At 37.1% G+C, this 57,671-nt stretch carries 49 protein-coding genes (1 of these 49 running past the window's edge); 36 read left to right on the top strand and 13 right to left on the bottom strand.

Annotation, left to right across the window (positions count from 1 at the left end):
* The 3 genes from G7Y57_RS11265 to folD all read left to right on the top strand — a co-directional run.
* Positions 1-4,345, top strand: the 3' portion of a protein-coding gene (locus G7Y57_RS11265; RefSeq protein ID WP_165023986.1) for a translocation/assembly module TamB domain-containing protein. The gene continues 239 nt to the left of window position 1, outside the view; the window shows 4,345 of its 4,584 coding nt (coding positions 240-4,584); its start codon lies beyond the left edge, outside the window; the stop codon is at positions 4,343-4,345.
* A gap of 73 nt (positions 4,346-4,418) precedes the next feature.
* Positions 4,419-5,738, top strand: a complete 1,320-nt coding sequence (gene ffh, locus G7Y57_RS11260; protein ID WP_165023983.1) for a signal recognition particle protein — start codon at positions 4,419-4,421, stop codon at positions 5,736-5,738.
* Between the two features lie 315 nt (positions 5,739-6,053).
* A complete protein-coding gene (gene folD / locus G7Y57_RS11255; protein WP_165023981.1) occupies positions 6,054-6,935 on the top strand; it encodes a bifunctional methylenetetrahydrofolate dehydrogenase/methenyltetrahydrofolate cyclohydrolase FolD in 882 nt (293 codons plus the stop codon).
* Positions 6,936-6,937: 2 nt separating this feature from the next.
* Here the strand turns inward: folD and G7Y57_RS11250 are convergent, their stop codons facing one another.
* The 5 genes from G7Y57_RS11250 to G7Y57_RS11230 are packed head-to-tail and all read right to left on the bottom strand — an operon-like array spanning position 6,938 to position 11,031.
* Complete coding sequence (locus G7Y57_RS11250; RefSeq protein ID WP_165023978.1) at positions 6,938-7,543, bottom strand: HAD-IB family hydrolase; 606 nt, start codon at positions 7,541-7,543, stop codon at positions 6,938-6,940.
* 11 nt (positions 7,544-7,554) lie between these two features.
* Entirely contained in the window at positions 7,555-8,439 is an 885-nt protein-coding gene (locus tag G7Y57_RS11245; protein ID WP_165023976.1) for a decaprenyl-phosphate phosphoribosyltransferase, read from the bottom strand.
* Between the two features lie 7 nt (positions 8,440-8,446).
* Positions 8,447-9,733: a DUF6080 domain-containing protein gene (locus G7Y57_RS17895; protein WP_221412126.1), complete on the bottom strand. Its 1,287-nt coding sequence runs from the start codon at positions 9,731-9,733 to the stop codon at positions 8,447-8,449.
* A 21-nt stretch (positions 9,734-9,754) separates the two neighbouring features.
* Entirely contained in the window at positions 9,755-10,207 is a 453-nt protein-coding gene (locus G7Y57_RS11235; protein ID WP_165023970.1) for a hypothetical protein, read from the bottom strand.
* Positions 10,208-10,266: 59 nt separating this feature from the next.
* Positions 10,267-11,031, bottom strand: coding sequence for a ThiF family adenylyltransferase (locus G7Y57_RS11230; protein WP_165023968.1), 765 nt, complete (start codon positions 11,029-11,031; stop codon positions 10,267-10,269).
* A gap of 113 nt (positions 11,032-11,144) precedes the next feature.
* Here G7Y57_RS11230 and purD point away from each other — a divergent pair, with 113 nt between their 5' ends.
* The 12 genes from purD (at position 11,145) to bla (G7Y57_RS11170) (ending at position 22,748) form a co-directional block, all read left to right on the top strand.
* Entirely contained in the window at positions 11,145-12,416 is a 1,272-nt protein-coding gene (gene purD / locus G7Y57_RS11225) for a phosphoribosylamine--glycine ligase (protein WP_165023965.1), read from the top strand.
* A 10-nt stretch (positions 12,417-12,426) separates the two neighbouring features.
* On the top strand, positions 12,427-13,440 hold the full coding sequence (locus G7Y57_RS11220; protein WP_165023963.1) for a hypothetical protein: 1,014 nt from the start codon (positions 12,427-12,429) through the stop codon (positions 13,438-13,440).
* 48 nt (positions 13,441-13,488) lie between these two features.
* The gene (locus G7Y57_RS11215; RefSeq protein ID WP_255491425.1) at positions 13,489-13,974 is read left to right on the top strand and encodes a DUF4251 domain-containing protein; all 486 of its coding nucleotides are present in this window, start codon (positions 13,489-13,491) and stop codon (positions 13,972-13,974) included.
* Positions 13,975-14,095: 121 nt separating this feature from the next.
* A complete protein-coding gene (gene lpxD, locus G7Y57_RS11210) occupies positions 14,096-15,136 on the top strand; it encodes a UDP-3-O-(3-hydroxymyristoyl)glucosamine N-acyltransferase (RefSeq protein WP_185153936.1) in 1,041 nt (346 codons plus the stop codon).
* A 14-nt stretch (positions 15,137-15,150) separates the two neighbouring features.
* The gene (locus tag G7Y57_RS11205) at positions 15,151-16,539 is read left to right on the top strand and encodes a bifunctional UDP-3-O-[3-hydroxymyristoyl] N-acetylglucosamine deacetylase/3-hydroxyacyl-ACP dehydratase (protein WP_165023958.1); all 1,389 of its coding nucleotides are present in this window, start codon (positions 15,151-15,153) and stop codon (positions 16,537-16,539) included.
* A gap of 10 nt (positions 16,540-16,549) precedes the next feature.
* The gene (gene lpxA, locus G7Y57_RS11200; protein WP_165023955.1) at positions 16,550-17,335 is read left to right on the top strand and encodes an acyl-ACP--UDP-N-acetylglucosamine O-acyltransferase; all 786 of its coding nucleotides are present in this window, start codon (positions 16,550-16,552) and stop codon (positions 17,333-17,335) included.
* Positions 17,336-17,429: 94 nt separating this feature from the next.
* On the top strand, positions 17,430-19,229 hold the full coding sequence (gene typA / locus G7Y57_RS11195) for a translational GTPase TypA (RefSeq protein ID WP_165023953.1): 1,800 nt from the start codon (positions 17,430-17,432) through the stop codon (positions 19,227-19,229).
* 180 nt (positions 19,230-19,409) lie between these two features.
* Positions 19,410-19,985: a DUF5063 domain-containing protein gene (locus tag G7Y57_RS11190; RefSeq protein ID WP_165023950.1), complete on the top strand. Its 576-nt coding sequence runs from the start codon at positions 19,410-19,412 to the stop codon at positions 19,983-19,985.
* Positions 19,979-20,563 carry a 3'-5' exonuclease gene (locus G7Y57_RS11185; RefSeq protein ID WP_165023948.1) on the top strand — a complete coding sequence of 195 codons (585 nt, stop codon included), beginning with the start codon at positions 19,979-19,981 and terminating at the stop codon, positions 20,561-20,563. The genes G7Y57_RS11190 and G7Y57_RS11185 overlap by 7 nt, the downstream gene beginning before the upstream one ends.
* An 87-nt stretch (positions 20,564-20,650) precedes the next feature.
* Entirely contained in the window at positions 20,651-21,559 is a 909-nt protein-coding gene (locus tag G7Y57_RS11180; protein WP_165023945.1) for a DnaJ C-terminal domain-containing protein, read from the top strand.
* 17 nt (positions 21,560-21,576) lie between these two features.
* Positions 21,577-21,864 (top strand): chaperone modulator CbpM, encoded by a 288-nt coding sequence (locus G7Y57_RS11175; RefSeq protein WP_165023942.1) that lies wholly within the window; start codon positions 21,577-21,579, stop codon positions 21,862-21,864.
* A complete protein-coding gene (bla, locus tag G7Y57_RS11170; RefSeq protein WP_255491424.1) occupies positions 21,864-22,748 on the top strand; it encodes a class A beta-lactamase, subclass A2 in 885 nt (294 codons plus the stop codon). Before G7Y57_RS11175 ends, bla (G7Y57_RS11170) begins: the two co-directional genes overlap by 1 nt.
* 161 nt (positions 22,749-22,909) lie before the next feature.
* On the opposite strand, the gene G7Y57_RS11165 is transcribed toward bla (G7Y57_RS11170), so the two are convergent.
* Positions 22,910-23,230 carry a DUF3795 domain-containing protein gene (locus tag G7Y57_RS11165; RefSeq protein WP_165023940.1) on the bottom strand — a complete coding sequence of 107 codons (321 nt, stop codon included), beginning with the start codon at positions 23,228-23,230 and terminating at the stop codon, positions 22,910-22,912.
* A 76-nt stretch (positions 23,231-23,306) separates the two neighbouring features.
* Between G7Y57_RS11165 and G7Y57_RS11160 the strand changes: the two genes are divergently transcribed.
* The gene (locus G7Y57_RS11160) at positions 23,307-23,786 is read left to right on the top strand and encodes a low molecular weight protein-tyrosine-phosphatase (protein WP_165023937.1); all 480 of its coding nucleotides are present in this window, start codon (positions 23,307-23,309) and stop codon (positions 23,784-23,786) included.
* 18 nt (positions 23,787-23,804) lie between these two features.
* Here the strand turns inward: G7Y57_RS11160 and G7Y57_RS11155 are convergent, their stop codons facing one another.
* The gene (locus tag G7Y57_RS11155; protein WP_165023935.1) at positions 23,805-24,755 is read right to left on the bottom strand and encodes an NAD(P)-dependent oxidoreductase; all 951 of its coding nucleotides are present in this window, start codon (positions 24,753-24,755) and stop codon (positions 23,805-23,807) included.
* Positions 24,756-24,763: 8 nt separating this feature from the next.
* Complete coding sequence (locus G7Y57_RS11150; protein WP_165023933.1) at positions 24,764-25,186, bottom strand: hypothetical protein; 423 nt, start codon at positions 25,184-25,186, stop codon at positions 24,764-24,766.
* Positions 25,187-25,420: 234 nt separating this feature from the next.
* Here G7Y57_RS11150 and G7Y57_RS11145 point away from each other — a divergent pair, with 234 nt between their 5' ends.
* The 3 genes from G7Y57_RS11145 (at position 25,421) to G7Y57_RS11135 (ending at position 28,169) form a co-directional block, all read left to right on the top strand.
* Positions 25,421-26,356: an EamA family transporter gene (locus G7Y57_RS11145; protein ID WP_165023930.1), complete on the top strand. Its 936-nt coding sequence runs from the start codon at positions 25,421-25,423 to the stop codon at positions 26,354-26,356.
* Positions 26,357-26,419: 63 nt separating this feature from the next.
* A complete protein-coding gene (locus G7Y57_RS11140) occupies positions 26,420-27,607 on the top strand; it encodes a DUF418 domain-containing protein (RefSeq protein ID WP_165023928.1) in 1,188 nt (395 codons plus the stop codon).
* A 16-nt stretch (positions 27,608-27,623) separates the two neighbouring features.
* Positions 27,624-28,169, top strand: a complete 546-nt coding sequence (locus G7Y57_RS11135) for a GNAT family N-acetyltransferase (protein ID WP_165023925.1) — start codon at positions 27,624-27,626, stop codon at positions 28,167-28,169.
* Here G7Y57_RS11135 and G7Y57_RS11130 read toward each other — a convergent pair.
* The 3 genes from G7Y57_RS11130 to bla (G7Y57_RS11120) are packed head-to-tail and all read right to left on the bottom strand — an operon-like array spanning position 28,150 to position 29,781.
* Complete coding sequence (locus tag G7Y57_RS11130; RefSeq protein WP_165023923.1) at positions 28,150-28,575, bottom strand: GNAT family N-acetyltransferase; 426 nt, start codon at positions 28,573-28,575, stop codon at positions 28,150-28,152. The genes G7Y57_RS11135 and G7Y57_RS11130 overlap by 20 nt on opposite strands.
* 6 nt (positions 28,576-28,581) lie before the next feature.
* Positions 28,582-29,034 (bottom strand): GNAT family N-acetyltransferase, encoded by a 453-nt coding sequence (locus G7Y57_RS11125; protein ID WP_165023920.1) that lies wholly within the window; start codon positions 29,032-29,034, stop codon positions 28,582-28,584.
* Between the two features lie 6 nt (positions 29,035-29,040).
* Complete coding sequence (bla, locus tag G7Y57_RS11120) at positions 29,041-29,781, bottom strand: subclass B1 metallo-beta-lactamase (protein WP_165023917.1); 741 nt, start codon at positions 29,779-29,781, stop codon at positions 29,041-29,043.
* 244 nt (positions 29,782-30,025) lie between these two features.
* Here bla (G7Y57_RS11120) and G7Y57_RS11115 point away from each other — a divergent pair, with 244 nt between their 5' ends.
* From G7Y57_RS11115 to G7Y57_RS11090, 6 genes are all read left to right on the top strand, one after another.
* A complete protein-coding gene (locus G7Y57_RS11115) occupies positions 30,026-32,893 on the top strand; it encodes a TonB-dependent receptor (protein WP_165023914.1) in 2,868 nt (955 codons plus the stop codon).
* Between the two features lie 19 nt (positions 32,894-32,912).
* The gene (locus tag G7Y57_RS11110) at positions 32,913-34,391 is read left to right on the top strand and encodes a hypothetical protein (RefSeq protein ID WP_165023912.1); all 1,479 of its coding nucleotides are present in this window, start codon (positions 32,913-32,915) and stop codon (positions 34,389-34,391) included.
* 226 nt (positions 34,392-34,617) lie between these two features.
* Entirely contained in the window at positions 34,618-35,733 is a 1,116-nt protein-coding gene (locus G7Y57_RS11105; protein ID WP_165023909.1) for an acyltransferase family protein, read from the top strand.
* Positions 35,734-35,801: 68 nt separating this feature from the next.
* Positions 35,802-36,827, top strand: a complete 1,026-nt coding sequence (locus G7Y57_RS11100) for a sensor histidine kinase (protein WP_165023907.1) — start codon at positions 35,802-35,804, stop codon at positions 36,825-36,827.
* 1 nt (position 36,828) lies between these two features.
* Positions 36,829-37,518, top strand: a complete 690-nt coding sequence (locus G7Y57_RS11095) for a LytR/AlgR family response regulator transcription factor (protein WP_165023904.1) — start codon at positions 36,829-36,831, stop codon at positions 37,516-37,518.
* 114 nt (positions 37,519-37,632) lie between these two features.
* Entirely contained in the window at positions 37,633-38,892 is a 1,260-nt protein-coding gene (locus G7Y57_RS11090) for a peptidase E (protein WP_165023901.1), read from the top strand.
* Between the two features lie 67 nt (positions 38,893-38,959).
* On the opposite strand, the gene G7Y57_RS11085 is transcribed toward G7Y57_RS11090, so the two are convergent.
* Both G7Y57_RS11085 and G7Y57_RS11080 read right to left on the bottom strand, forming a co-directional pair.
* Positions 38,960-39,769 carry a hypothetical protein gene (locus G7Y57_RS11085; protein WP_165023899.1) on the bottom strand — a complete coding sequence of 270 codons (810 nt, stop codon included), beginning with the start codon at positions 39,767-39,769 and terminating at the stop codon, positions 38,960-38,962.
* Between the two features lie 104 nt (positions 39,770-39,873).
* Positions 39,874-42,708 carry a triple tyrosine motif-containing protein gene (locus G7Y57_RS11080; protein ID WP_165023896.1) on the bottom strand — a complete coding sequence of 945 codons (2,835 nt, stop codon included), beginning with the start codon at positions 42,706-42,708 and terminating at the stop codon, positions 39,874-39,876.
* Positions 42,709-43,161: 453 nt separating this feature from the next.
* On the opposite strand from G7Y57_RS11080, the gene G7Y57_RS11075 reads away from it, so the two are divergent.
* From G7Y57_RS11075 to G7Y57_RS11025, 11 genes are all read left to right on the top strand, one after another.
* A complete protein-coding gene (locus G7Y57_RS11075) occupies positions 43,162-46,356 on the top strand; it encodes a SusC/RagA family TonB-linked outer membrane protein (RefSeq protein WP_165023894.1) in 3,195 nt (1,064 codons plus the stop codon).
* A gap of 12 nt (positions 46,357-46,368) precedes the next feature.
* Entirely contained in the window at positions 46,369-47,901 is a 1,533-nt protein-coding gene (locus G7Y57_RS11070) for a RagB/SusD family nutrient uptake outer membrane protein (protein WP_165023892.1), read from the top strand.
* 22 nt (positions 47,902-47,923) lie between these two features.
* Positions 47,924-48,820, top strand: a complete 897-nt coding sequence (locus G7Y57_RS11065; protein ID WP_165023890.1) for a PKD domain-containing protein — start codon at positions 47,924-47,926, stop codon at positions 48,818-48,820.
* A gap of 76 nt (positions 48,821-48,896) precedes the next feature.
* The gene (locus tag G7Y57_RS11060; protein ID WP_165023889.1) at positions 48,897-49,742 is read left to right on the top strand and encodes a family 16 glycosylhydrolase; all 846 of its coding nucleotides are present in this window, start codon (positions 48,897-48,899) and stop codon (positions 49,740-49,742) included.
* Between the two features lie 34 nt (positions 49,743-49,776).
* Positions 49,777-52,161 carry a glycoside hydrolase family 3 N-terminal domain-containing protein gene (locus tag G7Y57_RS11055; protein ID WP_165023886.1) on the top strand — a complete coding sequence of 795 codons (2,385 nt, stop codon included), beginning with the start codon at positions 49,777-49,779 and terminating at the stop codon, positions 52,159-52,161.
* Between the two features lie 107 nt (positions 52,162-52,268).
* Positions 52,269-53,516, top strand: coding sequence for a glycoside hydrolase family 5 protein (locus tag G7Y57_RS11050; protein ID WP_165023883.1), 1,248 nt, complete (start codon positions 52,269-52,271; stop codon positions 53,514-53,516).
* Positions 53,517-53,695: 179 nt separating this feature from the next.
* Positions 53,696-54,502 carry a GNAT family N-acetyltransferase gene (locus G7Y57_RS11045; RefSeq protein WP_165023880.1) on the top strand — a complete coding sequence of 269 codons (807 nt, stop codon included), beginning with the start codon at positions 53,696-53,698 and terminating at the stop codon, positions 54,500-54,502.
* Positions 54,503-54,517: 15 nt separating this feature from the next.
* Positions 54,518-55,132 (top strand): NUDIX hydrolase, encoded by a 615-nt coding sequence (locus G7Y57_RS11040; RefSeq protein ID WP_165023878.1) that lies wholly within the window; start codon positions 54,518-54,520, stop codon positions 55,130-55,132.
* A gap of 79 nt (positions 55,133-55,211) precedes the next feature.
* Positions 55,212-55,757: an isochorismatase family protein gene (locus tag G7Y57_RS11035; protein WP_165023875.1), complete on the top strand. Its 546-nt coding sequence runs from the start codon at positions 55,212-55,214 to the stop codon at positions 55,755-55,757.
* A 136-nt stretch (positions 55,758-55,893) separates the two neighbouring features.
* Positions 55,894-56,823: an alpha/beta fold hydrolase gene (locus G7Y57_RS11030; RefSeq protein WP_165023873.1), complete on the top strand. Its 930-nt coding sequence runs from the start codon at positions 55,894-55,896 to the stop codon at positions 56,821-56,823.
* A 66-nt stretch (positions 56,824-56,889) separates the two neighbouring features.
* Positions 56,890-57,363, top strand: coding sequence for a YdeI/OmpD-associated family protein (locus tag G7Y57_RS11025; RefSeq protein WP_165023870.1), 474 nt, complete (start codon positions 56,890-56,892; stop codon positions 57,361-57,363).
* Positions 57,364-57,671: the final 308 nt, after the last annotated feature.

The raw sequence follows: 57,671 nt of genomic DNA, 5'->3' as shown, positions 1-57,671 counted from the left end.
CGCCACTCTAAAGGGTGTATATATAGAAGATCAGTCTAAAGACACTTTGCTTTACGCTCAATTTCTTGATGTACAACTTAGCCCATGGGAGCTATTGAGAAGCAAAAAACTTGCAATAACAAGTATTACATTAGACGATTTTCTTATCAATGTAAGCCAGAAAGACAGTATCAGCAATTTCAATTTTCAGTTTGTTATTGATGCTTTTGCGAGCACTGACACGACGAAGGTAGACACTACGAAAAGTGCATTGACAATAGTTATCGAAGATATTGACATCAAGAATGGACGACTAAATTATGATGTATTGAACAAACCTTCAACACCCGGATTATTTAATGCCTCGCATATTTCGCTCTACGATGTAAATGCAAATGTCGATCTGAATTCCATCGATATAGACAAACTGGATGTTTCATTAAACAAACTGACAGCAAAAGAAAGATCGGGACTCGAAATAACGAGCCTTACCGGAAAAGTATATTCCGAAAAATCGCAACTATGGGTAGATAATCTATCTTTATCTTTACCCAATTCGCATCTAAAAACAAACCAGGTCAGATATAATTTATCCACAAATGAATTCGAAATCGGAACAGAGGACACAGAAATTGCAGGAGAAGATTTCACATCGATTTTACCTAACCTCAAATATCTTACACATAAGATTTCTCTCAAAACAAATATAAAAGGCACACTTCCTTTTGTCAATATGGAGAAAATAAGCCTTAATTACGGAGAAGATTGTATTCTGGAAGGAAAAGCTTCTATATCAAGCTATGAAAAATATGGTGAGGCCGACATCGACCTTTCTATCGATAAATTCAGCATACAGCCCAGTGCCGTTACTGCATTTGCCCGCATAGGCGACAGCACATTTGTAGCGCCTGATATATTGAAAAGCATGGGTACTATCTTCCTTAAAGGCAAATTAAATGGTAAATTGAGCGGATTCAGATTAAACACCGAAGCATGGACACGTCAGGGAGCCATCACCCTTCTGGCAAATGGAGCTATAGACACTACGTTTACTAACTTCAATGTGAATGCACGACTGAATACTCAAAACTTCAATCTGGGTAGGCTTTTAAACCAAGAAAAAGATGGTATAGGTAAGCTATCAATGCATGTGAATCTGAATGCAAGACAAAGTAATAAACAATCGCTGACTGCACAGCTGCAGGGCGTGATAGATGCTTTGGAAATGAACGAAAGGGAGAGTCTTAAGAATGTCAATTTCAATGGATTTTACAATCCTGTCAAAATGGGATTGACCGCCCAAGTCAGTTCTCCTACAGGCTCTATTTTTGCAGATGTAGATATGACTCAGGCAGCGGTACCGGATATAAATGTGAGACTAAATATAGATACATTTAAAATAGATCGTATATATGTAAATGAGGCATGGAAAAATCCACTTTTATCCTTACGGCTCGATGGTCATATAAAAGGACTGGATATTGATAATATGTCAGGACGTGCAACTATAGACAGCCTTGATTTTCATGGTGATAACTTCAATTTCAGACCCGGATTATTTACACTGGAATTAGGCAGACAAGGCGATAAAAACGACAAATACATATCATTTACATCGTCGCTGCTAACTGCAAACATAAGAGGTCAGTACAAATTTCTGACATTAGCCAATGAATTTAGCAATCTGATGTATAAATATATGCCGAGCGTATTTGAAAAACCAAAGTATGCTAAAAAAGATCAGAATAATTTCGACTTCAGTATATCTGCTCAAAATACCGAAGAATTGGGCAAAATATTTGCACTCCCGGTCGACATTATAGTTCCTGCAAACATAAATGGGCGTATAAATACAATAGACCATAAAATAACGATAAACGGAAATATCCCCCATCTCAAATATGGAGAGATGGACATAAAAGACACAAAGCTAGATGTAGCCAATTTAGATTCAGCTTTCAACATTACGCTGGGATCACAAGTACATATGGACAATGGTATTTATAATCTTGCCCTGAATGTAAATGGTGCAAAAGATGAAATACATAGCCTTTTGAAAGCGAATAGCGACAGTGCTAAAATCGATATTAAAGGACAAATAGAAGCTTTGGCCAAATTCAACAGAAGTGAGAAGAAAGAATTAGTATCCCTTCTTCAATTTGTCGCTTCGGATATAAAAGTAGGAAAACTCAACTTGAATTTACTGCCGGGTAAAATTACAAATATCGGCGAACGTACAGAGATCAGCAACGTTGGTGTTAATCTGAATAATAAGAAATATATCGGAGCCAATGGTGTGATATCAAGAGAAAACGCTGATAGTATAAAAGTATATTTCGAGCAGGCGCAAGTAGGAGATTTGTTAGAAGCATTCGATGTTAACTATGTACATGGAGTAGTTAATGGAGATATAGTGATGACAAATATTTTAGAGCAACCTGAACTTTATACGAAAGGCTTCAAAATGACTGACATTATCGTATTTAAAGATACGTTGGGCACCCTCGACCTCGAAAGCGAATGGAGCAATGAATTGAAGGGGATAAAACTGAACGCATCCCTCCATAAGGAAATAGAAAAGCAAGCCGAAATAAAAGGAATGATATATACTAATCAGGATTCTCTCGATCTTAAAGTCCATCTTGATAAATTACCTATAGGCTGGATGAAACCGTTTGTAGCTGATATGGTAAACCAACTTTCGGGCACTATCAGCACTGATCTCACAGTGGAAGGAAGTATGAAAGAGCCAAAAGTAAAAGGATTCTTTGGCTTTAATGAGGCATCTGTTGGGATAGATTATACAAATGTAGTCTACACTATTTCGGATACAATAGATGTCACTCCCGATAAAATAGGCTTCGATAACTTGAGGCTAAAAGATTCTCAGGGTCATACAGCCAGAGTGAGTGCAATTGTTACTCATAAAAACTTTGCGGACATGAAATATACTGTAGATATGAACATGACTAATCTCATGGTATTGAATACAGAAAACCGTACTGACAGTTTATTCTATGGTCGTGTATTTGCATCGGGAAGTGTAAAAATAGTTGGTGATGATAACAACATCAACATGAATATGCAGATCAGAAATGACAAAAATTCGACACTCAATATTCTAGTCCCACAAACATCTGAAGCTACCGATTACAAAAGTGTTGTATACATAAATGTGCCACAAGAGAAACTAATCGAGAGCAACATAAACGCTGCATTAAGATCACGCAGATCAGATGCACTGCCACTAAAGCTAAATGTAAAACTGAATGTGACATCCGATCTGACCCTTGGTATAATTATCGACCCGAATACAGGTGATGCCATGGAAGTGAGGGGGAATGGAAATATAAACTTCAGTTATGATATGCGAACTGAAAACATGACCACTTTTGGCGATTATACGCTCACAGACGGAAATGTGAGATTTAATCTGCAAAATATCAAAAGACTAGACTTTAGAATAAGAGAGGGCGGTAAACTCAATTTCATTGGCGATCCATTAAAAACAAATTTCAACATTGCAGCTTTCCGTAGAGTCAGAGCTGATCTTAAAACATTAGATCCAAGCTTCGAGTCAGATTTACTTTCTACCAGAGTGCAGGTAGACTGTATCTTAGGAATAAGTGGAAATATGGATAAAATGAACCTGACCTATGATATCAGTCTGGTAGATTCTAATGACGATTTTCAACGTAAGCTCAATAGCTTAATCAATACTGATGAACAAAAGATTATACAATTTGCATATCTTATCGCTTCCGGCTCATTTCATTCGTCAAATAGTACAAGTGGTGCGAATTTCACCGAAGGCATGTGGACAAACATGGCTTCGAGTGCATTATCGAATGGCCTGAATGCTGCCTTTGGCAACATATTGGGGGATAAATGGGAAATAGGTACAAATATAGAGTCGAACGATGGCACAATGTCTAATATGGATATGAGCGTAAATGTTTCGACTAAATTCCTTGATGATAAATTGAAATTGAATACCAACTTAGGGTATAGAACAGAAAATTCGGCTACAATGGACAACTCATTTATCGGAGACTTCGATGTAGAATACCAATTGAGTAATGTCTGGACCCTAAAAGCATATAACCACGCCAATGATAGCTTCTATCGTCAGGCTCCATATACGCAAGGAGTAGGTATTGTTTATACGAAGGAAGCGTCTACACTGAAACGATTATTCCAATCGTTCAGACGGAGAAGAAGGATGAGAACCCAACAGGAAAACCAAACTGATTCGACCAAGATGGCAACGGATTCTCTGAAAATCACGACCGATTCTTTAAAAATTACCACCGACTCGATTAAACCAATAGTGAAGCAGCCAATTATAAACGAGAAAAAGAAATAAGACATTTTCAGTTTATAGCAAAAGTTTATATCTTTGCACTCCATTAATCGAATATAAATAACGAATTTACAATATGTTTGAAAGTCTTAGTAGTAGATTAGAACGATCGTTTAAAATCTTGAAAGGTGAAGGCAAAATCACCGAAATAAATGTAGCCGAAACGCTTAAGGATGTACGCCGTGCGTTACTCGATGCCGACGTTAACTACAAAACAGCAAAACAATTTACCGAAACTGTTAAAGATAAAGCAATGGGACAAGACGTGCTTACTGCCGTTAAACCTGAACAGCTTTTGGTGAAAATTGTACATGACGAGCTAGCCTTGTTGATGGGTGGTACTGCTACCGATATCAACATAAAAGGTTCGCCTGCAATTATATTGATGGCCGGTCTGCAAGGATCAGGTAAAACAACATTCTCGGGCAAACTTGCCAAAATGTTGAAATCTAAAAAAGGCAAAAATCCACTTCTTGTTGCTGACGATATATATCGCCCTGCTGCTATCGAGCAGTTAAAGATACTGGGTGCTCAAATAGAGGTTCCTGTATATTTCGAAGAAGACAGCAAGGATCCTGTACAGATTGCATTGAATGCAATTAAACAAGCAAAACAAAATGGCAATGATCTTGTCATAATAGATACTGCCGGTCGTTTGGCTGTTGACGAAGAAATGATGAAAGAGATTACAGCTATCAAAAATGCTGTAAAACCTGACGAAATTCTATTCGTAGTAGACTCGATGACAGGACAGGATGCCGTGAATACAGCCAAAGAATTTAACGACAGATTGAATTTTGATGGTGTTGTATTAACAAAACTTGATGGTGATACACGTGGTGGTGCTGCACTCTCTATCCGCTCGATAGTAGACAAACCTATCAAATTTGTAGGAACAGGCGAAAAAATGGATGCTCTCGATGTATTCCATCCCGATCGTATGGCTGACCGTATATTGGGTATGGGTGATATCGTATCACTCGTAGAAAGAGCGCAAGAGCAATACGATGAAGAAGAGGCACGCCGCCTGCAAAAGAAAATAGCAAAGAATCAATTCGACTTCAACGATTTTATCGGACAGATACAACAAATTAAAAAGATGGGTAATCTAAAAGATTTGGCTGCTATGATTCCGGGCGTGGGCAAGTCGATCAAAGACCTGGATATTGACGATGACGCATTCAAAAGTATCGAGGCTATTATCTATTCGATGACTCCAAAAGAAAGAAGTAATCCTGAAATCTTAAACGGAAGCCGTCGTCAGCGTATTGCTGCTGGTAGTGGAACATCTACTCAAGACGTGAATAAGTTGATCAAACAATTTGATCAAACACGTAAAATGATGAAAATGATGACCCAGATGAAAGGTGGTAAAATGCCACAAATGAAAAAATAAGATTGTATTTATATATTGAAAGGAGGAGCAGATGTTCCTCCTTTTTTATTTATAAATAACGTGAGTTTGACAGAAAAAAGGAACAACAAAATTTTCATTCGAATTTGTCATCCAGCTACGCAGTGAGGGATCTATTATTCTACAATAAGGAAAAGTCGAGATCCCTCACTGCGTAGCGGGATGACAGAATGGACGAAAGACTGATACCAAATCATAAAGCATAAGTTATATGATATTTAATATCGAACTTACTTTAAATAATAAATATTGACCTCTATTTTGTATCTTTACACCCATAATCTCAAATAAGAAAGAATGCAACTAATTGACGGAAAAGCCATATCGGCACAAATGAAGATTGAAATAGCAGAAGAAGTTGCCCGAATAAAAGCTGCGGGAGGTAAAACTCCTCATCTGGCAGCAGTACTTGTGGGACACGATGGTGGCAGCGAAACTTATGTAGCCAGCAAAGTACGTACATGCGAAGAAGTTGGATTTAAATCATCTCTAATTCGTTATGAAGATAACATCACCGAAGAAGAACTTCTGGCTTGTGTAGACCGTTTGAATAAAGATTCTGATGTGGACGGTTTCATTGTACAATTGCCTCTACCCAAACATATATCGGAACAAAAAGTAATAGAAGCCATCGACCATCGCAAAGATGTGGATGGATTCCATCCTATCAATGTAGGCCGCATGTCAATTGGGTTACCCTGCTTCGTATCGGCTACTCCGGCAGGTATCATAGAACTCTTGAAACGATATAACATACCGACGCAAGGCAAACACTGCGTTGTACTAGGTCGCAGTAATATTGTAGGAAAGCCCGTTGCTAATTTGATGATGCAAAAAGGCTATCCGGGTGATGCTACTGTAACGGTTTGCCATAGTCGTACACCGAACATTAAAGAGGTTTGTCTAAGTGCCGATATTATTATCGCAGCTCTTGGCGTTCCCGAATTTTTGAAAGGAGATATGGTAAAAGAAGGTGCAGTAGTAATAGATGTAGGTACCACCCGTGTTGCTTCGACAGAAACAAAATCAGGATTCAAACTTAAAGGAGATGTAGCTTTTGATGAAGTTGCTCCTAAAACATCATATATCACTCCTGTTCCGGGAGGAGTCGGCCCGATGACAATTATCTCTTTGATGAGAAATACATTATTGGCAGGTAAGAAAGATATATATAAGTAAATTCAGAACTTTCTATAGAATGGATAATCGGCGATGGAGAGCAATTCTTTATCGCCGCTACTATCTCCATATGCATATAATTTATAGGAATCTCTATCAGGATACAATGCGAGTAAACGATTTACTTTCTCCCGCCCATAACAGTTCTTACTTGCAAATCTACCCGTTATTATATTATCTTTTATTTCTATCTGCGTACCAATTACCTCTTCTATATTTGAAGTATTTGCCCAAGGTTTAATCCAATCGACAATAGAAGCACTTATTATTATTATCTGATGCCCTTCTGATTGGTGCCACTTAATCTTATCAGCAGCTTCTAAATTCGTTATTTCATCAATTCTCCTACTATATCTCTGACAATAAAGATCGAAATCAGGTTTCTTTTTTCCTTTGAAGAAAAAGGAAAACATACGTTGTTTTGCTGATTCATTTGTAATAAAACCAAGCTTAAAAAGAACTAATATTGGCGATAAAATAAGCAATCCAGCTACTAACTTCCATCCCCCATGACAAAAAACGATAAAGTCAAAAAGAGTATCCTTCACTGTAATCGTCCCATCAAAATCGAAGACTGCAATAATTCTTGATTCTTCAACAATTTTCATGCCATAACGTTTTATTTGTAAAGAAGTGAAAATATCAAAAAAGTACCTATCCAACCAATAAATATTATATGCATAAAGCGATCTTTAATAAATATTTTAGTTGGATTTCCTCCATCCCCTTTTACAAAAACAATTTGTAAATAGCGTAGAATACCAAGTATAACAAAAATAGAGGATAGATATAAATTTTCCCCATTACGAGCAATCACTTCGGGTGAAACCGTGTACATGATATAAGAAACAATTATAATACTAGACATTATAGTAATAACAGTATTCAAGAAATCGAGATTATAACCATCCAGATTTTTTCGAGCCTTATTACCCGTTTCAATAAAAATAAGAACATCATCTCTCCGTTTCCCCAGAGCTAAAAGTAATGCTAACAAAAACGTCATAATTACAACCCATCTGGAAAGAGGTACATCTGTTACCAACCCACCGAGAAAAAGACGTATAACGAAACCCGCAGCGACAATAGAAACATCAACAATAGCAATATGCTTCAACTTAAATGAATAAAGGACATTTAACACAAAGTAGAGTCCCAATAGTGCAACAGCATAAATATCTTTTAATAAGAATATATACATTGAGAATCCTGATGCAAGCAAAAAAGTAAATAGAATAAAGGCATCTCTCTTATTTACAGTTCCCGAAGCTAAAGGTCTGTTTCTTTTCATAGGATGTAACTTGTCAGCTTCAATATCGCACAAGTCATTAACGATGTATATAGAACTGGCAACGAATGACAAACCAATAAAAGCCCAAATACAAGCTATAATTAAAGGAATCTCAGTCATCCTAAATGCAAAAAACATTGGAATAAATACGAATAGATTTTTAACCCATTGATGCACCCGTATCAGCTGTATGTATGATTTTATTCTTCTCATTATATAATTAAATTGAAATCCAGTCCGGCAATACTAAAGGATAATATTCTATCGCAAGGGTGAGAAAATTAATTAATTGGTAAATATTATTTACACACAGAAAAAGAAACATGCAAGATAATAATAATAGAAATATATTACCCGTTTTTTTACTTAATGATTTATATAACCAACCTAGAAAAAGAGGTACTACATAAACCCAATGACCTCCATATAAAAATCCCTCAGCAATACCAAATTTCAAAATTACATGTAAAAAAATATCACAGCTAAAGAATAGTACTAAAAGTTGAATATACTTATTTTTATAACCTCTAATTATAGAGTATATGATAAAAAAGAATAATAGCCCAACAAATAGATATTGCCACCAAAAATGATAACGATCGGTTTCTATCATCACCCCTGAATACTCATTCAGTCCTTTTTGTATCGGAGGAAAAAATATCGGAGATCCTAAAAATAGATCAACTACCTTCTCAAGCAAACTACTCTCGGAATAGATAAACTTATTAATCCCAGAAGTAAGATTTGAAAAAATGTTATATCTAAATTCTATCCATACAAGGCTTAAGAAAAACAATATTCCTAAAGCGAATATTTTATAAAGCTTATTTTTTATATTCCCTTTAATAAAGAATATCGGAATAATTCCTTTTGCAAAGTTTGTTATTGTTGTACCTCCTAATGCAAATGCAAAAAATATATTGGAAAGAAATGTCACTTTCTTCTCCGATAATATACAGTAGCTATAATAATATACAGTAAAAGTCAGGAGGAACAATGAAATTGTAAAAGATTCGATGGTGAAACAGAGAATAAGATTTGTTGAAAAGAACCCATAGAAGAAAACTAAAAGGTAAAGAGGGTACTTATTTACTCCTACTATAATCTTAAGATACCGATATATATAAACTATAGATAAAGAGACTATTGAAGTGCAAAATAAAACTATAAATACTCCTTTCGCTTTATAGCCGAATAATTTAATTAATACATCTCCTACCAACATTAAAGGCTTGGTGAAATAGAGCATCAAGGGATGCCTTTCCAAATTCAGAAAACCTTGATTAAATATAGGTGTATTGTCAAAAGAAAGATATAAATCATAAATTCCTGCATAAGGATAGTCTAGAATATAGGTATGGAAAAGTAAGAACAATGAATACGATAAATAAATAAAAGTAAAAAACAGAAAAAGCGATATTTCTATCTTACCCTTAGGCAGTATTGTTATAACAACGTTTTTTAGCTGTACAAAATTATCTTTTAAAACCTTTGTTTTAGAGTCCATTATGTAAAAATACAATATTTATCAGTCATTCTGATAAGGTATATTCTTAAACTCGCTTAACTCTACAATTTTGCTTTTCACCGCCGTAACATCACTATAAATAAGATTGGATAGGTCTAACTTGCGTTGTTTTTGTCCACCGTTAAGCAAAAGGACAATGTAGCTCACTCCAATGTTTACTTGGCTGACTGTTGTCCATTCTATCTTTACATTACTTTGTCCGGGTAAACTGGCTTCAATAGAATTACTATCGATTCTCAATGTATCTCCCGGTAACCAAAGGGTATTACTAAGCAATAATATAGCAGCCATTACGACTCCGATCAGAGAACTACAGAAAAGAATATCAAAACGACTTGCCACGCCTTCGGTAATACAGAAGTAAAGGCTGAAAATTATCAGATAAATACCGATAACAATATTAGTTATCTTTTTACCTCCCGATATACCATATTTAACAACTAACTCACTCATATCTATGTGTTTTAATGAATTTCCTACAAAGATGCAAAAATATCTTCGTAATATTTTACTTATTCTTTACAAATATCCTGAATTACCAACCCTGCTAAATTCAATCCGAAAATGGCGGTAATATGAGACATAGTACCGTTTACTTGTGCCTTTTTACTCGGGTTCTTTTCTCGAAGCAATGCCGAACTTTTAGATTCGTCCTGCTCATAAACCAAACCTTTGTTTTCTAAAAGTTCATCGCTATATACACATAAGAATTTTTTAGCAGGTTTATTTTCTTTTTTCATCCGCTGACGCAAAGCAGAAGCAAGTCTGCATCCCTGAACTTTCCAAAACTCTGCAACTTTTATTCTCGAAGGATCCATCTTTAAGGCGGCTCCCATAGATGAAAACAAAGTTCCTTGTGTTTTTGTTGCAGCTTGAATAAGATGGATTTTATGCTTGAGGCTGTCTATGGCATCTATTATATAATCATAAGTACCCAAATGGAAAGACGCTGATGACTCTTCACTATACACCTGAGCTAAAGTCGTTATTTCAGCATCTGGATTTATATCTAACAATCGCGATTTTAGCACATCAACTTTTACCTGCCCCACAGTCTTGGTCGTGGCCATCAACTGACGATTTATATTTGTTTCACAGACACGATCTGCATCTACTATTGTTAAATGTTTTATCCCTGATCGTACGAGACTCTCTGCACACCAGCTACCAACACCTCCCACACCGAATATTATAACACGTGTAGAAGAAATTTTATTCATTAAATCACTACCCAATAGTAACTCGGTGCGTTTAAATATACCCTTTTCTATATCCATCTGTCGTTTTTTTCCTTTATTAAGGGTGCAAAATTACAATAAATATTCAGGATTTCATGTTAACAGAAAATAATCATATATCTTTGTCATTCAAAGAAAAATCAGTATCCATTATGAATATTTTATTGTTAGGAAGTGGCGGACGCGAAAACGCTTTAGCGTGGAAAATTAATCAAAGTACCAAAGTAGATAACCTCTACATTGCACCGGGTAATGCTGGCACTGGCCTGATTGGTAAAAACATAGATTTATCTATAACCGATTTCCCCTCAATAAAACAATTTGTGTTGGAAAACAATATCGACATGATAGTTGTCGGTCCCGAAGAACCATTAGTTAAAGGAATCTACGACTATTTTGCAAACGATACGCAAACAAAAAATATCCCGGTTATCGGTCCTTCGCAAAAAGGCGCAGAACTCGAAGGCAGCAAAGATTTTGCTAAACAGTTTATGGTTCGCCATAATATACCTACAGCTCGCTACAAAAGCTTTTCTTTAAATCAGTTAGAAGATGCTTATTCATTCCTTGAACAACTGCAAGCACCATATGTACTAAAAGCCGATGGTTTAGCCGCCGGAAAAGGTGTACTTATCATAAATGATCTCGACGAAGCTAAGTCCGAACTCAAAGAAATGCTTAGTGGCATGTTTGGGGATGCCAGCAAAACTGTTGTGATCGAAGAATTCTTATCGGGAATAGAATGCTCCGTATTTGTAATGACAGATGGCGATTCATATAAAATTTTGCCTGTTGCAAAAGACTATAAGCGCATAGGTGAAGGTGATACAGGATTAAATACAGGTGGTATGGGAGCTGTTTCTCCGGTTTCGTTTGCTGACGAAATCTTCATGAAGAAGGTAGAGGAACGCATTGTAATACCGACTGTTGAAGGCTTAAAGAAAGACAACATCACATACAAAGGTTTCATCTTCGTTGGACTGATAGAAGTAAAAGGCGAACCAATGGTAATAGAATATAATGTCCGAATGGGTGATCCTGAAACAGAAGCGGTAATGCTTCGCATAAAATCGGATTTTGTTTCTTTGCTGGAGGGTGTCGCAACCAAAACATTAAAAGAAAAAACGCTGGAAATAGACCCTAGATACGTAGTAACAGTAATGCTCGTTTCGGGCGGATATCCTGGAGACTACGAAAAGAATAAAGAAATGACCGGACTCGATGCAATATCTGACAGTATCCTGTTTCATGCAGGAACTAAATTGTCGGATGGTAAAGTTCTTACAAACGGCGGACGCGTAATTGCTGTAAGCTCTTATGGAGAGACAAAAAAAGAAGCCCTTACTTTATCATTCCAAAATGCGGAAAAAATAAAGTTCGATAAGAAATATTATCGTAAAGATATTGGCTTCGACCTGAAATAAACATTAGATAGTGAATCTCAGATCATATAAAAAGACGATTGCAGAAGGGAAGGGCATATTTATATTCGCCATCCTATTCGCGATTCTTATCCGGATAATATATTTCATATTTTCTGACGAGTCGTTATTTTATATATCTTCTCCATCCAATGGCTATCTGTGGATTCCAATTTCATTCTTTTTTGCTCAATCAGCAACAATCTCTTTACTGAGTACCAGTATAGCTATTGCTCTTATCGCCTTCTTGAATAGCCACATAAATACAAAATATGTATTAATCAGAAGAAAAACATTTCTACCTGCAGCCTTTTCTGTACTACTATTCAGTTGTAGTACCTTTTTTCTGGGAATGAGTGCAGAATATTTCGGAGTTTTATTCATTCTATTAACCATATCCTCTCTGTTTTCGTCATATAATAGCGACAAAAAACAATTTGGAGCATTCAATGCTAGTTTTATTCTGACACTAGGCAGCCTTTTTGTACCCGGGCTACTTTTATACTTTCCTATTTTATGGATTGGGCTGGGAATAATGAGATGCTTCAATTTTAAATCATTCTTGGCAACGATGCTGGGAATAATAATTCTATACTTTCCTGCATTTTCTTATTATCTCTTTACAGATAAATTAGCTGTTTTTTATGCACCATTTACATCAGTTACTATAAATCAATTAAGTAATTTACCTATTCTAAATCTCCAGCTTGCCGATTGGATTATAATTGGATTTTCGGGAATAATAATAAGTATCATACTTATAGATAGCTACATAAACAGCTACAAAGATAAAATCAGAACACGCGCATATATCTACTTACTGATTTTAATTACTTCTGTTTCCATCTTGCTTTCTATCTTCCTCAATATTAATTATATATCTAACATATACATCGCTATAGGGGTAGGCACTTTAATTCTTTCTCATTTTTATGCTTTAGCTGAAGATAAGTGGAAAATATTCCTATTTTACCTTTACTTTATTCTATATATAGCTACTTGCTTTTTACCATATTTACCCATCTAATAAAACATTCCGAACAATCATACGTTCTATTATAAAATGATGGATGGTATGAAACTAATTTTAAAGATTACAGCTATTATACTGCTAACTAATTTATTGGCAAGTTGCAAAACAGGAGAAACAAGTGTTTCTGATCAAGGAACAATCTCACGCATGACCGAAAAAATAGACTCTGTGAATTATACCTTTGTTCCTTCTACTGCGACACCGATGAGTGGAGGAAGAACTATTCAGCTAACATCACCTTACTCTTTAAAAATAACAAAAGATACAATTACCTCATATTTACCCTATTTCGGACGTGCCTATTCAGCCCCTTATTCTTCTGATGAAGGAGGTATAAAATTTGTGAGTACCAAATTTGATTACTTAATTTCGGAAAAGAAAAAAGGTATGTGGGATGTATCGATAGACATCAAAGACAACCAACATAATTATAAACTTGTTCTACGAATCGGAGATACAGGTTATACATCACTTACGGTACAGGAAAACAGCAGACAACCCATATCCTTTTACGGAAAGATTGAATAAATAACAATATTTTGTATTCTCCCAAAGGTTTTTAAGTATAAAAGTCATATATTTGGAAAATTATTATTTATTTCGCATTCTCGGAAAAGAATACATTTAGTTTTTACTTTTTTATATGCAAATATCCTTCACTGCACAGCAAATTGCTACAGTTTTAAATGGAACGATTGAAGGTGATCCTTCTGTTGAGGTTACTAATTTCTCTAAGATAGAAGAAGGTAAACCAGGGACCCTGACATTTTTAGCCAATCCCAAATACACCAATTACATATATACAACTAAGGCAAGCATCGTCTTAGTTAATAATGATTTCGTAGCAGAGCATCCCATAGAGGCTACTCTAATACGCACCTTCAATGCATATGCCTCATTAGCCATATTGCTCGACTTCGTTGAAAAATCGAAACCTAAAAAAACAGGAATAGAACAAATGTCGTTTGTGAGTGAAAAAGCTGTATTAGAAGAAGACGTATATATTGGAGCATTCGCCTATATAGCTGATAGAGCAAAAATAGGCAAAGGATCGAAGATATACCCCCAATCCTATATTGGTGAGGGTGTTACTATCGGAGAAAATACAATTATCTACTCGGGAGCAAAAATATATGATGGTTGCCAGATAGGCAGTAATTGTATTATACACTCAGGAGCTGTAATTGGATCAGATGGTTTTGGCTTCGCTTTAGAAGAGGATGTATACAAAAAAATACCTCAACTAGGTATTGTAATCATAGCAGACGATGTTGAAATAGGAGCAAATACAACTATCGACCGTGCTGTTATGGATGCTACCATAATACATAAAGGTGTTAAGTTGGATAACCTCATCCAAATAGCACATAATGTTGAAGTGGGTGAAAACACTGTTATGGCAGCTCAGGTTGGCGTATCAGGTTCTACCAAAATAGGAAAACAGTGTATGTTTGGCGGACAAGTTGGTCTAGGAGGCCATATTACTGTGGGTGACAATGCAAATATCGGTGCGCAAGCAGGTATAATAAGCAATGTAAAAGCAAATGCTAAAATAATAGGAGCACCGGCCATGCCAGTAAAAGATTTTTTCCGGTCTAGTGTAGTTTTCCCTAAACTACCGGAAATGTATCGTCAGATGGCGCAACTACAAAGAGAAATAGAAGAATTAAAATCTAAAATAAACAAATAAGAGCCTTTTTAATAATGGATAAACAACACACGCTGAAAGATAGCTTTACCCTACAAGGTAAAGGACTACATACAGGGTTGCCAATAACGATTACATTTAATCCGGCACCCGAAAATCACGGATATAAAGTAAGAAGAATTGATCTGGAAGATCAACCTATCATAGATGCTCTTGCCGAGAATGTAGGAAATACTCAACGTGGTACAGTGCTAATAAAAGGAGATGTGATAGTGAGTACTATCGAGCATGCCATGGCTGCACTATATGCCCTGAATGTTGACAACTGCTTGATAGATGTCAACGCTCCCGAATTTCCGATACTGGATGGTAGCGCTATCAAATATGTAGAAGCTATCAAAAAAGTTGGTCTGGAAGAACAAAGTGAGGAAAGAGACTATTTCATCGTGCGCCGCAAAATGGAGATAAAGGACGAAGAAACAGGATCAAAAATAATCCTGCTACCGGACGAACAATTTTGTGTAAATTCATTTATTGAATTTGAATCGAAATATATACCGAATCAATCAGCATCTTTGGATGATCTGAACGATTTCGAAAATGAAATAGCAGGTGCCCGTACTTTTGTTTTTGTACGCGAAATACAAAAATTATTAGAGGCCGGATTAATAAAAGGTGGAGATCTCGATAATGCAATCGTAATATACGAAAGACAAATATCTCAAGAAGCCCTTGACAATCTAGGCACGCTATTGGGTATTCCTTTCAAAAAGGATGCAACAGAACTAGGCTACCTCAACAATAAAGAAATTCAATACCCTAACGAACCTGCTCGCCACAAACTATTAGATGTTGTTGGAGATATGGCTCTAATAGGAAAACCAATCAAAGGACGTATAATAGCTACACGCCCGGGGCACAAAATCAATAATCAATTGGCACGTGCAATCCGTAAGCAGATTAAAATGAACGAAGTTCAGCCACCTATATACGATCCGAATATCGAACCTGTATTTGACATCAATAAGATCAAACTACTACTACCTCACCGTTACCCATTATTGATGGTAGATAAGATTATCGAAATTGGCCAGAAACATATTGTCGGAGTTAAAAACATGACAATGAATGAGGCGTTCTTCCAAGGACACTTCCCTCAAGAACCTGTTATGCCGGGAGTATTACAAATTGAGGCAATGGCACAAATAGGAGGTCTTCTTGTTCTTTCTCAAGTAGAAGAACCAGAAAGATATTCTACTTACTTTTTGAAAATCGACAATGTAAAATTCAGAAGCAAAGTTGTACCAGGAGATACACTGATCTTCCGCCTTCAAATGATGTCAGAAATACGACGTGGAATTGCTAACATGAAAGGATTTGCCTTTGTTGGTGAGAAACTCGTATCAGAAGCCGAATTTACGGCTCAAATCGTAAAAAATAAATAAATAAGATTATATGTCAAACATATCGACTTTAGCTCATGTTGACTCTGACGCTAAATTGGGAGAGAATGTAACCATAGAGCCATTCGCATTTATCGATAAGAATGTTGAAATAGGTGATGGTACAATCATTATGTCAGGAGCCAACATAAGAGAAGGTTCTAGGATTGGAAAAAACTGTTGTATTTCTCCGGGAGCAGTTATTGCAGGTATACCTCAAGACTTGAAGTTCAGAGGTGAAGATACTTTAGCAATTGTAGGGGATGGTACTATGGTGAGAGAATGCGTGACCGTCAATCGCGGAACAGCATCGAAAGGACATACCATCGTTGGCAAGAACTGCTTACTGATGGCTTATAGCCACATTGCTCACGATTCTATATTAGGAGATTACGTTATAATAGGTAATGCTACACAGCTAGCTGGAGAAGTAGAGGTAGATCATCATGCTATATTAAGCGGAGGTACACTTGTTCATCAATTTACCCGTATTGGTGCTCATGTTATGATACAAGGAGGCACTCGTTTGGGAAAAGACATCCCTCCATATATTATCGCCGGACGCGAACCTGTATGTTATTCGGGAGTAAATCTAGTGGGATTACGAAGACATAATTATTCGAATGATAAAATAAATGAGATACAGGAAATCTATCGTATCATTTATCAATCAGGCTATAACTTCACCGACGCTGTGAAAAAAATAGAGCAAGAATTCGAGAAAACTCCGGAAATGGAGTTAATAGTTGAGTTCGTTAAAAGCTCGCCACGTGGCATTGTCAGAGGTTATATGGGATAAAATATATAAAATATTCATAAAGCATCCATTTAGAGCAATCTAAGTGGATGTTTTTGTTTAAAAAAGCGTACCTTTGCAACCTCAAAATTTATGTATGCAGAATATTAGAAACATTGCGATTATCGCACACGTGGATCATGGTAAGACTACACTTGTTGACAAGCTACTTCTTGCCGGATTACTTTTCAGAGACAATCAGTCAACAGGCGATCTTATTCTTGACAATAACGATTTGGAGCGTGAACGCGGGATAACTATCCTTTCCAAAAACGTATCAATCAACTATAAAGGAACAAAAATCAACATTATTGACACTCCCGGCCATGCCGACTTTGGAGGAGAAGTTGAACGAGTATTAAATATGGCCGATGGCTGTCTACTATTGGTAGATGCATTTGAGGGACCAATGCCACAAACTCGTTTTGTGCTGCAAAAGGCTATTCAAATGGGATTGAAACCCATTGTTGTAATCAACAAAGTAGACAAACCAAATTGTCGCCCCGAAGAGGTGCATGAAATGGTATTCGACCTTATGTTCAGTCTCGATGCAACCGAAGAACAATTGGACTTCCCTACTATCTACGGTTCTGCTAAACAAGGCTGGATGTCGGAAGATTGGAAAGAAAAGACAGAAGATCTTATTCCTCTCTTAGATGCAATTGTAAAACATATCCCCGGCCCTGAATTATTAGAAGGAACTCCACAAATGCTAATAACATCTCTGGATTATTCTAAATATGTAGGACGTATCGCTATCGGACGTATTCACCGCGGTGAATTGAAAGAAGGAATGGATGTTTCTCTTTGCAAGCGTGACGGAAGCTTCATAAAAAGTAGAATTAAAGAAATAAATACATTCGAGGGACTTGGTCGCACAAAGGTAACAAGTGCCGAATGTGGTGACCTATGTGCTCTTATTGGTATCGACGGTTTTGAAATTGGAGATTCAATTGCCAGCCTCGAAAACCCGGAGCCATTACCTCCTATCGATATCGATGAGCCTACTATGTCGATGCTCTTCACTATCAATGACTCTCCGTTCTTTGGTAAAGAGGGTAAATTTGTTACCTCCCGCCATATACACGACCGCCTTATACGCGAGTTGGATAAGAATTTAGCTTTACGCGTAGAGTTAACGCAAAATGCTGATTCATGGACTGTTTTCGGACGTGGAATTCTCCATATATCAGTTTTAATCGAGACTATGCGTCGAGAAGGTTATGAATTGCAAGTAGGACAACCTAAAGTAATCATCAAAGAAATAGATGGTGTAAAACACGAACCAATAGAGCAATTGACAATTAATCTACCTGAAGAATATTCAAGTAAGATTATTGACCTTGTGACTCGTCGTCGTGGCGAACTAACTATGATGGAAACCAAAAGAGATCGTGTTTATCTCGAATTTACAATCCCTTCGCGTGGTATAATCGGTATTAACAATACTGCACTTACACTTTCGGCAGGTGAAGCTGTTGTATCTCATCGCTTCCTTGACTTCCAACCATGGAAAGGCGACATCGATAAACGCTCAAACGGATCTATAATCGCCAGCGAATCAGGCAATGCATATGCATATGCTCTTGACAAATTGCAAGATCGCGGACATTTCTTTGTAGAACCACAAACTGACATCTATATGGGACAGATTGTAGGTGAACACTCGAAAGAAGGTGACTTGGTCGTTAATCTTACAAGAGCTAAAAAAATGAGTAACGTACGTGCTTCGGGTACTGACGATAAAGCAAAACTAGCTCCTGCTATTATTTTCAGCCTTGAAGATGCACTGGAATATATAAAAGAAGACGAATATGTAGAGGTTACTCCAAGCTCTATCCGTCTGCGTAAAATATATCTCGATGAGAATGAACGCAAGCGCATGACCAAGAAATAATATCTTCCCGATATCAATATATAAAGTCCCCCTGCATAGTCTGCAAGGGGCTTTTTTATTATACAGGAAGAAAAAGTCTAAAATATGAAAGATTATTTAACCATTCCAAATAATTGTAAAAAAGAGGCGATGCCCCTTACTTTTATTTCGTAATTTTGTTATAATATAAAAAATGAAGAAATGGCAGAAGAATTAAAGGAAGTTGTCTATTCACGGGATTCTATAGAGTTTGTTACAGTAGCTGTACAGTATTGTGGCTATCTGGAAAACTTTGAAGATATAGAATCAGCTGAGCTAACAGACAAACTGACAAAGATATTACCCCTACTCTATCTGAAGGCATCCCTTGTTCCCGATACCGAAATGGTCAACGAAGAAGAGCCTGAAATAAGCGTAAGTGAAGAAAATTACAATTATATATCATCTAAATTATATAATGTATTCGGCAAAGACGACTCCTATCTGGAGGTATTTCTGCAAGATATGAAGTATAGTGAAACACCTATTGTAGCTAGCATCTCCGAGGATCTTACGGATATCTATCAAGATACAAAGAACTTCATTACTATTTACGAACGCGGACTGACAGAGAACATGAACGATGCGCTGTATGTATGCATCGAACATTTCAAGGTATACTGGGGACAAAAATTAGTAAATGTTTTACGCGCATTACATTCACTTAAATATTCAACAGACGATGAATTGCTGGGAAGCGATACGGATATAACAGATAATACAGACGATATATGGTGAGTACAATTACAAAAGAACAGATATCCGGACTTCCTCAAGAGAGTTTTGCCGGAAGGATAATTGTGGTCCAAACCGAAAATGAAGCTGAGAAAGCCTGTCAATATTTAGAAAAATACGATTCTATAGGGTTCGATACAGAAACTCGTCCCGCTTTTCGTAAGGGAGTATCGCACAAAATTGCATTAATGCAACTATCAACTAATGATACATGCTTTCTGTTCAGGCTTAATCATATCGGTTTGCCGGATTGTTTAGCAAATATTCTAACAAATCCAGCTATAAAGAAGATCGGATTATCTCTTAAAGACGATTTTTCTGCTATACATAAAAGGAAGCCACTGGCCCCCGAAAACTTCATTGACTTGCAAGACTTTGTGAAATATTATGGTATAGAAGACAACAGCTTACAACGCATTTATGGCATACTTTTTGAAAAAAGAATATCAAAGGGGCAGCGTCTGTCAAACTGGGAAACAGAAATACTTTCAGATGCTCAGAAAAAATATGCTTCTCTTGACGCCTGGGCATGCCTGAAAATATATAATGAACTAAAAAACAGAGCTAAAATCAAAAAATAAGATTGTAGCCTTTTTTGCAACATCCCTAAGTTATTTGTGATTAATTTGTTATAACTTTAAAATGTAAAATTAATATTTTAAATAGATATGGCATTTATAGACTATTACAGTATATTGGGTGTTTCTAAAACAGCTACTGCCGATGATATAAAAAAAGCTTATCGGAAGTTGGCCCGTAAATACCATCCCGATATTAATTCTAATAATGAGGAAGCAAAACGTAAGTTTCAGCAAATAAATGAAGCTAACGAAGTGCTCAGCCATCCCGAAAATCGGAAGAAATACGACGAGTATGGCGAAAACTGGCAACATGCTGAAGAATATGAGAAAGCTCGTCAGCAACAATCGCATAATGGAGGATTTGCAGATTATGGAGGATTTGGTGGCGGTGGCAACTATAGCTTCACTGAAGACAATGGCGAATTTTCAGACTTCTTCGAATCGTTGTTTGGCAACAGAGGAGGACGCTCCAGCAGACAGCAAAGAGGATTCAGAGGTGCTGACTATACCACAGAGCTACATATAAACCTTCGTGATGCATATGAGACCCATAAACGGGAACTTGCTGTAAACGGCAAGAAACTGCGTATTACCATCCCCGCTGGTGTAGCAGACGGTCAAGTAATAAAGCTTGCAGGGCAAGGCGGAGAAGGGGCAAACGGAGGACCTAAAGGTGATCTGTTTATCACCTTTGTAATAACTGAAGACACGAATTTCAAACGCGTAGGCGACGACTTATACTCTACGGCTAATATCAATTTATATACCGCCGTACTGGGAGGTGAAGAAATGGTCGATACCTTTACGGGGAAAGTAAAACTAAAAATTCCTGCAGGTACCCAAAATGGCACTAAAGTAAGGCTCAAAGGCAAAGGATTTCCTATATACAAACAAGATGGCAAATTCGGAGATCTTATTATAACCTATTCGGTCGAAGTTCCTACTAATCTGAGTGAAGAACAAAAAGAATTGTTCAGAAAATTAGCCAAGTCTTAACCCAAAGTATTACCATTATGAAATCCGAACTGATAATTATAAGCGAATACTGTATACAAAGTCAGATAGAACCCGACTTTATAATACAACTGGAAGATGAAGGATTGATAGAGATCAGTATAATAGACGATGAGCGTTATATACATATATCTCAACTGAAAAGCTTGGAGCAATATGCCAGATGGTATTACGATTTATCAATCAATATGGCAGGGATCGATGTTATTCATAATCTACTTGACAAGATCGACAATATGCAAGAAGAGATACGAAGATTAAAAGAACAAATACGTTTGATTGACTGATGAAGCGCACATTAATATTTGTAATCTTATCTGCAATAATACCTTTTGCTTTCGCCCAAAAGGATGGATTAAGACATAATATCCAAAAGATTATTGAAAACAAACAAGCTACTATAGGAGTTGGATTGATTGTGGATGGAAAAGATACGCTTACCATCAATAATAACCACAACTATCCGACGCTAAGTGTATATAAATTCCACTTGGCATTGGCGGTATTAAATTATATGCAGATAAATAATATTTCACTTGAACATGAGATATTTATCGCCAAAGACGATTTATTACCGGATACACATAGTCCACTAAGAGACACCAATCCTGATGGAAATTACAATATGTCGATAGCAGACTTAATAAAATATAGTGTTGCAAAAAGTGATAATAACGCCTGCGACATATTGTTTAAATACATTGGTGGAACAACAAAAGTCGATCAATACATCAAAAGTATAGGTATAGAAAATTGCCATATAGCTGCGACGGAGGCCAAAATGCATGAGCAGTTTGAAAACCAATACTTAAATTGGTCGAGTCCACTATCAGCGGTTCGCTTATTAGAGGTCTTCAGAAATAATAAGTTCCTATCTCCAATCTATCAAGATTTTCTATGGAAAACAATGGTTGAAACAACTACAGGTAGTAACAAAATAAAAAGCCTGCTTCCCGCAAAAACACTTGTTGCAAACAAGACAGGGAGTTCTTTTCGGAACGAAGATGGACTGAAAGCCGCAGAGAACGATATCGCTATTATCCGCCTGCCAAATGGGAAATACTACTCACTTGCTGTCTTCATTACGGATTCGATGGAAAACGATGATGTTAATGCAAAAATAATAGCAGATATATCGAAGACTGTATATGATTATTTGATAGCACAATAAACTAATTAACATGTGTTCGATATAAAGAAAGAAACAATAAAAAACATCATTCAACTTTGTCATCCCTCACTGCGTATCGGGATGACAGAATAGCTGAAAAACAGATACTAATAATAATTCATAACCCATATACTTTGCTTATATCGAACACATGTTAATTACTATTCGTCAACTTTCAAATTATAATAAGTAAGGAAATCTTTTTCGCCGATACGTCTCAATAACTCTTGATTCTTAATAAAGTCTTGTCCATACTTAAGCCATCGCTTAGAGAATGCCTTAAACTTGGCGCACGGAAAAATTGAACATTGATAACAATAGGTTATGCCTTTTTCTGAACAACATAGATGAAAGGTTTTACATTTCTCACATCTCTTTCTGTTAATATCGGCTCCGGGACAAGGGTTTTTCTCCCTTATATAAGTTGGGCAACCTCCGCAAAAGACGCCACATGCAGGTATTCTTCCACTATAACGTTTCATGACATTAAGAATATTTATAATGCTATAGCAATATAATAATTTGTATCTTTGAATCACTTAGTAAAATGAGCAAAATATGAAAAAATATAATGTGCTTTTTGTCTGTTTAGGCAATATCTGCCGCTCTCCCGCCGGAGAAGGTATCTTCAAAAAACTTGTTCAAGATAAGGGACTTGAAGAAATTATAACAGTCGATTCTGCCGGAACTTCGGGCTATCACGATGGTGTATTGCCCGACGACCGTATGCGGAAACATGGGGATCGCAGAGGGTATACCTTCGACACCCTTTCACGTAAATTCACTCCGAAAGACTTCGATAAGTTTGATATTATACTCACAATGGATGATAATAACTATAACAATATCAACAAACTGGCGATAGATCTGGAATCGAGAAAAAAGGTACATCGCATGACCGAATTTTCGCAACGTTTCACTCACGACCATATTCCCGATCCTTATTATTCGGGTGCTGATGGTTTCGAACTGGTACTCGACCTCTTAGAAGATGCTTGTGGTGGCTTAATGGAAAAAATAGAAAAAGGTGAACTATAACAGTTCACCTTTTCTATATCAGTTTACTTTACTAATTTCTCCTCCCTCGAAGAAATTAATTATATTCTTTGCTACCTCTCTCTGCATATCTAAACGGGCAGCATACGTTTGTGTTCCGGCATGAGGAGTCAGTACTACATTCTCGAAGCTGAACAATTCCGGTGAAATTTTAGGCTCATTCTCAAACACATCGAGTCCTGCCGCAAATATCTCTTCATTCTTCAAAGCTTCTATTAAAGCCTTTTCATCCACTAAAGCCCCACGTGCAGTATTGATCAGTATAGCTGTATTCTTCATTTTCTTAAACTCGGCTTCTCCCATTAAATGGCGGGTTTCGGCAGTGGCAGGAACATTCAGAGAAACAAAATCAGATTCTTTAAGTAAGGTATCAAAATCAACATAAGCAGCACCATATTTTTCTTCAATGCTCTTATCTAAACGGTGACGATTACAATAAATAATCTTCATCCCGGAAGCTACAGCACGACGCGCAACGGATTGACCGATACGGCCCATTCCATAAATACCCAATGTTTGCCCATATACAGGTAGTCCGGGATTATCAAACAACCCCCAACCCAATCGCTCGCCATTGTGCAATTTGTTGTTATAATAGCCCACTCTGCGAGCAGTAGCAAGCAATAAAGCGAAACATAGTTCAGCCGTAGGTTCGAGTACCGAATTTGGAGTATTAGTCACAGGTATGCCTTTTTGAGATGCATAATCTACATCTATATTATTATAGCCTACGCCATAGTTTGCAATCAGCTGCAAATTAGTACCTGCATCTATTATTTCTTTATCTGTCTGAAAAGAAAAATTAGGAATCAGTACATTTATATCTGATATAAGTTCTAATACCTCTTCTCTTTTGAAGTGTTCATTTTCAGGGTAAATCATTTCGAACTTTCCCTCCAGATCCTTAAATCCTTCGCGTTTGAAATCATGCCCCATTAATATTTTTTTCATACCGATTTTTATAATACGCCCTTTTCAACAAGCATTTCTTTCACTCTTACCCAGTCCACATAAGGTCTTTGAGATCCTTCATCATTATCCAATAGCGGGCAACCCAGATTAGCATCATCAATATACAGATGTCCGTAGGCTTTGGGCGACGATGTCCAGAAACGTTGTGTCGGATTTTTCTGCACACCATATAGGGGGATTCCATTTTCTTCAAACCATCGGATAGCATCAGACAATACATTTTCTTCGACAATAACTTCCTGCCCATCCACTTTTTTCTTCTTCTTGCGATCACTACGCATAGTAAAAAGAATTAGTCGATGCCCTTTCTCCACCAGTTCTTTCAGTACCGGAACAGCTCCTATATCATTCCCTATATCGGGAAATTCGTGAGACACACATGTGCCGTCAAAATCTATACATATATCCATAGTGTAAATATAATAAAGATAATACTTTCCAAATATATATTCATTATACAAGATATTCAATATTGAATGAAACAATTATCTATAAAAGATATAACTAACAGAATTATTACTAATAAAAGAATACATTTTATATAAATATGATTATTGCTGAATGCTTTTTTATTTTTATCTCTCTATTCCACCTGAGCGTTATTTAGAGTACTTTTGTACAAAAATCAGAGAGAGGTAGAATAAATGGACAAGAGAGTAAAAGGTAGCATATTTGTATTTCTGGGAGCATGTAGTTTCGGTGTATTATCTACTATTGTAAAAACGGCTTATGGCGAAGGATATACATTAGGACATATAACAGGTAGTCAGACATTTTTCGGCATGTTATTATTATGGATACTATATCTCTTACAAAAGAAATTATTCCCTACAAGAAGCTCATACGATATAGGAAAAGAGAGCGAACCTCAACCCAAAACCGCGTGGTGGAAAGTTTGTGCAGCAGGCATGTTCACGGGATTGGTCGGAATATTTTACTATCAATGTGTAAAACTATTACCGGCTTCTATCTCCATCATCCTGTTGATGCAATACTTGTGGATAAGTATTGTGATAGAAGCTATTATTTTCAAAAAAAAACCTACACGTATACAACTCATAGCAGTCTGTATTGTACTTATTGGAACTGTTTTTGCAGGAGGAGTATTCAACGAATCGCTTACGCTTAACCCTACAGGGATTGCCTTCGGTTTTTTAGCAGCACTAGCCTATGCGCTTTTTCTCATCACAAGTGGCAGAGTCGGTAATGAATTGCCTGCACTGAAAAAGAGTGCTTTAATGATAACAGGCTCGTGTATATTGACCTTTATAATCTTCCCTCCCCTATTCTTTTTCGATGGTGTACTGTTCGACGGACTATATAAGTGGGGATTAGCTCTCGCCGTATTCGGTACAGTAATACCTCCCCTATTCTTTTCTATCGGGATACCCAAAACGGGCGTGTCGCTGGGTGCTATATTCAGTACGGCCGAACTGCCTGTAGCCGTACTATCATCGTATCTTATACTTCGCGAAAATGTAGCTTTATTGCAATGGATGGGAGTGGCAATTATTCTGATAGCGATAGTATTACCTAATCTTAAATCACTGGCCAATCGGAACAAAAATCGTTTGTTATAATACTATATCAGGATTGTCAATTTAATAGTTTTAATTATATTTACAGTACCATAAACATAGTAAATGAAAGAAAACCTTCTGTCTAAAACACCACGCATAGAAGTCGTTGATGCACTTCGTGGATTTGCTGTTATGGCAATCTTATTGGTTCATAGTCTGGAACATTTTATATTCCCTGTCTACCCCGATCCTGCCACTCAACCCGAATGGTTGAATATATTGGATAATGGTGTATTCAGTATTATATTTTCGCTTTTTGCAGGCAAATCGTACGCTATTTTTGCCCTCCTTTTCGGCTTCACATTCTATATACAATACACCAATCAGCAATTGAAGGGTAACGATTTCGGTTACCGTTTTCTTTGGCGATTACTCTTATTAGTCGGTTTTGCCACTATAAATGCCGCATTTTTTCCCGGCGGAGATGTATTGCTATTATTTTCGATTGTAGGTATCTTTCTTTTTGCTGTGCGTAAGTTGAACGACAAAACCGTCTTAATACTAGCAATAATGCTGTTGGCACAACCCGTAGAATGGTTTCATTATATAGCTAGTATTGTCGACCCTTCGTACGCCCTGCCCGATCTTGGTGTAGGCGCTTTGTATGGCGAAGTAGCAACATATACCAAAGATGGTAATTTCGGGGAATTTATACTTGGAAATATCACTGTCGGTCAGAAAGCCAGTTTGTTCTGGGCTATCGGTGGCGGTCGCTTCCTTCAAACAGCAGGATTGTTTATGATGGGAATGTTGATAGGACGAAAACAGCTTTTTATTTCGTCTGAAAAGAATACCCGCTTTTGGGTGAAGGTGCTTATTATATCTGCTGTATTATTCTGTCCTGTTTATGAGTTGAAAGTATTATTATACGATAAAAGCGATGTACCGATGATTAAGCAATCAGTAGGTGTTGTCGCCGATATGTGGCAGAAATTCGCATTTACGTTTGTGCTTGTATCTTCATTTGTATTGCTATATCAAACCGAGAGATTCAGAAAGTTGACTGGCAATTTACGCTTTTATGGTAAAATGAGTCTTACAAACTATTTAACCCAGTCGATGATAGGTGCAGTTATTTACTTCCCTTTTGGTCTTTATCTAGCTCCATATTGCGGATATACCGTAAGTTTACTTATCGGTATCCTCGTATTCGTCGCACAGGTAGGATTCTGCAAGTGGTGGCTCAAAAGCCACAAGCAAGGACCTTTGGAGAGTATTTGGCATAAACTGACGTGGATAAAGTCGAAGTAAGAATATAGTATCAAACATGAAAAATAAAACAATATCATCCGATCGACTACTAATGAGAAATTTCTACGAAACGGATGTCGATAGCATTTATTCATATCGTTCTCTAGATAGCATTGCAAAATATCAGTATTGGGAACCTTTTACCAAAGAGCAAACAATGGCTTTTGTAAATCAATGCAAAAATATTGACCTGAATAGAATCGGTGAATGGATTGGTTTAGCTGTGATATGGAATGAACATAATAAACTTATAGGCGATTGTGCAGTGAAAGTCTCTGAAAACATAGCAGAAATAGGCTGCAATATTTCCCCCGAATATCAGAATAAGGGCATTGCCAAAGAAGCAGTAACCTTACTCCTAAATTATTGCTTCGTTAATAGAATTGTTGACGAAGTTATAGGCATAACAGATTCTGAAAATATAGCTTCTATAAAACTGATGAAATCGGTAGGTATGACCAAATCGACTGATTTTGAAGAAAAGGTTATGTGCAAAGGCTCTTGGTGTATCGAACACAGATATTCAATAAAAAGAGTCGCTTTTAATCGATCAACAACCTAAACACCGTTGTACTCCGTTCTTCAAAGCCCATTTTCTTATACAAGGCATGTGCTGATTGCCTTTCGATACTTGATGTAAGGTCTAGTTTTTGTATCCCTTCTTTACGGACAAAATCGATCGCCGCCTGTAATAGCTTTTCGGCAATACCTTTGCCCCGCATATTACTATCTACGACAACATCTTCTATCCACGCTTTTCTGCCTGTGGGTATTTGATAGATAACAAGTGTAAGTGTTCCTGCTATCTTCTCATCTTTAGCGAGAAATAAATAGCTACCCTCTGCATTTATAATCTTCTCTAAATATTCCTTTGTCGGTATCCGGCAATCGGGCGACAACTGGGGCATCAATCGGGCAAAAGCCTCGACAATATCTTCGTTTATTTCGGTCGGAATAAATATATCCATAACAGTTTATTTAATTAAATTGACATCGCAATCCAGCCTATACATATCGAAACCTTTATCCCAATAATCTTTAACGACCTCTCTTAGTTCTAAGCCAAATTTTGCGTAGAATTTATAAGCAAGCTGTGATGTTCTTACAGAAATGGTTTTTATACTTTCAATCTCCTTCATTTTTCGGATTCTAAATAAGGTCAACTCACGACCTACACCCTGCCCCTGACTTTTAGGGTGAATAATATCCCATGATATTTTCCCTGTTTCCCTGTCGTCAGTCAAATTAAAACCACCGCATCCAACTATTACACCATCAATATCGACTACATAATAATTATCGGCGTGATTGTCTAAATAATCTTTTAAATCCTCTTCCTCACTTGGGGAAAAATATTCGGGTGTATTTAACCTCAGCAATTCTATTAATTGCTCCTTGTCCGAATCCATATATTCTCTTATAACCATTTCGTATTATTTCTTATTCAATAATTCTCGTGTATGCTTTAGCAACTCAATTCCTCCAATCTCGCCATGACCGGGTATAACAACGCTTGCTTCAGGAAATTTATTCAGCACTTTATCGATTGTTTTCGCCCATTCGTTCACGTCTCCATCAATAGTATTTCCTAATCCTTTGGAATGAATATCTTTTGTCATACATCCACTAAACAGAATTTTCTCGGATGGAATATAAACTACAATATTATCCAAAGTATGCCCTGCACCAAGATAATAACAAAGAATATCTATATCGTTCATTTTTAAAACCAAAGAGTCTTTAAATCCATACTGCGGCAAAGGCAGCGCTTTCTCTCTTGCAATATCTATTGTCATTTCGTTAGCGTACGATTTCACTCCTTTGCTATGCAGATAGTCCAATCCTCCGATACAGTCTTCATGCCAATGGTTAGGAATAAACGTTGTAATTGCAGCATGTAACGAATCGGCAATCCAGTTGGCTAATACTTCCATCTGCGCATTTGTTACCGGTGTATCGAATAGAAATGCTTCTCCTTTGTCTACCAGAATCAATCCATTTGAAGAGACTTTTCCGAAACTGCCTATTTCAGCGACAGATACATGTACATAGGTTTTATCCGAGAGCTTGATTAATTCAATATCATCAGAAACTTTTATTCTCTGATGATCATTTTGGGCAAATATCGGTAGCTGGAATAATATAATTGACAGGATGATCAAATTTCTTTTCATTACTAAACACTTGATTTATTTACTATAAATGTCTCTTAGAACAAAGGTAATACATTTAAGCAATTGAAGCAGTAGCAAGTTTTTTATCATTAGTCGAGATTATGCTATTTATCAAAATTTCCATTAACAAAAAAGAAATATCCGTAACAAAAAAAGAGTGTTCGCGTAACTCAACCTTATCAGAATAGGTACTATCCTGTAACAATAAAGCATGTGCTTTGTGTAGATAAAATTTAGAATTTATATGCACAAGACAAATTATTTCATTTCACTTAATTCAAGAGGACACTATTACCTATTTAAAGCCGTCTTAACCGTTTTTACTTTATTTGTTACAACAACATTATTCGCACAAACATCTATAAAGGGAGTTGTGACAGACAGTAAAACGGGAGAAACTCTACCGGGAGTTACTATTTCAGTAAAAAATACAACCCACGGAGTTATAAGCGATGTCGATGGTAATTATGAATTAAATGTAGGACCGGGAAAGTACACGATTACAGCCTCGTGCCTGTCGTACAGCCCACTAGAGATTACAGACATAGAAACAAAGAAAGGAGAGAATACAGACTTAAATATTCCAATGCAGGAATCTCTTCAATCATTAAATGAAGTTGTAGTAATGGCAACAGCCCGGATAAACTCAGAAGTATCGTTGCTTAATTCGATGAAAAAATCGACAGGTATTGTCAGCGGAGTTTCTTCTCAGCAGATATCTAAGAATCAGGATAGAGACGCTGCCGAGGTGATAAGACGTATTCCGGGAATATCTATTATGGATAACAAATTCATTGTGGCCAGAGGATTATCACAACGCTACAACAATGTTTGGGTCAACAACAGTGCCACTCCAAGTTCCGAATCGGATACCCGTTCTTTCTCTTTCGACCTCATCCCGAGTTCACAAATAGAAAATATTATGATAGTGAAATCGCCACAACCCGAACTTCCTGCCGATTTTTCAGGAGGATTTGTGAAAGTGGCGACAAAAGGTATCCCAAATGAGAATTCGATGGAAATTACTTACGGAACAGGTTTAAATGCACAGACACATTTCAAAGATTTCAAATATAATCCGGGAAGCCCGACCGATTTTCTAGGGTTCGACAACGGACTTAGAAGCATCGGGAGTATTGTACCTCCAAGACTAAATTCTGACGATAAAGAAACAGTAGATGCCGTAAGCAGAAATGGATTCAATAACAATTGGGACATAAAAACTAAAAATCCTCTTCCCGACCAGCGCTTCTCGTTTGCTATGAACAGACGTATCAAAAAAGAAGGAGGACAGTTATGGGGGTTGACTACTGCGCTAAATTACAGCAATCTGAACCGTACACTCACCAACATGAGAAATGCACAATATGAGGTTTATAATGATATATCTGACCAAGTAGAACCCGATAACGATTATAGCGACGATCAGTACAATACAAATGTGCGGGTTGGAGCCATGGCTAACTTATCTTTTATATCGAATAACAATAACCACTACGAGTTTCAGAATATATTCAACCAATTGGGACAAAGCCGTTATACGTTACGCCATGGAACAGACTATACTAGCGGACGCGAGAAAAGACAAGAAAGGGAAGAATATTTATACTCGAGCAGAACAACATACGCCGGGCAGTTGACAGGGAAACACACATTGCCTTTTGCCGATAAACTGGACTGGACACTGGGATTCTCGTACGCTAACAAGAATCAACCCGACCGCCGTATGATTAACCGTACTGAAAATGCTTCGACTGACGAAGATCCTTTCAACGGACAAATGTTTATATCGCAAGCGGATATTGAGCGTAACTTTATTAAGTTGAACGAATATACCTATAACGCAGGAGCAAATTATTCACATGATCTAAAAATCAGTTCCGATATCACAACTACTCTGAAAGGCGGATTTTATGGGGAATATAAAACCAAGGATTACAAGACCCGGGATTTTGACTATCTGTTCAATGAAAACTATTTCCCATATAGCTTCCGATTCGGTAATGTAGTGAAGGATATATTGATTCCTGAAAACTTTGGAGCCGGTAAACTTTACATCAACGAATCTACAAACAATGTGGATAGTTATGAAGGTAACAACAAGCTTATAGCGACTTATCTGGCAATCAATATTCCTTACAAGAAGTTCAACATATATGCAGGGGCCCGTTTCGAACACGATATTATGACGCTCACCAACTACACATCGGGAACCGGTTATGAAACAAAAGACTCTGAATATAAAACTACAGATATTTTCCCTTCTTTGAATATCAGTTATAACCTGAATAAAGATAATATAGTGCGATTCGCTTACGGTATGTCCATCAATCGTCCCGAATTCAGAGAGGTGTCTCCTGCATCCTATTATGATTTCGATCTATTTAACCGAATCACAGGAAATCCCGACTTAAAAGCTGCTTATATACAGAACTTAGATTTGCGATACGAGTTTTATCCATCGACTTCTGAATTAATATCCGTTTCTCTTTTCTATAAGCACTTCGAAAATCCGATAGAATGGTCATTCATAAATACTGGAGGAGGAGCTCGTGTCTTTACTTTCGAAAATGCTTTATCTGCCCATAATCTAGGAGTAGAAATAGATGTAAAAAAGCAACTCGATTTTATAGGACTAAAAAACTTATCAGTAGTTCTTAATGGTTCTTTGATCAGCAGTAAAGTAAAATTTGATGAGAGTAGTATCGAAGATGAGCGACCGCTTCAGGGGCAATCTCCATTCCTTGTAAACGCAGGATTCTTTTATCAAAATGACCCGATGCAACTAACTGCGGGACTGATGTACAATATTATCGGGAAGCGGATTGTAGGTATCGGACTCAAAAGTAAGAGCGAGGGCAGCACCGTCAACGACGATATACCCGATATGTACGAGATGCCCCGAAATGTACTTGATTTCACAGTAACAAAGAGAATCGGAAAAAGTATAGAAATAGCCGCTTCAATCAAAGACATACTTTCTCAGGATATTTTCTACAAACAATTCCCCAAATTCATAGATAAAGAGGGAGTATTGCACGAAAGAGAACAAATTACACGACAATATAATCCGGGACAGAATATCAGTATTTCTGCCAAATTGAATTTCTAAAATTTAAAATAATTAGTTTATGAAACTTTTCAAATCATTTAGTTTAGCGTTGATAGCTAGTAGTATCATGCTTTTTACAAGTTGTAGCAGTGACGACAATGTAACTCCTGGTGTTGATCCTGAACCGGAACCCGTAGTGGGTGTAATAGGTGATGGTAGTTACACATATACAATCACAAAAGATGTGGTTTACAAAAAAGGCACTTACTCTCTGAAAGGATGGGTATATGTGAAAAATGGTGCGACAGTTACTTTCGAACCGGGTACAATCATCAAAGGGGAAAAAGGTTCTAAAGCAAGTTTAATCATCGAGCCGGGAAGTAAGATTTATGCACAAGGAACAGCTACCGAACCAATTGTATTTACTTCGGCACAACCTAAAGGAAGCCGCAAACCGGGCGACTGGGGAGGGCTTATTATATGCGGATATGCCAAAAATAACAATGGAGCTCAACTCGGTATAGAAGGAGGCCCTACAACGAAACATGGAGGAGACAATGACGATGATAATTCGGGTATATTGAGTTATGTACGTGTCGAATTTGCCGGTTCTGTTTTCGATGAAAACCAAGAGATAAATGGAGTAACTTTCGGGTCGGTAGGTAGAGCTACTAAAGTAGATCACGTACAGGTATCATATAGCAACGACGATTCGTTCGAGTGGTTCGGTGGATCTGTCAGTGCAAAATACCTGATCGCATATCACGGATGGGATGATGACTTTGACACAGATAACGGTTTCTCAGGTAAACTACAATATCTGTTGGCCGTCCGTAATCCTAAGATTGCAGATACATCTTTATCGAATGGCTTCGAGTCTGACAATAACAAACCGGGAACAGATGCCAATCCTAAAACATCAACTGTATTCAGTAATGTAACTCTCGTTGGTCCTATTGGTCAGGCAAATGATTTTATGAATACTATGCAATATATCAATGCAGGCAACTACAGACCCGACAACATCTCAAAAACAGGATTATTCCAGGCTGCTATGCAGATCAGACGTTATTCTCAATTGAGTTGCTTCAATTCAGTAGCAATGGGATTCCCTGTAGGGTTACTCCTTGACAACCAAAATGGGAATACGCAAGGGCTGGCTAAAAACGGTACTTTGAAAATAAACAACGTATTCTTCGCTCAAATGGGAGTTGTAGGATCTGATGTAAACAATAGCCTTGTTGACAAATATTCGACAAACGGAAAAGATATGACTGATGCTCAATCATTTTCTCACACTTATTTCGTTGCTCAACCAAGCAATAAAGTATTAGCCAACATTTCCGACTTGAAACTAAAACAACCGAATAGTCTTCTTTCTAACGCCAATTGGGGACCAACAACAGGCAGTCCTCTACTTGGAGCAGCTTCGTTCACCGATGCTCTATTGAATGGCTTTGAACAAGTTGATTATGTGGGTGCATTCAAAAGTGACGCAGACAGTGACAACTGGACAAAAGGATGGGCAAACTTCGACCCTCAAAATACAGAATATTAAAACATCTCAAAAGAATAGAGATTACTCGAAGTTCATTTATTGCATATAAATTCAAGAGGTAATACTCTATTTGATTTGCAAGCGGCTAGTGATTAGTCGCTTGCTTTTTTGTTTATCCACCGTTCATCAACAAAAATATCCCATTGGTCAAACTAATTTTATTGTATCAATACGCATCACTAGTTTTGTGAAAAACATAATTTTACTACCATAACAATTATTCATTATGCGCAGATACGACATAGACAGTCTTAGGGTAATAGTTTTCGGATTATTGATTTTCTATCATGTAGGAATGTTCTTTGTACCATGGGAAAGCCATATTAAAGATGTTCAGACTTACGAGGGTCTGGTCTTTCCTATGCTATTTCTTAATCAATGGCGGCTTTCTATACTTTTTGTTATTTCAGGTATGGGAACATACTATGCGTTATCAAGAAGAAGTGCCGGAGAGTTTGCAAAAGAAAGGACGAAAAGACTATTAATTCCACTGATTGTAGGGATGATATTTATCGTTCCGCCACAAGTTTACTACGAATGGCTCGATCAAGGACGGTTCAGCGGAAGCTATTTCGAGTTCTGGCCTGCAAAGACATTCTTGGATACATATCCAAATGGAGGAGGCATCTCGTGGCATCATTTGTGGTTCTTGCCATATTTACTGATATTTTCATTAATATTAATCCCTGCATTCCTTTATTTACGCAAGCACGTTGAAGCATGGATAATCAGGAAAATGCAATTTTTAAGTAGAAACGCCTTCGGGCTTTATGTATTAATAATCCCGCTTTTCTTTTGGGAACTTTATCTAGCACCTATCTTTCCTTCGACACATGCTTTGTTTAATGACTGGTTCAACATGGTAAATTATTGCACCCTGTTTTTCTTCGGATTTCTGCTAATTTCACTCAAAGATGTTTTTTGGGAAACAGTAAAAAAGAACAAACATATATATCTGCTCTGCGGTATTATAGCGTTCCCTTTACTTATGTGCCTGTGGTTTGTTATGGGTGATTTCTCGGGCAAGCAATATATATCGTCCTTCGTCAAAGTATTTAATCTATGGTCATGGATTCTTGCAATTTTTGGTTACGGGGCAACTTATCTGAATAAACCGAGCAAAATGCTGACTTATGCCAACGAATCGGTATATCCTTTGTATATTTTGCATCAGACTGTAATTGTCATTCTAGGCTATTACCTCAAACATACTGATCTTGGATTCTTTCCCAAATTTTCACTAATGGTAATTGGCACATTCGGTTTTAGCTGGATTATATACGAATTCGGGATAAGGCGATATAAGTGGATAAGGCCATTGTTCGGACTAAAAAATAAATAAACCTAAAATTATTATTCATAGATCAGAACATTAAATTATTTTCGGGATATTTATATAAAATAAAAGTAATGAGGTTTCCATATCGTTGGCTATATCCATTTTTTCTGGGACTCGTAATATTCAATACTCTACGGGCTGTTACCGATTTGACTAAAAACGGAACTTTCTGGATAGGATCGATAAGACTACACATAATAGGTCAGATAGCTGTCATTATTATGTGTTATTTCTTTGATCGAAGGATGCGTAAAAGGCTACAAAGACGAAAATATATTGCAGAAAAAAAACAATCATCTCCAAAAGAGTATGGAATTATCTTTTTAACCTCAGCGATACACATCAATATAGTTCTCGTAATAGGTCAGTATATTGGCATTTTCCATATGGGCGACGGAATTATCGATTACATGCTTATAAATGTAGTATTTCTTCCCCTTCTGTTGATATACTATGCCATTATCTCGACCGATGTAATGAACAAGAATTATAATGAACAGGTTTTACAGCTGGAAAAAGTGAAAAATCAACAACTGGAAACCGAACTTAATTTTCTGAAAGCTCAATATCATCCACATTTCTTGTTTAATGCGCTGAATACAGTCTATTTTCAGATAGATGAAGAAAATAAACAAGCAAAATATACAGTAGAACTATTATCAGAACTATTGCGTTATCAATTGTACAACGTCCAACAGAAAGTGCAGGTATCAGAGGAAATTATTTATTTAAATGCGTATATTGAACTTCAACGGATAAGGATGAGTGAGCGTTTGGTTTTAAAGACAAACTTCGATACTGAACTTGCTGAACAGAAAATACATCCTCTGCTATTTCAACCTTTACTGGAAAACGCCTTTAAATATGTTGACGGTGAATACTGGATTAATGTAGATCTCAAATTGGAAAATAATAAAATACGATTTATTGTCGGAAACTCAATTTCGACAGAAATAATAAGTAATCCCAAAAACAAAGGGATTGGATTAGAGAATTTGAGCCGTAAACTGGAATTACTATATTCGGATAAGCAAACGCTGAGAATCGAACAAAAAGAAGATTCTTTTAGTGTCGAACTGATAATTGAACTCGATTGATATGGAAATTAAATGCATTATTACAGATGATGAACCTATTGCCAGAAAGGGATTACGCAGCTATATAGATAAATTTCCTTTCCTTAAACTAATAGGTGAGTGTGAAAATGCCATACAGTTGAATACGATGCTAAAAACTGTACAGCCTGATTTACTCTTTCTGGATATAGAAATGCCGAATATGTCGGGATTGGATTTATTATCGACAATCACTAATCCGCCTAAAGTGATTATTATTTCAGCTTATGCGCAATATGCACTCAAAGGTTACGAATTGGATGTGGTCGATTATCTTCTCAAACCTGTCACTCTCGAACGTTTTACAAAGGCTATCAACAAAATCCACGACTTACTCGAAAAAGAAGCAAAGGATAATACAACTAAATATATATTCGTAAAAAGCGGCAAACAAATGAAAAAGATATTTTTAAACGATATCTTATTCATAGAGAGTATGGAAAACTACATAACGATTTACACAACTGAATCGAAAGAGATTGTTCATACTACATTGAAACAAATGCTGGAAGCTCTTCCGAGTGATATATTTCTACAAACTCACCGATCATATATCGCCAATATCCGTCAAGTTAAAGCTATTGAAGGCAATCAGCTGAATATAGGGATATATAAAGTCCCCATTGCACGCAATCTCCAAAATCATGTTTTTGAAATTATACTCAATAATTAATTGACTTTGAGTATAAAATAACAATACATTTGCAAAAGTTTATCTTGCAACAAATCTTTGTTGTATTTCAAGACCTAAGACAAAACAAGAGAATAAATACAATCTAATTAAACTATGAAAAAAGCAAGCCGATTATCACAATCTAAAAAGTATTTCTACCTATCCGTTTTTGTTGTATCCCTTACTTTACTGAACACTACGACTATTTATGCCCAAAATCGCACAAATAATACAAAACCCGACCAGACCATTTTTGCTTTCGGGGGAGATATTAACGATAAATTTGTACAATATGTTGTTGATTTAACTGGAAAAACAAATCCGAAAATTTGTTACGTTCCTACTGCTAGCGCAGATAATGAAGATAATATAAAATACTGGAAATATATCTGTGAGAAATTGGCTATCGAACCTCATATTCTTAAAGTCTGGGTGAGTTCTGCTCATGAATCCAAAACATTCGAAGAGACTCTACTAGATATGGATGCCATTGTAGTAGGAGGCGGAAATACGCTGAATATGCTCGGAATATGGAAAGCTCAGGGAATTGATGAAATAATGGGAAAAGCACTGAAGAAAGGAATTATCCTCGCCGGAGGAAGTGCCGGTTCTATTTGTTGGTTTCAGAACGGTATCAGTGACTCCCGTCCTGTTCACCTCAGTATAGTGGATGGCTTAGCATATCTCCCTTATAGTAATTGCCCTCATTATTCCGACAGCTTAAAAAAAGAAATGTATCATCAAAAAATAAAGAGCCATGAGATGAATTCAGGTTATGCGAGTGACAATTTATCGGGCATTCTGTTCAAAAATGGAAAATTTGTAGAGGCAGTCAGTAAAAATGAAATCAACAACTCCTATTTTGTTACATTGAAAAACGGAACGATACAGACCGAACAATTGAAATCAAGAATGCTGATCGACAAAAATGCGATATCGCAAAATAGCTATAAAGCCATAAATATAGATAAAGAGGTAAAGGATTTCGCCGAAATAAACGAGCAAGACACTCCATTAAATGCATTCATTTCTATAAAGTATATTTTGGCAAACGGAAAATCATCAAAATTAAAACAATTGACCTGCAACTTTTTACAAAGCCGTATGAAAGACGATGCTACAGATGAAGTAATAAGCGAAGAGAGAAGAAATAAGATACTGAATACCTATATCAACAAAATACTTATTTACAACGACTCGCTAGCAGCCGTTATTAGTAAAATATCCGATGACTTTTATGGCATCTGGTATTTTTACAAAGAAGGAGGAAAATGGTTAAGTGCAGGTGAAGATATGGGCGGTGAAACCATAATCGAAACCGAGATATCTTTTAGAGAAAAAACACCGGTACACTTAAAAAGAATAGAGAATTGAGCTATAAATTGGACAAGATAAATAGAATAAACTGGTACAGATATCCGACTTATTCTATTTTGTGCTGTTACATATTTTGGAAATCCTCCTTTGACATTAATACTAACGATTCTTTCTCACAATCCCATATACTCACATAGTTTTGCGACATGACAATATGTTGCTTCCACTTGGCATACTTAGCATATAGCATCAATGTACAAATATCCGTCGGAGTTATAAAATCCCCCGTTTCGCCAGTATGCGAATGAACAGAGCCAACAGCATTCTGTCCATCTTCAAAATATATTGGAATCAGGTTTCTATGTAGCTCTCTTTTAGTCAGGAGCATATCTTTTTTATCAAAAGTCAATAGATAGTCATTACCAAAGAGAACAACATCTGTAAGCTTAGTTCCTGTCAACACATATACTTTCTTCTCCCCATTGAAAATCAAAGGAATCATGTTGAGACTCGTATTCGTATATGTTTTAAATAAGGCCGTATCTTGTTGTATCTCTGCCAGAGCTTTAGCCCTGATTGTAAACAAATGTTTCTCATTTTCGTTGAATTCTCTCTCTTTAAAGTCAATAGAAGCAGTCTCTATCACTTTTAAGTCCCCGTAAGAAACGACTCCAAGCACCTTGGGGCTTATCCCCTTTGAGAAGAATAGACACTTAGGTGTATTCGTTTCCAGATAAGAGAAATAGCCTCCTACCCTTTCTCTTTCTTTATAGTTTTCGAAAAAAATATCCGTACCATGCCATGCTGCCAATTCCAAGCGATAAAGCAACTTTCCCTCTTCGGTAAGTTGTTGTGCTTTTTTCTCTAAATCGATATTCTGAGAAAAAGCATTTAAGGCAATGAATGCTAGCAGAAAAACTAATAATTTTCTCATATGTAAATATTTATCAACTCGATAAGATCTTCTATTGTATTAATGATGCAAAGATAAGCCATTTGCGATAAAGTTCTTTTAAAGTCGTGTTAGTTATAATCTAATTATAAACTTTGAAGATATTCCGATAAATTGACATCGCGGTCTAAATTCATCTTTTTTCTTAGCCTGTATCTGTTAACCTCCACACCACGAACTGAAATATTCAGCATCGGAGCTATTTCTTTTGTGGAAAGATTCATATTCAGATAAGCGCAGAGAATTTTGTCGTTTCTGCTAAGTCCCGGAAATTTATCATCTAACAACTCAAAAAAATCCTGATGAACAAGGTTAAAATTCGATTTGAAAACTTCGAAATCATCATCGTTATCAATATTGCTGTTTATCTGACTTATCAATCGCATTACTTTCTGCCTGATGGAATTTAAGCTCTTCTCTTCATCGATAGCTTTCGATATAGCCAGTGCATCTTTTTTTACATCCTCAAGAATCTCATTTTTTCTTATCACATTAAGTATATACCCTGTTAGCTCTTGTGTTTTAAAATGCAATTCTGTTTGGAGCTTATCATTTTGAAGCTGGTATATTGCCTGATCTTTTATCTTGTTTTCTTCCTCATGGCGTTTAGTTTGAGCCACTAATTCCTCTCCCTTTTGATAAATTATTTTCTTTTGTTTACCAATCGTCTTCTTATATAATATGAACAACAAAACGACTGCAAGCAGCGAATACAAAATATAGGCCAAAGCAGATCTGTACCAAGGCGGAGTAATTGTAAATTCGACCTCGGTTATTGCAGAATCCCGACTACCATTGACAACAGCTCTCACCTCAAATAAATATTTCCCTACCGGTAAATTAGTATACTCTTTTAATGTATTAGACGACGGAACACTCCATTCCTCATCTAAGCCTTTAAGCGCATAAGAATATTGAATATCGCCGGCAGAAGGAAAATCCGTTGCAGCAAAATGAATACTTATCGAATTTTGAGAATAAGGTATGAATATCTGTTTTTCTGTATTTCCATAACTTACAATACTATCATTCTTGAGACTAACGATTTTTCTTATGTAAGTATTAACCGGTCGATTTGGTAATCCTTTTTTAGAAAAATCAATTTTTAAAAAAGCATTGTCTACCGATACAATAGCAGAAGCAGAGTCAATAATATGAACACTTTCGTAGTTACCAACCAATTCGTCAGACAATCCCCAATTATAAATATCAGATTTATATTCCCCCGATACATACGGCAATAATTTAAGATTATTATCAGAAACAAACCAAATATTTTTCAAACTATCTACCGAAAGATATTCGTAATATCTCGGCCCTTCAAGCATTGATTCTAATTGAGCATAATGGTCGAACCGATCCGTTATCCGGCTATATTGATATATCCCATCCTGCGCACAAATAATAAGATTGTTATCTACCTTTCTGAAAAAAGAGTTCCCCCCTATGCTCGATCCTTTTAAAGGATATATTTTCTGATTTATAAGTTTATTAAATTCTGTATCGAAAGTTACTCTCTGTATTTGCCTACCAGCATTCACAGTCCAAAAATTATAACTCTCCTCATCTTCGACAAAACCTCTGGCTGAACCGTTAAAATTGGGAACCCGATGTGAAAAGACCCATCGTTTATTCTTCTTTTCTAAAATACTGAAACTGGAATAAGTACCTACAATTAATCTATTTTTATCCGCAGATAAAGGATATATTTCCCATACACCCGGCAAGTCTATTTTATATTTACCAGTCGGATCTATAACTATAATACCATTATCGCCCGAGCTAAACAAAGTATTATCGATAACGATTAGAGACCATATCTGTCCCTCCGAACCATCTATCAATGTATAGCTGCCATCTTTATTCAATTTATAAAGCCCCTGATTTGTTCCCAGATAGAGTTCGTTGTTGTATTTAGCAGAACAATATCCGGTTCCTATCGGGGAAACAGTAGCGAAAAGAGGACGCATAGGCGAATTTAAATCTATATAACTAATACCCTTATCGAGTCCCAGCCAAAGATTCTGATCCTTATCAAAATAAGAATTAAGAATCGTATTATTTTTCAACCCATTATCTAAATTGAAAACCTCTTTATATGATGGATTTTTCAAATCGAATATAAAAATGCCCTTCTGCACAGAGCCCAAAGCGACCTTGCTACCCGATACAGAAGTACTGAATAATTGATTATTATTTATAAAATTATCTGCAATAGATTTTATTTTCGATATATTATTACCATCGATAACATATAAACCAAACTGAGCGGTAGTAACCAGTATGTTATTGTTGTAAGTGATCAGGCTAACCAATTTTTTCCCTTTAAACAGATCAGAGACAGGCAGAAATTCTAAAACATCGTTTTTATTCAAATAAAAAATACCATCCGAAGAGCCTATGTAAACCTTATCTCCATATAGTGTAGAACAATCTATTTTTGTTTTAGCGTCAATAGAATTGATCTGTTTGTTTTTGTTATTATATATATGGATAGTTCTATCACTCAAAAAATAAATCCTGTCTCTATATTCTAAAATATTCCATACTTCTCCTCCATAATCTTCTATACCCTGAGACAATGAATTATAAACAAGCAACCCTTTGTTATTAGCCTCAAAATAGCCAAACTCGGAACTTCCTCCAACATATATTCTGTTGCCGATAGCCTTTACCGAGCGGACTATATTGTTTCTTACTGTATATAGCGACCAGTTAACCCCATCGAATTCGAGCAATCCACTGGAGTTAGCCGCATATATCCATCCATTATCTCGTTGGGTTATAGCCCAGTTTTGAAAACCGGCTTTATATTGATTCCGCTCATAATTTACAACTTTGCGTTGCCAACCGGATGACGAAAGTCCATCTATAGGGAGGAATAATAATATTATAATGATCCCCCAAAAAGTATATTTCATATTCAGTATAGATTTACGGTATAAATAAATAAACCCCATATTAATCAAATTGTTTAATTTAATCTGAGATTAATCCATTTTTCAGCTACCGATTAGTTCTTTATTTATAAAAAAATATGTTAAATACTCGAATAAATAAATACCGATACAAATAGTTGTATTTTCTACACAATATCGCATGAGCAACAGTTTTTCATACTTAAGCACTTCTACAACACCAAAAGTATTATTATAATCTCAAACAAGCAATATTTCATATCAAAACTAATATACACCTATATATTAGAAACTTACAATTACAAAGTAGTAGTATTGACGTAATTATTAATGATATTTTTTGAGTTTTTGACGTATTAGTATATTTTAAATAAAGAGGGGGCTAAACGTATGTTTGTATAAATTAATCTTAAAAGAGATTAAAAACCATAATTCAACAACCTTAATTTAGTTATCATGAAGAGAGAACTTTTTTTTTGGAAGATATTAATTATCCTTCCCTTATTTCTTTTTTCTTCTCTGGCTGTTTTTGGACAAACATCCGAAATAAAAGGAACTGTAATAGATGCAGTCACAGGAGAATCTTTAATCGGGGTATCAGTAGCCGAACGAGGCACCACAAATGGAACAATGACCGATATGGAGGGTCAATATTCCATTAAAATACCAGCCGGTGCTACCCTAGTTTTCACCTATGTGGGATATGAGTCTCAAGATCACAGAGGTGTAGCTGCAAATTTCGATGTAGCCATGAAACCATCCCAACAAACACTCGATGAAGTAATTGTTGTCGGTTATGGTGTTCAGAAAAAGAGTGTAGTAACTGCAGCAATCAGTCGGGTAACAGCCGAAGACTTAAGTATAGCCCAACCTTCTCGCATCGAAGATGTTTTGAAAGGTCGTGTAGCAGGAGTACAAATAACCCAAAGTTCGGGTCAACCCGGATCCGATTCGAAAGTACGCATCCGTGGTATCGGTACAGTCAACAACAGTGATCCTCTCTATATAGTAGACGGTATGCCTGTCGACGGAGGCATCAGGTATCTGAATCCTGTTGATATACAATCGGTAGAAATACTAAAAGATGCAGCTTCGGCCGCAATCTATGGAGCCCGTGCTGCAAATGGAGTAGTGCTCGTTACTACCAAAGCCGGAAAGCAAGGTAAGGCAACCGTAAGCTACAATGTCGAATATGGATGGCAAAACCCATGGAAGAAAAAATCGGTACTCGATGCCCGGGAATATATGGTTATCATGAACGAAGGGCAAATAAACGACGGCAACGCACCCTATTACTCTTCGCAAGAGATTTCTTCTTCAGGGAAAGGAACCGACTGGCAACAAGAAACTTTCAACTTCAACGCACCCATAAAAAATCATCAGGTCAGTGTTAACGGAGGAAGTGAAAAAGTTCAGTACTTTTTTTCATTAGGTTACTTCAATCAGGAAGGTATTGTCGGAGGTAATTATGGCAAATCAAATTTCGAACGTTGGAGTCTCCGTTCAAATACAATAGCCGAAGTCTTTGAAGCAAAAGAACGTAGCTTTTTTAATAAAATAAGGGTAGGCGTAAATATCGGATATTCGAGAGGAACATCAGCCAGTATAGATGCCAATTCCGAGTTTGGCTCTGTTTTAGGTAGTGCATTAGCTTTTAACCCACTAATACCGGAATATGCCGATGAAGAAACTTCTGCCGCTATCTTAGCTCAGTACCCCAATGCGGTAAGAGACAGAAACGGAAATGTATTCTCTATTCCTCCTGCTGGTTTTCAAGAAATAGCTAATCCGGTAGCAATGCTAAATCAACCCAGAGCAGAAAAAAATAATGAAGACAAATTTGTAGGTACGTTCTGGGGAGAAATAGATATTCTTCCGATGTTGAAATTTAGAAGTAGTTATGGCTTCGATCTCGCCTTCTGGGGAATAGATGGTTATGAATTCCCATATTTCTTAGCCTCTCAAGGCAAGAATGTATCACAAAGCTCTGTTTGGAGCGAAATGAACCGTGGATACAAATGGCAGGTTGAAAATGTATTAACCTATAGTCAGACATACGATGGAAAGCATAATCTGAGCGCTGTATTAGGACAATCGTCACTAAAATACACATATCGCCATCTACGTGGCAATGATTATGATTTATTAGAAACTGATCCTAGTAAAGCAAATATAAATTCGGCTATTGCTGATCGCGACAAAGAACGTGTCGAAGGAGGAACCGGTGGATACAATTTCACTTCACTAGCTTCCTATTTCGGTCGCGTAGACTATAATTACGATGAACGTTATATGGTACAGCTCACTGTTCGCCGCGACGGATCTTCGAGATTCGGGGCAAATCACAAATGGGCAGTATTTCCTGCAGTATCAGTAGGTTGGAATATATTGAATGAGCCTTATATGCAAAACCGACCAAGCTTTTTAGATGCATTAAAACTTCGTTTCAGCTGGGGTAAGAATGGTAATGAAAATATAGGTAATTTCCGTTATACATCGTTAATGGATGGCGGACAAAACTACTATTTTGGAGGAGGTTATTCTGTAGCAACGGCAAGCAAAGATGGTATTATGCAATATGGAACTTCGCCGGCAGCAATCCCCAATCCCGATGTAAAATGGGAAGAATCGGAGCAAACCAATATCGGATTTGATGCACGCTTCCTTAAAAGTGCCTTAAGTTTCAGCTTCGATTATTATAAAAAGAAAACCAATGGTATGTTAATGGATCAGCCTATCCCAAATTATGTAGGCCAAGGTGCTCCTATTGCCAATGTAGGCGACATGGAGAACTGGGGTGTCGAATTTGAACTTGGCTGGAAGCAAGAGATTAACGATTTCAATTATTTTGTATCGGCAAATGCCTCTTTTCTTAAGAATAAATTAGTAAGACTAGGTAATGCCAGCGGCGAAGCAATTTACGAATCTGCAGGTGCCTCGGGATTAGGAAGCTATATAAAAGGAAAAAATGGTGAAGTATGGCCTTTTTTCTATGGATATAAAACAGATGGAATATTCCAGAATCAAGGGGAGATTGATGCTTATGTGAATGACAAGGGCGAAAAAATGCAATCGAAAGCACAACCGGGAGATGTTCGCTTCAGAGATTACAACAACGATGGTATTATTGACGATAACGATAAAACAAATATTGGAAAAGGTATGCCCGATTGGACATTCGGATTTACAGTGGGTGGTGAATGGAAAGGGTTCGACCTGAGCGTCTTCTTCCAGGGAGTTACCGGTAACAATATATTCGATTTCTCTCAACGCGGTGACATACCTGCTATGAACCGACCAACATGGATACTAGACCGTTGGCACGGAGAAGGTACTTCGAATCATATTCCTCGCATGACTACTGCAAATGCCAATAGTAACTGGCGCTCTTCAGATCTTTTTATCAAAAACGGATCTTACCTTCGCCTGAGAAACGCTCAGTTCGGCTACACACTACCTATGGTTTTGACCAGAAGAGTTTCTATACAGAAGTTGAGAATCTACCTCGCAGCCGAGAATCTTCTTACTTTCACCGGATACGATGGATTTGATCCTGAAATTGCCTCCGGAGATTATAACAGAATTGGAGTCGATCGTGGTATATACCCTCAATCAAGAACTATTTCGATAGGTGCTAACATAAATTTTTAATTGAATACAGCTATGAAAAAATATAAATTTTTAATGATAGTAGCCACTTTAGCCGGATCCATTTTTATGGCTTCCTGTGGTGATGATTTCTTGACTGCAGCTCCCACAGAGCAGCAAGAGGCAGGCGGACCTGCAACCGAGGGAGCTATACTTTCCAATCTAGGATCAGCTTATCAGATACTACTATTTGATAGTTATGCCGGGGGTAATTATAATGCCGTACTTCTAATGTCTGATCTCCGTTCTGACGACCTATTCAAAGGGGGTGGCGATGCAGGAGACCAAGGGCAGCTATATAAATTATCTCAGTTCACCTCCACAGCAGCCGAAACACTGAACGGTCTTTGGGACAATTATTTTAAAGGATTAGCCCGTTGTAACAATGTAATTATTGCTTGTGACAATGCTGTAAATGTAAATCCGGAAAAATTAGAACAGTATAGAGCAGAAGCTCATTTCCTCCGTGCTTATTACGTACACCTTCTCTGGAAATATTGGGGAAATATTCCATATTTTGAGCAACCGTTGGTAACCCCTCCTTATATGACCAAACAACTCGGTGCCGATGAAATCTATAAAGAAATCATGGAAGATATTGACTTTGCATGTACCGAAGGCAAACTTCAAATGAAAACATCGGGGACTAACCTAGGTCGCGTGTCACGAGCGGCAGCACTGATGCTGAAAGCACGTGTAGTTCTTTACCAAAAAGACAACACGCGTTATGCCGAAATTACAAACGATATGGCAACGATTATCAAGAGTACTGAATTTTCATTAATGGATGATTTTGGTACTATCTGGGCCGATGAAAACGAATTCTGCAAAGAGTCTATTTTCGAGAGTAATCAGCTACCCGAAGGTAAAACATGGGGAGAATCATGGCAAGGTTTTGGTACAAATTTACCTGCATTTATCTCACCAAACGATCTAAAAGATGCAGCTGGTATATTTAAAGGAGGATGGGGATTTGCACCTGTTCGTCAAGCTGCTTACAATATGTATGAAGAAGGAGATACCCGTCGCGCCGGTTCTATAAACGCATGGCCAAAAGGAACATACGCATCACGCTTTCAAGATACAGGTTTATTCCAACGTAAATATGCTGCCCGCGAAGGCTACAATCCTCCTCCGGGAGATGTGGATTTGAACTATGCTAATAATCTGCGTATTTTCCGCTATTCTGAAACATTACTTAACTATGCCGAATTAGTTAAAATGCAAGGACAAGCTGAAACCGGGGTATCAGCTCAAGATTGTCTGGATAAGGTACGTAAACGTGCTTTCGGTGTAGACAAACCGATACCGGCAACGGCTGCAAACATCAAGCTGGAGCGACGTCGCGAGTTCCTGGGTGAAGGTATGCGTTTTTGGGATCTGGTTCGTTGGGGCGATGCACCTTCGATACTTACAGAAAATAATGCTGCATTTAACTCTGTCAGAACTTTTGAAGACTGGAAAAAGCACTTGCCTATTCCTCAACTGGAAATAGAAAAAACAAAAGGAACAGAATATGAGTTGAAGCAAAATAACGGATGGCAATAATCATTAATAAAGAAATCAAAAGATGAAAAATATAATCAAATTTGGAATTTTGGCATTGATAACTGTCTTTGCAATGACAGCTTGTGATCCGCAAGAAGGTGACAACCATTCGCTGGGTACACCCGATACAGTTACTGCCGGTCAGGTATCTTTTAGCTATGCAGCCTCTCCTACAAATGATAATATTATTACTTTTACCAATACATCTGATACTAAAGTACCCTATTCTTTCTTATGGGATCTGGGTAATGGTGTAACAAGTAAAGATAAAGCTATAACCGGAGAATATCCTTTTGCAGGAGATTATACTGTAACATTAACATTGTACACTGCAGACGGTTCCGCGACGGTTAATAGTCAGGTGATTCACATAGATAAAAATGATTATTCGTTACTGAATACACCTATGTATATTGCATTGACAGGAGGACTCGAAAATACGAATGGTAAAACATGGGTATTCGACAGAACTCAAAACGGTCACTTTGGAGTCGGTCCTATCGATTCTGATACACCATCCTGGTGGAGTTGTGAAGCCGAAGGAAAAGCCAATTGCAGTTTATATAATCAGGAATTCACATTTACATTGTCCGGTGTGATACTAAAATGGACCAACGGAGGAAAAATTTACACCAATGAGCCCGGACGCGCGGCTTTAGCAGCTTTAGGATATACTAAATCTTCTGTACCGCCTGCCGGTGATTTTGATGTGGAATATGCTCCAAAAGAATCATATACCTTCTCTTTGAGTGAATCGACAAAAACCCTTACGTTAAGTAGCGGTGTGTTTTTCGGACACTATACGGGAAGTTCGAAATATACCATTCTTAGTTTAACTGAAGACGAACTTTATCTAAAAGTAAATAGTACTGTCGAATCAGGTAGCGCATGGTGGTATCGATTCGTACCTAAAAAGTAAATAATCAAATATATAGGTTGTCTGATAGAAATTACAAATAATCATTCAGGCAACCTATTTTTCATCAAGAATAGTTATGAAACATACACTCTTCCTCATCCCCTGCTTTCTTCTCTTATGCGATTATGCATGTAGTCAAGACATCCAAGAAAAGAATAAGACAGATATTCTATCAAATTACAACCTCATCTGGCAAGATGAATTCAACGAAGCTCCAAACGCAAATGGTACCCTGCCCCTACCGGGAAGCGAATGGTGGTTCGAAACCGGAAATAACGGCTGGGGAAATAATGAGCCGCAAAATTATGTGGATAGAATTCTCGAAAAAGATACAGTTGCCAAAATACAAAACGGTTCGCTTATCATCACAGCATTTAAGTTAGAAAAACCGTATCAAGGTTCTGATATTATTTCAGCCCGAATGAACACAACTAAATCATGGAAATACGGTTATTTCGAAATGCGAGCTAAGCTTCCCGGAGGCAAAGGCACTTGGTCGGCATTCTGGATGCTACCCGAAAACATTAAGTCGTGGCCACTCGACGGCGAAATAGACATTATGGAATATGTAGGCTACAAACCCGGTGTAGTTCACGCTTCGGTACATACCGACACATACAATCATAAAATAGGAACGGAGAAAACAAAAACCATCGATATAGAAACTGCGGAAACCGAATTTCATGTTTATGGTTTGGAATGGACGGAAGATTTCATCACCGGATATGTAGATAATGTAGCCTATTTTACATTCAAGAATGATAAAAAAGGAAATAAAAATACTTGGCCGTTTAACGAACCGTTCTATCTAAAACTCAATCTTGCCATAGGCGGAGATTGGGGAGGAACGAAAGGCATCGATCCCGATATCTTTCCTGCACGTTACGAAATAGATTACGTAAGGGTATACCAAAAACAATGAACATTATATCCTTATTAATAAAATAGATACCAAAATGAAAAGATTAAAATTTCTAGGCATTTCAGCCTTATTCCTATTCTCCTCGTTGGCATACGCACAGAAAGATATTGAAAAACGTGTCGAAGATTTGTTGGCAAAAATGACATTGGAAGAGAAAATCGGTCAGATGAACCAAGTCAGCTTTTTTTCGATCGACGATAAAGCCATTGCTCAATACAGCGACGATGATATGAATACCTTCCTTATAAGGATGGGAGTTGCCGGAGGGCAAGGACAAAAAAAGCCAACCGAGATGAGCAAAGAAGAGAAGGTTGCTCTTATCAAACAGGCAGCAGGCAAAATACTTGACGAAAACATTACTCAACCTATAAAAAAAGGTGAAATAGGTTCATTACTGAACATTACCGACCCTGAAATGATAAATAAACTTCAAAGGGCAGCATTGAAAGAAAGCCGCTTAGGTATACCTATGATTATCGGTCGGGATGTTATCCACGGATTCAAAACTATATTTCCTATCCCTCTGGGACAAGCAGCCTCGTTCAATCCACAGTTGGTAGAAGATGGTGCACGTGTCGCAGCTATCGAAGCCCGATCGACAGGTATCAACTGGACTTTTGCTCCGATGCTCGATATTTCGCGCGATGCTCGTTGGGGGCGAATTGCCGAAAGTCTTGGCGAAGACCCTTATCTGGTATCGCAACTCGGAGCAGCAATGGTAAAAGGATTTCAAGGTGGAGGCGATTTAGCCGACCCTAATTCCATTGCAGCTTGCGTAAAACATTTTATCGGATATGGTGCGGCCGAAGGCGGCCGTGACTATAACAGCACAAATATCCCACCCTATCTGATGCGAAACGTATATCTCCCTCCTTTCCATAGTGCCATCGAAGCAGGAGCAGCTACACTCATGACATCATTCAACGACAATGATGGTATCCCGGCTTCGGGTAACGAATATATACTGAAAAATATCCTGCGTGACGAATGGAAGTTCGACGGCTTTGTTGTTTCCGATTGGGCATCGATGGGCGAAATGATTCCTCATGGTTATGCAAAAAATGACAAACAGGTGGCAGAAATTTCTGCGAATGCTGGCATAGACATGGAAATGGTAAGCGGTACTTATATGAAATACCTGCCCGAATTGGTTAAAGAAGGCAAAGTGTCTGTACAAACTATCGATAATGCCGTTCGCAATATCTTACGGATTAAATTTCGCATGGGATTGTTCGAAAATCCGTATGCCGACACAAAAAAACCGTCGGTATTATATGCTGCCGATCATCTGAAAGCTGCACGGGAAGCAGCTATACAATCGGCTATTCTATTGAAAAACGATAACAATATCTTACCGTTAGCCGAAAATAAGAAAATAGCTGTTATAGGCCCTATGGCAGATGCTTCGCACGATCAGTTGGGAACATGGATATTCGATGGAGATAAAAACTATACTGTAACTCCTATCGGCGCTCTGAAAAATGACTACAAGAATATCAACTATGTATATGAACCGGCATTAGCTTATTCGCGCGATAAGAATACGGCTAATTTTGAGAAAGCAAAACAAGCAGCGGCATCTGCTGATGTAGCAGTTGTATTTTTAGGTGAAGAATCTATCTTATCGGGAGAAGCCCACTCATTGTCGAATATCAATCTGATAGGTGAACAATCTAATCTATTGAAGGCTGTAAAGAGTGCGGGTAAACCTGTGATATTGGTTATCATGGCAGGCAGACCGTTGACTATCGAGCGTGATCTTCCGTATGCTGATGCAATACTCTATAATTTCCATCCGGGAACGATGGGTGGCCCTGCTATTTTCGATCTTATTTTCGGCAAAGCAAATCCTAGCGGTAAACTACCGGCTACATTTGTACGTGAAGTAGGACAGATACCAATGTATTACAATCATAACAATACAGGTCGTCCTGCACCCGAGAAAGTAATGACTTTGGATCAGATCGAACTGGAGGCTGGTCAGACATCGCTTGGTAATACATCATTCTATCTTGATTCCGGAAAAGATCCGTTATTTCCATTTGGATATGGATTATCATACAGTACATTCGAATATTCAAATTTCATGTTATCATCTTCGTCTATTCCGATGAACGGAACAATAACAGCGAAAGTAACGCTTAAAAACACAAGTAATGTAGATGGTACGGAAGTAGCTCAACTTTATATTCAAGATATCGTAGGATCACTCGTACGCCCTGTAAAAGAACTGAAAGGCTTTCAACGTATAGCGCTCAAGGCCGGAGAATCGAAAGTAGTTGAATTTAAAATTTCGACAGACGATCTTGCTTTTTATGGTCGTGATCTAATGAAAAAGGCAGAAGCAGGCGATTTTAATATTTGGGTTGGAGGGAGCAGCAATGCTAATTTAAAAAGTACTTTTACTGTAACAGAATAATAAATAAGCATATAGCGAAGGTATAAGAGTTACCGTGAATGTAATTTTTATACCTTTAGCCTATAAAACACGCTTGAAGATAATTATAATGAAAACACGCTAAAATTATGAAGAAACTAATCTATTTACTCCTATTTCCTCTCTTGCTCTTAAGTTGTGGGTCGAAAGAACAAACTGAGCCACAACACGCCGAACGCTTTATCCGTGTAAATGGCCCCGACCTGATAAAACCGAATGGAGAGAAATTCTTCATACAAGGCATTAATCTGGGTAACTGGCTCAATCCCGAAGGTTATATGTTCTTCTTTGGCGATGTGAGTTCGTACCGTGTGATCAACGAAGCATTCTGCGAAATGGTCGGCCCCGATTTCACAAATTGGTTCTGGAACGAGTTTAAGAAAAATTATATCACCGAAGATGATATAAAGTATATAAAACAAACGGGGATGAATTCGGTCAGAATTCCGTTTCATTATAAGCTCTTTACCAATGAAGATTACATGGGTTTGGATTCTAACCAAAATGGCTTTGAACTGATAGATAATGCCATAGAATGGTGCCGTAAGCAAAACCTATACGTTATTCTGGATATGCACGATGCTCCCGGAGGACAAACAGGAGACAACATAGACGATAGCTACGGCTATCCTTGGTTGATGGAAAGCGAGCCAAGCAAAGAGCTGTTCTGCGATATATGGAAGAAAGTGGCAGATCATTACAAGAACGATACAATAATACTAGGTTATGACTTGCTGAATGAGCCTATTGCGCACTATTTTATGGAAGATTACGCACACTTGAACGACTCGCTAGAGCCTTTGTACAAAAGATGTGTAGATTCGATAAGAACTGTAGACAACAATCATATCGTATTGCTGGGCGGTGCTCAGTGGAATGGTAATTTCACTGTCTTTAATGATTCTAAATTCGACGATAAAATGATGTACACATGTCACCGCTACTGGTGCGATACATTACAAGCCAACATTCAGGACTTTGTAAATTTCAGAGATAGCGTGAACCTCCCAATGTATATGGGCGAAACAGGTGAGAATTCGGACGAATGGATTGCAGGATGGACTCGCCTGATGGAACGTAACAACATTGGATGGCACTATTGGCCATACAAAAAGATGGTACCAAAAAGCTGCATGCTGACAATTCCGACTCCCGAAAATTGGGATTTGATTGTTGAATACACTAAACAAGACAGAAGCAATTTTGCTAAAATAAGAAAAGCCAGACCAGATCAGGAAAAAGTGAAGAAAGCGATGACTGATTTACTTGAAAATATGAAATTCAGTAATTGCACAAAAAACGAAGGTTACATTACCGCCCTCGGGATGAAACCATGAAATAATAATTTGTCTTCTAGGTACACAAATTATTAAAAAGGATAAGGAGTTTTCTATTTCAGAAAGCTCCTTATTTGATGTACAAGCGTTGGTAAGATTATAAATAATTCATAAGCTGATAAAGCAAGCACAACCCTTAAATTATTATCTTTAAACCTCGAAAAATATAATGAGTTAAGATGAAACGTTTAGACAACCAATATTACAATAAAGTAACCGAGCCCCTAAAGCTGGTAACGATTAACAACCTGTTCGCCCGTTCGGTTATTGAACAGAAAGTGGAAGGCGAAATATTTGTAGATAACGAAGAAGACCCCAAAACATTTTATGTTATTCATCCTTATGGTATGTCGCTGCTCTTTGGCGATTTCGATAATGAAACGTTTAATTCTCAATTTAAAGAATATGTACTAAATACCAATCTGAATAGAAAAGGCGATGAATGGATGCAGGTATTTCCCTCCGATTGGGAACAGGTATTAAAGGATATGTTTGACGACATACCAAACGATATTGTAGAGTGTAACACACGAACTAATTTCAAACTCAACAAAGACAAATATCTTGAGACTAAGAACATGCAAAAAAAAGCAGATCCTCTTGTTCAAATTAGACGAACAGATAAAGAAACTTGCGAAAGAATAAAAGGAGCTGTTATTCCTCTTAAATTCTGGAATGGTTCAGTCGACTTTGTAAACAATGGTGTCGGATTTAGTTTATTTTATAACGGCAAGTTAGCCTCAACGGCATTTTCAGCTTTTATCCATGACAATAAATTGGAACTGGGCATTGAAACATCTGAAGAGTTTAAGGGTAAAGGTCTGGCATATAAAACATGCTCTGCACTTATCGACTATTGTATAGAAAATAAACTCGAGCCTCTCTGGGCTTGCAGATCGGATAATACAGGTTCGTATAAGTTAGCCGAAACTCTCGGTTTTGAAAAATCAATAGAAACAGCCTATTATAAATTGGGTGTAAAATAAATCATATTAAAAAGAATGGAAGAAATATTTAGTGTATTCGACGAAGCTTACACTAAGATAGGCGTTGCGACAAGAGATGAAACGCATCGGATTGGCCTTTGGCACGAAACCTTTCATTGTTGGTTTTATTATCGGGATAGTTCTGATACTTATCTTTATTTTCAACAACGTTCTGATACTAAGAAAGACTATGCCGGGTTATTCGATATTACTGCTGCCGGTCACCTACTCTCGACAGAAAGCCTTTGTGATGGTATTCGTGAAATTGAAGAGGAACTTGGTATTCGGATAGATTTTTCTGACCTTAAATATTTGGGTTATCTGCCAATCAGCATAACGCTTCCCAACATGATCGACAATGAGTTCACTAATATTTTCACTTTAGAGGGTAAATTCTCTCCGCAAGATTTTACGCTTCAGAAAGAAGAAGTTCTGGGTATCTACGAAGTTCCTGTATCAGAATTAGAAAAAGTAATGGCAGATGAACACTATAAAGTTCAGATAAACGGATTTACAGCAGTGGATAACAGCTACCAGCTTTCTACAAAAATGTTTAACCGTGCGAACCTATGTGCATTATGTCCTGAATATTATACTTTTCTGATTGAGCATTTCCGAGAATTAAGATAAAGAATATACCCATCGGATAGATTCATTAATAGAAAAAACGGTAATTTTATTGACGGAAATAAAATCACAACATTGAATTATGAAAGCACTTTTGATTATCGACATGCAAATAGGAAGTTTCAAACCTTACTCTATACGCTACAATACACTACAAAAAATCGAACAGATTAATTTACTCTCCAGAAAGTTTCGCGATGCAGGATACCCAGTAATATATATCAAACACGATGGGACAAAAGAAGAATATCTTCTTCCACAAACTGAAGACTTCGAAATATTACCCGAATTAATACAAGAGCCTTCGGATATAGTTGTAGTAAAGGAAGCCAATGATGCCTTTTACAATACTGAATTACTGTCTACTCTTATCGGGAAAAACATCGACGAATTATATTTCTGCGGATGTGCTACCGACTTTTGTGTCGATGCGACAATTAAAACTGCTCTGGTCAACGACTTTAAGATATATATTGCTTCCAACGCACACACTACGGCATCGCGCCCACAGGTAGATGCTCCGACAATAATAGAGTATTACAATTGGCTGTGGAGCAACATGACTCCTACGAAACATAACATATCTGTATGCTCTACCCAAGACATTATTTCTAGTCTGGAGGTATAGATAACATTTGCATCTAAAACTACCCAAAATAATTATAATATGATAGAACTAAGTATTCGTAAAGCAAATGACAATGATTTTAATGAGATTTTCGGATTACTAAAACAACTTTGCCCAAATTAAAAAAGTTCATAAGATGAAATCCACACTTCCTTATTTAGCCTTGCTTACTATTCTTTCAATCAATTCAGCAAAAGGGCAAACTATTTATTCGCAAAGTTATGGCAGCAGTTTAAGCCCTGCCATTATATATGTACATGGAGGCCCAAGTTCAAATACGACATTATTTGAAGCGACCACAGCTCAGCGACTTGCCGAATTAGGGTTTTATGTTATAGCTTATGACCGAAGAGGTGAAGGGCGTTCTGCCGATCCTGACGCAACATTTACATTCCAAGAATCATCCAATGACCTTGTTGCTATTTATGAGAAATACAATATAGAACAGGCAAATATTCTAGCACATAGCTTTGGAGGAATAGTTGCTACATTCTTCGCAGAACAGCACCCGGAGAAAGTAAATTCGATCATCCTTATAGGAGCTTTATTCTCACAACAAGAAACTTACGACCACATATTGTATACCGTAGAGAAAGTTTATCGCAAAAACGGTGATACGCAGACGTTGAATAAAATTGAAGAAACCAGACAGCTACCCAAAAATACTGCCGAATACCGTGCAGCATGTTTCGATCTCGCTGATGGCTTTTTTGATATGCCGAAACCAACAAAAGAATCTATGAAATTACGAGAAGAATATCAAAAGAGTGACTTTTATAAAAACAACATCAGAAATCGGAATGCTCCTGCGATATTTTTTCAGAATGAGACACTAAATAACGTTGATACAAAACCCATTCTCGAAAAACTGAAAACCCAAAACATTCACATATTTGCTATTTATGGAAAACAAGACAGAATTTTTTCGAAAAAGCAATTAGAAGATATGAAAGCAATTGTGGGTAAAAAAAACTTTACATTGATCGATAATTGCTCTCATTTTCTGTATGTTGATCAACAAGAACTTTTTCTCGAAACTATTTCCAAATATATGAAACAAAAATAAAACAAGTAGTTACCGTATTTATAACTATTTGCGGCACAGCGTCTAACAATAAAATCAGAAAGTAAAATGGAAAAACCCTTGATAAATAAAAAATATTTGCTCGAAAAATTTCCTGAAAAGGGCGGCTGGACTTACACCGAGATACCCGAAATCCCGATGGGTAAGGCATCTTTCGGGATGTTGAAAGTAAAAGGAAGTATTGATGGTTTTGAAATCAAAAAATATCATTTAATGCCATTTGGGAACGGCAAACTGTTTCTTCCTGTAAAAGCAGAGATACGAAAAAAGATAAAGAAACAGGCAGGCGATTATGTTCATGTCATTTTATATCTCGATAATGAACCGTTGGAAGTTCCCGAAGAACTACTATTGTGTCTGCGAGACGAGCCTGAAGCATTTCAGTTCTTTAATTCACTCAGCGAAAGCGAACAACACAATTACATCAAGTGGATATATTCTGCAAAAACAGACCAAACGAAAGTAGACAGAATAGCAAAAACACTTGTCAGGCTTTCTAAACGGCAAAAGTTTACGGACTGACAATAGGACAAGAATTTAGCCGATATAAATACTAAAATGAATTTATATATCTGCGGTCTTTATTCGTCGGTTTGTATGAAGTGATTAAACCAACAATGGCAGGATGTAGATACAAATATACTATTTTATCAGAAAAGTTAATTTCTGTTGTATAATATAATTGAAAAGTAGTCCACTAAAATAATTGAAAAGTATACCACCGGTTAAGTAAAATCCGCTAGAGCTTCTAATAAAGCCCTGCATTTTACTAACAAATATTAACATTATAAATTCCTTTGTGTATGAAACACTAACACAGAGGGTAAAAT

This window comes from Dysgonomonas sp. ZJ279 (assembly GCF_011039205.1).
In the GTDB taxonomy this organism is placed as follows: domain Bacteria; phylum Bacteroidota; class Bacteroidia; order Bacteroidales; family Dysgonomonadaceae; genus Dysgonomonas.
The sequence above is the reverse complement of the archived record's forward strand: the minus strand, read 5'-3'. Positions and strand labels throughout refer to the sequence as shown.

Bases quoted from the DNA above. Each gene is read 5' to 3' on its own strand.
- ffh (WP_165023983.1), top strand. From the start codon at position 4,419: ATGTTTGAAAGTCTTAGTAGTAGATTAGAACGATCGTTTAAAATCTTG.
- folD (WP_165023981.1), top strand. From the start codon at position 6,054: ATGCAACTAATTGACGGAAAAGCCATATCGGCACAAATGAAGATTGAA.
- G7Y57_RS11250 (WP_165023978.1), bottom strand. From the start codon at position 7,543: ATGAAAATTGTTGAAGAATCAAGAATTATTGCAGTCTTCGATTTTGAT.
- G7Y57_RS11245 (WP_165023976.1), bottom strand. From the start codon at position 8,439: ATGAGAAGAATAAAATCATACATACAGCTGATACGGGTGCATCAATGG.
- G7Y57_RS17895 (WP_221412126.1), bottom strand. From the start codon at position 9,733: ATGGACTCTAAAACAAAGGTTTTAAAAGATAATTTTGTACAGCTAAAA.
- G7Y57_RS11235 (WP_165023970.1), bottom strand. From the start codon at position 10,207: ATGAGTGAGTTAGTTGTTAAATATGGTATATCGGGAGGTAAAAAGATA.
- G7Y57_RS11230 (WP_165023968.1), bottom strand. From the start codon at position 11,031: ATGGATATAGAAAAGGGTATATTTAAACGCACCGAGTTACTATTGGGT.
- purD (WP_165023965.1), top strand. From the start codon at position 11,145: ATGAATATTTTATTGTTAGGAAGTGGCGGACGCGAAAACGCTTTAGCG.
- G7Y57_RS11215 (WP_255491425.1), top strand. From the start codon at position 13,489: ATGAAACTAATTTTAAAGATTACAGCTATTATACTGCTAACTAATTTA.
- G7Y57_RS11205 (WP_165023958.1), top strand. From the start codon at position 15,151: ATGGATAAACAACACACGCTGAAAGATAGCTTTACCCTACAAGGTAAA.
- lpxA (WP_165023955.1), top strand. From the start codon at position 16,550: ATGTCAAACATATCGACTTTAGCTCATGTTGACTCTGACGCTAAATTG.
- typA (WP_165023953.1), top strand. From the start codon at position 17,430: ATGCAGAATATTAGAAACATTGCGATTATCGCACACGTGGATCATGGT.
- G7Y57_RS11190 (WP_165023950.1), top strand. From the start codon at position 19,410: ATGGCAGAAGAATTAAAGGAAGTTGTCTATTCACGGGATTCTATAGAG.
- G7Y57_RS11185 (WP_165023948.1), top strand. From the start codon at position 19,979: ATGGTGAGTACAATTACAAAAGAACAGATATCCGGACTTCCTCAAGAG.
- G7Y57_RS11180 (WP_165023945.1), top strand. From the start codon at position 20,651: ATGGCATTTATAGACTATTACAGTATATTGGGTGTTTCTAAAACAGCT.
- G7Y57_RS11175 (WP_165023942.1), top strand. From the start codon at position 21,577: ATGAAATCCGAACTGATAATTATAAGCGAATACTGTATACAAAGTCAG.
- bla (WP_255491424.1), top strand. From the start codon at position 21,864: ATGAAGCGCACATTAATATTTGTAATCTTATCTGCAATAATACCTTTT.
- G7Y57_RS11165 (WP_165023940.1), bottom strand. From the start codon at position 23,230: ATGAAACGTTATAGTGGAAGAATACCTGCATGTGGCGTCTTTTGCGGA.
- G7Y57_RS11160 (WP_165023937.1), top strand. From the start codon at position 23,307: ATGAAAAAATATAATGTGCTTTTTGTCTGTTTAGGCAATATCTGCCGC.
- G7Y57_RS11155 (WP_165023935.1), bottom strand. From the start codon at position 24,755: ATGAAAAAAATATTAATGGGGCATGATTTCAAACGCGAAGGATTTAAG.
- G7Y57_RS11150 (WP_165023933.1), bottom strand. From the start codon at position 25,186: ATGGATATATGTATAGATTTTGACGGCACATGTGTGTCTCACGAATTT.
- G7Y57_RS11145 (WP_165023930.1), top strand. From the start codon at position 25,421: ATGGACAAGAGAGTAAAAGGTAGCATATTTGTATTTCTGGGAGCATGT.
- G7Y57_RS11140 (WP_165023928.1), top strand. From the start codon at position 26,420: ATGAAAGAAAACCTTCTGTCTAAAACACCACGCATAGAAGTCGTTGAT.
- G7Y57_RS11135 (WP_165023925.1), top strand. From the start codon at position 27,624: ATGAAAAATAAAACAATATCATCCGATCGACTACTAATGAGAAATTTC.
- G7Y57_RS11130 (WP_165023923.1), bottom strand. From the start codon at position 28,575: ATGGATATATTTATTCCGACCGAAATAAACGAAGATATTGTCGAGGCT.
- G7Y57_RS11125 (WP_165023920.1), bottom strand. From the start codon at position 29,034: ATGGTTATAAGAGAATATATGGATTCGGACAAGGAGCAATTAATAGAA.
- bla (WP_165023917.1), bottom strand. From the start codon at position 29,781: ATGAAAAGAAATTTGATCATCCTGTCAATTATATTATTCCAGCTACCG.
- G7Y57_RS11115 (WP_165023914.1), top strand. From the start codon at position 30,026: ATGCACAAGACAAATTATTTCATTTCACTTAATTCAAGAGGACACTAT.
- G7Y57_RS11110 (WP_165023912.1), top strand. From the start codon at position 32,913: ATGAAACTTTTCAAATCATTTAGTTTAGCGTTGATAGCTAGTAGTATC.
- G7Y57_RS11105 (WP_165023909.1), top strand. From the start codon at position 34,618: ATGCGCAGATACGACATAGACAGTCTTAGGGTAATAGTTTTCGGATTA.
- G7Y57_RS11100 (WP_165023907.1), top strand. From the start codon at position 35,802: ATGAGGTTTCCATATCGTTGGCTATATCCATTTTTTCTGGGACTCGTA.
- G7Y57_RS11095 (WP_165023904.1), top strand. From the start codon at position 36,829: ATGGAAATTAAATGCATTATTACAGATGATGAACCTATTGCCAGAAAG.
- G7Y57_RS11090 (WP_165023901.1), top strand. From the start codon at position 37,633: ATGAAAAAAGCAAGCCGATTATCACAATCTAAAAAGTATTTCTACCTA.
- G7Y57_RS11085 (WP_165023899.1), bottom strand. From the start codon at position 39,769: ATGAGAAAATTATTAGTTTTTCTGCTAGCATTCATTGCCTTAAATGCT.
- G7Y57_RS11080 (WP_165023896.1), bottom strand. From the start codon at position 42,708: ATGAAATATACTTTTTGGGGGATCATTATAATATTATTATTCCTCCCT.
- G7Y57_RS11075 (WP_165023894.1), top strand. From the start codon at position 43,162: ATGAAGAGAGAACTTTTTTTTTGGAAGATATTAATTATCCTTCCCTTA.
- G7Y57_RS11070 (WP_165023892.1), top strand. From the start codon at position 46,369: ATGAAAAAATATAAATTTTTAATGATAGTAGCCACTTTAGCCGGATCC.
- G7Y57_RS11065 (WP_165023890.1), top strand. From the start codon at position 47,924: ATGAAAAATATAATCAAATTTGGAATTTTGGCATTGATAACTGTCTTT.
- G7Y57_RS11060 (WP_165023889.1), top strand. From the start codon at position 48,897: ATGAAACATACACTCTTCCTCATCCCCTGCTTTCTTCTCTTATGCGAT.
- G7Y57_RS11055 (WP_165023886.1), top strand. From the start codon at position 49,777: ATGAAAAGATTAAAATTTCTAGGCATTTCAGCCTTATTCCTATTCTCC.
- G7Y57_RS11050 (WP_165023883.1), top strand. From the start codon at position 52,269: ATGAAGAAACTAATCTATTTACTCCTATTTCCTCTCTTGCTCTTAAGT.
- G7Y57_RS11045 (WP_165023880.1), top strand. From the start codon at position 53,696: ATGAAACGTTTAGACAACCAATATTACAATAAAGTAACCGAGCCCCTA.
- G7Y57_RS11040 (WP_165023878.1), top strand. From the start codon at position 54,518: ATGGAAGAAATATTTAGTGTATTCGACGAAGCTTACACTAAGATAGGC.
- G7Y57_RS11035 (WP_165023875.1), top strand. From the start codon at position 55,212: ATGAAAGCACTTTTGATTATCGACATGCAAATAGGAAGTTTCAAACCT.
- G7Y57_RS11030 (WP_165023873.1), top strand. From the start codon at position 55,894: ATGAAATCCACACTTCCTTATTTAGCCTTGCTTACTATTCTTTCAATC.
- G7Y57_RS11025 (WP_165023870.1), top strand. From the start codon at position 56,890: ATGGAAAAACCCTTGATAAATAAAAAATATTTGCTCGAAAAATTTCCT.